The 57,671-nt window shown below is 34.2% G+C and carries 54 protein-coding genes, 2 pseudogenes and 1 riboswitch (2 of these 57 cut by a window edge); of the genes and pseudogenes, 40 read left to right on the forward strand and 16 right to left on the reverse strand.

Annotated elements, in window-relative coordinates; all coding sequences use genetic code 11:
• A protein-coding gene (locus COJ46_RS13020; RefSeq protein ID WP_097976048.1) for an alpha/beta fold hydrolase crosses the window boundary here: on the forward strand, window positions 1-767 show its 3' portion. 70 nt of this gene lie to the left of the window's left edge; only the last 767 of its 837 coding nucleotides appear in the window; its start codon lies off the left edge, out of view; it ends in the stop codon at window positions 765-767.
• A gap of 239 nt (window positions 768-1,006) precedes the next feature.
• Here the strand turns inward: COJ46_RS13020 and COJ46_RS13025 are convergent, their stop codons facing one another.
• The gene (locus COJ46_RS13025; protein ID WP_097976046.1) at window positions 1,007-1,942 is read right to left on the reverse strand and encodes a DMT family transporter; all 936 of its coding nucleotides are present in this window, start codon (window positions 1,940-1,942) and stop codon (window positions 1,007-1,009) included.
• 151 nt (window positions 1,943-2,093) lie between these two features.
• Window positions 2,094-2,717 carry a nitroreductase family protein gene (locus tag COJ46_RS13030; RefSeq protein WP_217993260.1) on the reverse strand — a complete coding sequence of 208 codons (624 nt, stop codon included), beginning with the start codon at window positions 2,715-2,717 and terminating at the stop codon, window positions 2,094-2,096.
• 136 nt (window positions 2,718-2,853) lie between these two features.
• Between COJ46_RS13030 and COJ46_RS13035 the strand changes: the two genes are divergently transcribed.
• Entirely contained in the window at window positions 2,854-4,194 is a 1,341-nt protein-coding gene (locus COJ46_RS13035; RefSeq protein WP_097976045.1) for an aminotransferase-like domain-containing protein, read from the forward strand.
• 377 nt (window positions 4,195-4,571) lie between these two features.
• Here COJ46_RS13035 and COJ46_RS13040 read toward each other — a convergent pair whose 3' ends face one another.
• Both COJ46_RS13040 and COJ46_RS13045 read right to left on the reverse strand, forming a co-directional pair.
• Entirely contained in the window at window positions 4,572-5,528 is a 957-nt protein-coding gene (locus COJ46_RS13040) for a cation diffusion facilitator family transporter (protein WP_097976043.1), read from the reverse strand.
• Between the two features lie 20 nt (window positions 5,529-5,548).
• Window positions 5,549-5,887: an ArsR/SmtB family transcription factor gene (locus tag COJ46_RS13045; RefSeq protein WP_286133545.1), complete on the reverse strand. Its 339-nt coding sequence runs from the start codon at window positions 5,885-5,887 to the stop codon at window positions 5,549-5,551.
• 606 nt (window positions 5,888-6,493) lie between these two features.
• Between COJ46_RS13045 and COJ46_RS13050 the strand changes: the two genes are divergently transcribed.
• The 5 genes from COJ46_RS13050 to COJ46_RS13070 all read left to right on the forward strand — a co-directional run bounded on the left by COJ46_RS13050 (window position 6,494) and on the right by COJ46_RS13070 (window position 9,166).
• Entirely contained in the window at window positions 6,494-6,817 is a 324-nt protein-coding gene (locus COJ46_RS13050) for a PadR family transcriptional regulator (RefSeq protein WP_097976041.1), read from the forward strand.
• Between the two features lies 1 nt (window position 6,818).
• Window positions 6,819-7,196, forward strand: a complete 378-nt coding sequence (locus COJ46_RS13055; protein ID WP_097976039.1) for a DUF1048 domain-containing protein — start codon at window positions 6,819-6,821, stop codon at window positions 7,194-7,196.
• 18 nt (window positions 7,197-7,214) lie between these two features.
• Window positions 7,215-7,559 carry a DUF1048 domain-containing protein gene (locus COJ46_RS13060; RefSeq protein WP_097976037.1) on the forward strand — a complete coding sequence of 115 codons (345 nt, stop codon included), beginning with the start codon at window positions 7,215-7,217 and terminating at the stop codon, window positions 7,557-7,559.
• 81 nt (window positions 7,560-7,640) lie between these two features.
• Window positions 7,641-8,399, forward strand: coding sequence for an ABC transporter ATP-binding protein (locus COJ46_RS13065; RefSeq protein WP_097976036.1), 759 nt, complete (start codon window positions 7,641-7,643; stop codon window positions 8,397-8,399).
• A 2-nt stretch (window positions 8,400-8,401) separates the two neighbouring features.
• Window positions 8,402-9,166: an ABC transporter permease gene (locus COJ46_RS13070; protein WP_097976034.1), complete on the forward strand. Its 765-nt coding sequence runs from the start codon at window positions 8,402-8,404 to the stop codon at window positions 9,164-9,166.
• Window positions 9,167-9,332: 166 nt separating this feature from the next.
• Here COJ46_RS13070 and COJ46_RS13075 read toward each other — a convergent pair whose 3' ends face one another.
• From COJ46_RS13075 to COJ46_RS13085, 3 genes and pseudogenes are all read right to left on the reverse strand, one after another.
• On the reverse strand, window positions 9,333-9,776 hold the full coding sequence (locus COJ46_RS13075) for a YndM family protein (protein WP_097976033.1): 444 nt from the start codon (window positions 9,774-9,776) through the stop codon (window positions 9,333-9,335).
• Between the two features lie 393 nt (window positions 9,777-10,169).
• Window positions 10,170-10,582 (reverse strand): annotated as a pseudogene (locus COJ46_RS13080) (cupin domain-containing protein).
• 140 nt (window positions 10,583-10,722) lie between these two features.
• Complete coding sequence (locus tag COJ46_RS13085; protein ID WP_097976031.1) at window positions 10,723-11,763, reverse strand: NAD(P)-dependent alcohol dehydrogenase; 1,041 nt, start codon at window positions 11,761-11,763, stop codon at window positions 10,723-10,725.
• Window positions 11,764-12,009: 246 nt separating this feature from the next.
• Here COJ46_RS13085 and COJ46_RS13090 point away from each other — a divergent pair, with 246 nt between their 5' ends.
• Entirely contained in the window at window positions 12,010-12,426 is a 417-nt protein-coding gene (locus tag COJ46_RS13090) for a MerR family transcriptional regulator (protein ID WP_097976029.1), read from the forward strand.
• A 54-nt stretch (window positions 12,427-12,480) separates the two neighbouring features.
• Here COJ46_RS13090 and COJ46_RS13095 read toward each other — a convergent pair whose 3' ends face one another.
• Entirely contained in the window at window positions 12,481-13,389 is a 909-nt protein-coding gene (locus COJ46_RS13095; protein WP_097976027.1) for a LysR family transcriptional regulator, read from the reverse strand.
• A gap of 201 nt (window positions 13,390-13,590) precedes the next feature.
• Between COJ46_RS13095 and COJ46_RS13100 the strand changes: the two genes are divergently transcribed.
• Window positions 13,591-14,763, forward strand: a complete 1,173-nt coding sequence (locus tag COJ46_RS13100; RefSeq protein ID WP_286133555.1) for an MFS transporter — start codon at window positions 13,591-13,593, stop codon at window positions 14,761-14,763.
• Between the two features lie 56 nt (window positions 14,764-14,819).
• Window positions 14,820-15,527 (forward strand): SDR family oxidoreductase, encoded by a 708-nt coding sequence (locus tag COJ46_RS13105; RefSeq protein WP_098565999.1) that lies wholly within the window; start codon window positions 14,820-14,822, stop codon window positions 15,525-15,527.
• A 331-nt stretch (window positions 15,528-15,858) separates the two neighbouring features.
• Here the strand turns inward: COJ46_RS13105 and COJ46_RS13110 are convergent, their stop codons facing one another.
• A complete protein-coding gene (locus COJ46_RS13110; RefSeq protein ID WP_097976024.1) occupies window positions 15,859-16,410 on the reverse strand; it encodes a DUF3231 family protein in 552 nt (183 codons plus the stop codon).
• Between the two features lie 184 nt (window positions 16,411-16,594).
• Between COJ46_RS13110 and COJ46_RS13115 the strand changes: the two genes are divergently transcribed.
• The 6 genes and pseudogenes from COJ46_RS13115 (at window position 16,595) to COJ46_RS13140 (ending at window position 22,620) form a co-directional block, all read left to right on the forward strand.
• On the forward strand, window positions 16,595-17,230 hold the full coding sequence (locus tag COJ46_RS13115) for a Ger(x)C family spore germination C-terminal domain-containing protein (RefSeq protein WP_097976022.1): 636 nt from the start codon (window positions 16,595-16,597) through the stop codon (window positions 17,228-17,230).
• 150 nt (window positions 17,231-17,380) lie between these two features.
• Window positions 17,381-17,487, forward strand: a riboswitch (SAM riboswitch).
• 169 nt (window positions 17,488-17,656) lie between these two features.
• Window positions 17,657-18,706: an LLM class flavin-dependent oxidoreductase gene (locus COJ46_RS13120; RefSeq protein ID WP_097976020.1), complete on the forward strand. Its 1,050-nt coding sequence runs from the start codon at window positions 17,657-17,659 to the stop codon at window positions 18,704-18,706.
• A 15-nt stretch (window positions 18,707-18,721) separates the two neighbouring features.
• Window positions 18,722-19,678: an ATP-grasp domain-containing protein gene (locus COJ46_RS13125; RefSeq protein ID WP_097976018.1), complete on the forward strand. Its 957-nt coding sequence runs from the start codon at window positions 18,722-18,724 to the stop codon at window positions 19,676-19,678.
• A 286-nt stretch (window positions 19,679-19,964) separates the two neighbouring features.
• A pseudogene (locus COJ46_RS13130) lies at window positions 19,965-20,432 on the forward strand (histidine phosphatase family protein); the annotation flags it as partial.
• 144 nt (window positions 20,433-20,576) lie between these two features.
• Window positions 20,577-21,566 (forward strand): aldo/keto reductase, encoded by a 990-nt coding sequence (locus COJ46_RS13135; RefSeq protein WP_097976017.1) that lies wholly within the window; start codon window positions 20,577-20,579, stop codon window positions 21,564-21,566.
• 346 nt (window positions 21,567-21,912) lie between these two features.
• Window positions 21,913-22,620, forward strand: a complete 708-nt coding sequence (locus COJ46_RS13140) for a hypothetical protein (protein ID WP_097976015.1) — start codon at window positions 21,913-21,915, stop codon at window positions 22,618-22,620.
• A gap of 516 nt (window positions 22,621-23,136) precedes the next feature.
• Here the strand turns inward: COJ46_RS13140 and COJ46_RS25010 are convergent.
• Both COJ46_RS25010 and COJ46_RS13145 read right to left on the reverse strand, forming a co-directional pair.
• Window positions 23,137-23,268 carry a hypothetical protein gene (locus COJ46_RS25010; protein WP_286133544.1) on the reverse strand — a complete coding sequence of 44 codons (132 nt, stop codon included), beginning with the start codon at window positions 23,266-23,268 and terminating at the stop codon, window positions 23,137-23,139.
• 15 nt (window positions 23,269-23,283) lie between these two features.
• Window positions 23,284-24,471 carry a Ger(x)C family spore germination protein gene (locus COJ46_RS13145; protein WP_097976013.1) on the reverse strand — a complete coding sequence of 396 codons (1,188 nt, stop codon included), beginning with the start codon at window positions 24,469-24,471 and terminating at the stop codon, window positions 23,284-23,286.
• 586 nt (window positions 24,472-25,057) lie between these two features.
• Between COJ46_RS13145 and COJ46_RS13150 the strand changes: the two genes are divergently transcribed.
• From COJ46_RS13150 to COJ46_RS13175, 6 genes are all read left to right on the forward strand, one after another.
• The gene (locus COJ46_RS13150) at window positions 25,058-26,485 is read left to right on the forward strand and encodes an amino acid permease (RefSeq protein ID WP_097976011.1); all 1,428 of its coding nucleotides are present in this window, start codon (window positions 25,058-25,060) and stop codon (window positions 26,483-26,485) included.
• 73 nt (window positions 26,486-26,558) lie between these two features.
• Window positions 26,559-27,704, forward strand: coding sequence for a Glu/Leu/Phe/Val family dehydrogenase (locus COJ46_RS13155; protein ID WP_097976009.1), 1,146 nt, complete (start codon window positions 26,559-26,561; stop codon window positions 27,702-27,704).
• A 391-nt stretch (window positions 27,705-28,095) separates the two neighbouring features.
• Entirely contained in the window at window positions 28,096-29,280 is a 1,185-nt protein-coding gene (locus tag COJ46_RS13160) for a CaiB/BaiF CoA transferase family protein (RefSeq protein ID WP_097976007.1), read from the forward strand.
• Between the two features lie 12 nt (window positions 29,281-29,292).
• Complete coding sequence (locus tag COJ46_RS13165; protein ID WP_097976005.1) at window positions 29,293-30,510, forward strand: acyl-CoA dehydrogenase family protein; 1,218 nt, start codon at window positions 29,293-29,295, stop codon at window positions 30,508-30,510.
• Window positions 30,511-30,581: 71 nt separating this feature from the next.
• Window positions 30,582-32,240, forward strand: a complete 1,659-nt coding sequence (locus COJ46_RS13170) for a thiamine pyrophosphate-dependent enzyme (RefSeq protein ID WP_097976004.1) — start codon at window positions 30,582-30,584, stop codon at window positions 32,238-32,240.
• A gap of 31 nt (window positions 32,241-32,271) precedes the next feature.
• Complete coding sequence (locus COJ46_RS13175) at window positions 32,272-33,714, forward strand: aldehyde dehydrogenase family protein (RefSeq protein ID WP_097976002.1); 1,443 nt, start codon at window positions 32,272-32,274, stop codon at window positions 33,712-33,714.
• 925 nt (window positions 33,715-34,639) lie between these two features.
• On the opposite strand, the gene COJ46_RS13180 is transcribed toward COJ46_RS13175, so the two are convergent.
• Window positions 34,640-36,022, reverse strand: coding sequence for a sigma-54 interaction domain-containing protein (locus COJ46_RS13180; RefSeq protein WP_097976000.1), 1,383 nt, complete (start codon window positions 36,020-36,022; stop codon window positions 34,640-34,642).
• Window positions 36,023-36,252: 230 nt separating this feature from the next.
• On the opposite strand from COJ46_RS13180, the gene COJ46_RS13185 reads away from it, so the two are divergent.
• Together COJ46_RS13185 and COJ46_RS13190 are read left to right on the forward strand one after the other, a co-directional pair.
• Window positions 36,253-37,284, forward strand: a complete 1,032-nt coding sequence (locus COJ46_RS13185; protein WP_097975999.1) for an aromatic ring-hydroxylating oxygenase subunit alpha — start codon at window positions 36,253-36,255, stop codon at window positions 37,282-37,284.
• Window positions 37,285-37,550: 266 nt separating this feature from the next.
• Window positions 37,551-39,539 (forward strand): oxidoreductase, encoded by a 1,989-nt coding sequence (locus COJ46_RS13190; RefSeq protein ID WP_097975997.1) that lies wholly within the window; start codon window positions 37,551-37,553, stop codon window positions 39,537-39,539.
• Between the two features lie 266 nt (window positions 39,540-39,805).
• Here COJ46_RS13190 and COJ46_RS13195 read toward each other — a convergent pair whose 3' ends face one another.
• Window positions 39,806-40,708 carry a LysR family transcriptional regulator gene (locus tag COJ46_RS13195; protein WP_097975995.1) on the reverse strand — a complete coding sequence of 301 codons (903 nt, stop codon included), beginning with the start codon at window positions 40,706-40,708 and terminating at the stop codon, window positions 39,806-39,808.
• A 132-nt stretch (window positions 40,709-40,840) separates the two neighbouring features.
• Between COJ46_RS13195 and COJ46_RS13200 the strand changes: the two genes are divergently transcribed.
• The 13 genes from COJ46_RS13200 (at window position 40,841) to COJ46_RS13260 (ending at window position 51,732) form a co-directional block, all read left to right on the forward strand.
• Window positions 40,841-44,422, forward strand: a complete 3,582-nt coding sequence (locus COJ46_RS13200) for a bifunctional 2',3'-cyclic-nucleotide 2'-phosphodiesterase/3'-nucleotidase (RefSeq protein ID WP_097975993.1) — start codon at window positions 40,841-40,843, stop codon at window positions 44,420-44,422.
• Between the two features lie 419 nt (window positions 44,423-44,841).
• Complete coding sequence (locus tag COJ46_RS13205; protein WP_097975992.1) at window positions 44,842-45,159, forward strand: DUF3870 domain-containing protein; 318 nt, start codon at window positions 44,842-44,844, stop codon at window positions 45,157-45,159.
• A gap of 142 nt (window positions 45,160-45,301) precedes the next feature.
• Window positions 45,302-46,387: a dipeptide epimerase gene (locus COJ46_RS13210; RefSeq protein ID WP_097975990.1), complete on the forward strand. Its 1,086-nt coding sequence runs from the start codon at window positions 45,302-45,304 to the stop codon at window positions 46,385-46,387.
• Between the two features lie 21 nt (window positions 46,388-46,408).
• Window positions 46,409-47,440, forward strand: coding sequence for a C40 family peptidase (locus tag COJ46_RS13215; protein ID WP_097975988.1), 1,032 nt, complete (start codon window positions 46,409-46,411; stop codon window positions 47,438-47,440).
• A 310-nt stretch (window positions 47,441-47,750) separates the two neighbouring features.
• On the forward strand, window positions 47,751-47,981 hold the full coding sequence (gene gvpJ / locus COJ46_RS13220) for a gas vesicle protein GvpJ (RefSeq protein WP_097975986.1): 231 nt from the start codon (window positions 47,751-47,753) through the stop codon (window positions 47,979-47,981).
• A gap of 56 nt (window positions 47,982-48,037) precedes the next feature.
• On the forward strand, window positions 48,038-48,298 hold the full coding sequence (locus COJ46_RS13225) for a gas vesicle protein GvpO (RefSeq protein ID WP_097975985.1): 261 nt from the start codon (window positions 48,038-48,040) through the stop codon (window positions 48,296-48,298).
• An 11-nt stretch (window positions 48,299-48,309) separates the two neighbouring features.
• The gene (gene gvpN, locus COJ46_RS13230; protein ID WP_097975983.1) at window positions 48,310-49,194 is read left to right on the forward strand and encodes a gas vesicle protein GvpN; all 885 of its coding nucleotides are present in this window, start codon (window positions 48,310-48,312) and stop codon (window positions 49,192-49,194) included.
• 1 nt (window position 49,195) lies between these two features.
• Window positions 49,196-49,948 (forward strand): GvpL/GvpF family gas vesicle protein, encoded by a 753-nt coding sequence (locus COJ46_RS13235; RefSeq protein ID WP_097975981.1) that lies wholly within the window; start codon window positions 49,196-49,198, stop codon window positions 49,946-49,948.
• Window positions 49,945-50,181 carry a gas vesicle protein GvpG gene (locus COJ46_RS13240; protein ID WP_097975979.1) on the forward strand — a complete coding sequence of 79 codons (237 nt, stop codon included), beginning with the start codon at window positions 49,945-49,947 and terminating at the stop codon, window positions 50,179-50,181. Before COJ46_RS13235 ends, COJ46_RS13240 begins: the two co-directional genes overlap by 4 nt.
• Window positions 50,178-50,984 carry a GvpL/GvpF family gas vesicle protein gene (locus COJ46_RS13245; protein ID WP_176522524.1) on the forward strand — a complete coding sequence of 269 codons (807 nt, stop codon included), beginning with the start codon at window positions 50,178-50,180 and terminating at the stop codon, window positions 50,982-50,984. Before COJ46_RS13240 ends, COJ46_RS13245 begins: the two co-directional genes overlap by 4 nt.
• Window positions 50,981-51,181: a gas vesicle protein gene (locus COJ46_RS13250; RefSeq protein ID WP_097975976.1), complete on the forward strand. Its 201-nt coding sequence runs from the start codon at window positions 50,981-50,983 to the stop codon at window positions 51,179-51,181. Before COJ46_RS13245 ends, COJ46_RS13250 begins: the two co-directional genes overlap by 4 nt.
• Window positions 51,156-51,440, forward strand: coding sequence for a gas vesicle protein K (locus COJ46_RS13255; RefSeq protein ID WP_097975974.1), 285 nt, complete (start codon window positions 51,156-51,158; stop codon window positions 51,438-51,440). Before COJ46_RS13250 ends, COJ46_RS13255 begins: the two co-directional genes overlap by 26 nt.
• Before the next feature lie 13 nt (window positions 51,441-51,453).
• Window positions 51,454-51,732 carry a gas vesicle protein gene (locus COJ46_RS13260; RefSeq protein ID WP_069033487.1) on the forward strand — a complete coding sequence of 93 codons (279 nt, stop codon included), beginning with the start codon at window positions 51,454-51,456 and terminating at the stop codon, window positions 51,730-51,732.
• Between the two features lie 226 nt (window positions 51,733-51,958).
• Here COJ46_RS13260 and COJ46_RS13265 read toward each other — a convergent pair whose 3' ends face one another.
• The 3 genes from COJ46_RS13265 to COJ46_RS13275 are packed head-to-tail and all read right to left on the reverse strand — an operon-like array spanning window position 51,959 to window position 55,634.
• Window positions 51,959-53,104, reverse strand: coding sequence for a Ger(x)C family spore germination protein (locus COJ46_RS13265; protein WP_097975972.1), 1,146 nt, complete (start codon window positions 53,102-53,104; stop codon window positions 51,959-51,961).
• The gene (locus COJ46_RS13270; RefSeq protein ID WP_097975970.1) at window positions 53,101-54,198 is read right to left on the reverse strand and encodes a GerAB/ArcD/ProY family transporter; all 1,098 of its coding nucleotides are present in this window, start codon (window positions 54,196-54,198) and stop codon (window positions 53,101-53,103) included. The genes COJ46_RS13265 and COJ46_RS13270 overlap by 4 nt, the downstream gene beginning before the upstream one ends.
• Entirely contained in the window at window positions 54,195-55,634 is a 1,440-nt protein-coding gene (locus COJ46_RS13275; RefSeq protein WP_097975968.1) for a spore germination protein, read from the reverse strand. The genes COJ46_RS13270 and COJ46_RS13275 overlap by 4 nt, the downstream gene beginning before the upstream one ends.
• A gap of 146 nt (window positions 55,635-55,780) precedes the next feature.
• Here COJ46_RS13275 and COJ46_RS13280 point away from each other — a divergent pair, with 146 nt between their 5' ends.
• The 3 genes from COJ46_RS13280 to COJ46_RS13290 all read left to right on the forward strand — a co-directional run.
• The gene (locus COJ46_RS13280; RefSeq protein WP_286133541.1) at window positions 55,781-56,239 is read left to right on the forward strand and encodes a MerR family transcriptional regulator; all 459 of its coding nucleotides are present in this window, start codon (window positions 55,781-55,783) and stop codon (window positions 56,237-56,239) included.
• 15 nt (window positions 56,240-56,254) lie between these two features.
• A complete protein-coding gene (locus COJ46_RS13285; protein WP_097975966.1) occupies window positions 56,255-56,944 on the forward strand; it encodes a zinc metallopeptidase in 690 nt (229 codons plus the stop codon).
• A 213-nt stretch (window positions 56,945-57,157) separates the two neighbouring features.
• On the forward strand, window positions 57,158-57,671 hold the 5' portion of the coding sequence (locus COJ46_RS13290) for a TVP38/TMEM64 family protein (RefSeq protein ID WP_097975964.1). Its footprint extends 56 nt past the window's final position; 514 of the gene's 570 nt are visible here — the first part of the coding sequence; it begins with the start codon at window positions 57,158-57,160; its stop codon lies off the right edge, out of view.

A 57,671-nucleotide genomic window follows, 5' to 3' on the forward strand; every position in this document is an offset into this window, starting at 1 on the left:
GGAAACCCGTCATCTTAATACATGGTTGGCCTTTAAGTGGACGCTCTTGGGAATATCAGGTGCCAGCCCTTATTGAAGCAGGTTACCGAGTCATAACATATGATCGTCGAGGCTTTGGAAAATCATCTCAGCCGTGGGAAGGATATGAATATGATACATTTGCTTCTGATTTACATAAACTGTTAGAACATTTAGATCTTCAAAATGTTACACTTGTAGGTTTTTCTATGGGTGGAGGTGAGGTAGCTCGATATATTAGTAAGTATGGAACAAAACGTATTGAAAAGGCTGTTTTTGCTGGAGCAGTTCCTCCTTATTTATACAAATCAGAGGATCATCCTGAAGGAGCATTAGATGATTCAACAATTGAAGAATTCAAAAGTGGCGTGATAAATGACCGCCTTGCATTTCTTGACAAATTTACGAAGGGATTTTTCGCGGCGGGTAATCAAACAGATTTAGTTAGTGAGCCATTCCGATTATATAATCGAGATATTGCAGCTAGTGCCTCACCTAAGGGAACGCTAGATTGCATAACGGCCTTTAGTAAGACAGATTTTAGAAAGGACTTGGAAAAGTTCGATATACCTACTCTTATTATTCACGGTGACTCTGATGCAACTGTACCTTTTGAGTTAAGTGGAAAACGTACATATGAAGCCATTCCTGGTAGTAAGCTCGCTCTAATTAAGGGTGGTCCGCATGGGTTAAACGCAACGCATACAAAAGAATTTAATGAAGCTTTACTAACATTTATAAAAGACTAATTAATATAGTTTTTATATAAACGAAAACAAGCAGGTCCTCGATTATTAAGGACCTGTTTATTTTTACGTATAAACTAAATATTAATTATTAAATCATTTATTTATTTCACGTTACTCTATCTAAAACATTACTTGAAAGAGATAAAGCTATTATGTTTTTTTAATATAAAGATTTAGTATCTTAGTTAGCAACTTGAACTTCATCTAAATTGTTATCAAAATTCTTATGAATAATAAATTTACATATTTATTTTACGAATATGCTTATCTAGGATTACTTTCTTATTAAAGTAATTTACAGCAACAACCCCAAAGATAATAAGAAAACTACCAATTATATGATAATAATGGAATGACTCTTTGAGATACAGAATACCAACTAAAATTGTAATAAGTGTAGATAGATTTTGAAATACACTTATCTGAAAAGTCGGTAATTTTGATAAAGCATAATTTGAAAGAAAGGATGTACCTAAAGAAGAAAAAATCCCTAAATATAATATAGCAATTATAAAATCATTGTGTTTAAGAGGCTGGATAAATTGTTGAATTGTTCCATTCCTTAAATGCAAAAATAGAGTAATTCCGTTAAATACAATAAACCCAATAAGAGTAATGAAATATGTGATCGTAAATAATGAATATTGTTGAAGGAGTTTTTTTGTTAAAACATTATATATTGAGTTTGCTAGCGCTGATAATAAGATTAAGATACTACCTACGATACTAGTATTAATGTCCTTAACTCCATTCATATACATAATATACATGACCCCAAGAACAGAAATGAATATCGCAATTTTTTGTACAATTGTTGATGATTCATTTAATAGTAAGCTAGCTAGTAGCAAAGTAAATATTGGAACTGTAGCCTGTATAACACCTGCTTCAGAGGAGGTTGTATGCATTAGTCCAAAAATTTGCAATGAGAAAAATAGTACTGGATAAAATGTGGCAAGAAATGAAATTTTAATTAAATCACCTCTCTTAATCCTAATACTTTCTTTTCTACAGATTAAAATGATTGTGGCAGCAAGCCAGGCAATTGTAAAACGATGTGCTAAGGTATCAAGTGGTGATGCTATTGTTAACGTTTGTTTTACAAAAAGAAATGATAACCCAATGATTAATGAACAAATAGTAATCGCTATATAAGCTTTTCTATTATCGGTCATAATGTTTTCCCCCTATTAATCAGAACTGTTAATGCTAATTTTATGTAAAAAAGTAATTCTTATCGAGGTAAATAATTTGTATCTGTATCGGTACAGGAGGATTCAACCATATGGTTGAAAGGAGCAGGTTTAAAAAGCCTGCTCCTTGTTATTAATGAAAAGTAATAATCTTATCTAAATCAAAGCGATGATGTTCATAACCATCTGAGTCTGGGTGACCAAAGGGTACCATAGCAGCAAAAGCTACATGCTCGGGAAGACCTAACAGTTCTTTAACTTTCGCTTGATCAAAACCCAACATCGGCACGCTTGAATAACCAAGACCTTGAATCGCTAGTAATAGAAAACCAAGTGCAATATTTGCCTGTGTTAGACCCCATGCTAATTGTTCTCCTTTACTCATCTTTTCAAAAACTGATGTAAGATTAGCTATTTCAATTTGCTTTCGATCTTCAGAAATACCAGGATGGATTGTTTCCGATAAACGGCTAATTGAATTCTCCATATCAACTGAAATAATCACAACTGCTGGAGCAGAGGTTACTTGTCTCTGACCATAAGCTGCTTCTTGAAGTTTTTCCTTAAGTTGAATATCCTTAATAATATGAAAATGCCATGGTTGAACATTCCATGCACTGGGTGTTAATCTAACAAGTTTGAAAATTTCTTGGATTTCTTCGTCTTGAATTGTTTCTTGAATAAATTTTCGAATACTACGACGTGATTCGATTGAATCTTTCAATGAAAGAGTTTGTTTTGTTTTTTGTATTCGCAAAATACATCTCTCCCTAAACTAAATTTTGAACCGGCCGATGCTTATATTTTATGTGCATTTTAAAATTGTAACGTTTAAAAATTTGACATCTGTACCGATACAGGGAAAATACAGGATCCTTTAAAGGAGTTATATAATGCTTAAATATGAATATGTATATCAATCTTTACTTACTCAAATTCAATCTGGAGAGTTAAAAGCTGGTTCAAAGATTCCATCAATTCGAAATTTAGCGAATCAATTTTCTTGTAGTAATAGTAGTATCCTTACTGCACTTGAGAAATTAGAAAATCAACACCTTATTTATGCAAGACCCAAAAGTGGTTTTTATGTAGTGGAGCATAAGATGTTTAAACAGCCATTTAAAACGAGTAAAATTGATTTTGCGACTTCAGCTCCTAATTGGCATTCGTTTCCGTATCAAGATTTCCAACATTGTTTAAATAAAGCAATTGATACGTTTCAAGCTGACTTATTTCGATACGGTACCGATAAGGGCCTACCGTCTTTAATAAAGGAGGTTGAAAAATTATTAAAATCATATCAAGTATTTGCTCAAAAAAAACAAATATTTATTACTTCAGGCGTTCAGCAAGCTCTTTTTTTACTGAGTACTATGCCTTTTTCAAACAATAAAACTAGGATTTTAGTAGAGCAGCCGAGCTATCATTTATACATTGACTTAGTAAAACTATATAAATTACCTGTAATAGGGATAAAGCGAACAATAGAGGGGATTAATCTACAAGAACTCGAACAAATTTTCCGTGAGGGTGATATAAAATTTTTTTATACTATGCCTAGATTTCAAAACCCATTAGGTACTTCCTATAATAAAAAAGAAAAATTAGCAATCTTAAAATTAGCTTATAAATACAATGTTTATATAGTAGAGGATGATTATTTAGCAGATTTTGAATATATGAATAAAAATGATCCTCTGTTTGCAAATGATCTGCATGGACGTGTTATTTACTTGAAAAGTTTTTCGAAAATTATGTTCCCAGGTTTACGTATTGGTATAGCAGTTTTACCTGATTCGTTAATAGAAACTTTTCAGCAATTTAAAACAGTAATTGATATCGATAGTTCGATGATTTCACAAGCAGCTATAGAGCTGTATTTAAAAAGTGGTATGTTTGAACATTATCAAAAACAAGTCAGAGATAAATATCTAGCTCGTGCTCAAATACTTCAAACGTCTTTCAAAACCCATTTAATAAATTTCAAGTACGCAACCGATCTCGTAATGCACAGTCATATTGTTTTGCCCAAGCAAGTAGATATGACGACATTAATTAACCAATTAAATGAACATAATATTCAGGTTAAATCTATTAAGCAAAACTATTTAGATAACTTTTTTCAAGAAAAAATATTAAAAATCAACGTTTCCAATTGTGAACCTACAGATATTGAAAAAGGAATAAGACAAATTGCTAATTCATTAAATAACACTAACAATTACTTTGTATGAACAATGATACGTATCGGTAAAGTAACCTATTAAATTACCAAAAGCACCAATTAGTAGACTGTACCCCTTATAGTAGATGATATAAAAATAGTCCAGAGAATCTAAATGATTCGATGGACTATTCAATATTTTATAAACATGAGGAATTGTGTGATGATTAAGTAGAATATATAATTATGTTTTTTAACTTATATAGTATTGTAATTCAGTTATTACATATTGTTAGTTGAGTCCAAAAAAACTTCATGAACAATCAATGTCATGGTTTTATCTTTACTGGATTCACTTTAGGATTATTAATCATGTGTTTTACCACATTTTTTGTGAAGTATTAAGAAAAAAAAAGATAGAATGTATCTATCTCTTTTATAGTTCTTTTAATGATGATGATGGTGATGAGAAGAGGGCTCATTCTTTAATTGACAAAGGATTGAATTATCGTGTTTATGAGCTGCTGTTTCTAATTGAATTGTGACATGCATAATACCTTTATGTTCAAGGTCATGTTCAATTTTACGTAAAATAATTTCGCTCCCTTCAATTGTTAATTGGTCATCCACCACAGCGTGACAAGAAAGGGCATTTAGACCACTTGTAATCGTCCAAAGATGTAAATCATGTACACTTTCAATCCCATCTGTTTTTTCTATTAGTTGAATCACTTCGTTTAGATTGACTTCTTTTGGTGTTCCTTCCATCAACACATGTATAGAAGCTTTTGTGACATAATAGCCACTTCTCAAAACTAAAGCGGCAACAATCACGCTTGCTAACGGATCAGCCCAGCCCCAACCAAAGAAAATCATTAGTAGTGCAGCAATAATCGCACCAACTGAACCAAGCATATCACTTAAGACATGTAAATAAGCACCGCGCATATTTATATTTTCTTCGGTGTCTGCACCACGCATCATAATCCAGGCCACCAGTATATTAACTAATAAACCAATTACACTGATTATTAGCATATCAGTTGACGCTATTTCAGGTGGATTTGTGAAACGCTTGATCGACTCGTAAAAAATATAGAGTGCAATCAAAATTAACGTGACGCCATTTAATACTGCTGCAAGTATTTCGAATCGTTTATAACCAAATGTTTTACTTTTGCTTGCGGCTTTTTCACCTAATTTAAATGCAACTAACGCGATTGCTAGTGAGATTGAATCACTTAACATATGACCAGCATCTGATAATAGTGCAAGACTATTTGTTATATAACCGCCAATTGCTTCAATAATCATATAGCCTGTAATAATGATAAATGAAATTAGTAATACTTTTTTATTTGTATTGTGGGTATGAGTATGTTCATGATTATGTCCCACTTTCATTCCCCCTATTTATAAAAATGTTAGGTATGTGCAGCATGCTCAATTGCCTGTTTTAATAAATTCATAATGTGGTTATCGTCATGTGAATAGAAGAGAGTAGTACCTTCACGTCTAAACTTGACTAATCGTAAATTTTTTAAAAATCGCAATTGATGTGAAACGGTAGATTGACCCAAATCTAAAATATCTGCAATCTCATTAACGGAATGTTCTTTCGTACATAATAAATTTAAGATCCGTATTCTAGTTGGGTCACTTAAAGCTTTAAATGTTTGAGATACTACAAATAATGTTTCTTCATCTAAGTGTTGTTTGTTTTCATGATTAAGTTCGCATGGTTGAATATTATCATTCGTCAATGAGAGTTACCTCCAGTTATCTGTAATGTAAAATGCATGTATATATGAGCATGTATTCATATATAATATTATTATATGAGCAAGTATTCATATAAGTCAATTGTTTTTCTATTTCTATTTTTGTGATCACTGCAAAATTTTATACCAGGAAGTATAATCTTTAAAAACATAAGAAAATTTTTTATTTACATTACTACTCACTTTTAGTTGGTAAAACAAAACTCTAATTTTTTTGTTAACAACTTGAAAATTACACTACTTAGTGTTACTATGTATTAGTACTAATTAATACTGAATATCTGTAATACTAAATAGTTGAAAATGGTTATAAAATTTTTTTATAAAACGGTTCACATTTCCTCTACTTAGTAATACAATATACTATTACTAAGTAACACTGAATATCAGTCACGCTAGATAGCTAAAAAGAGTTCATCTAAAAATTATCATATGAAATCCTTGATTCATTGACTATTTTAGATATTTTTTTAAACCGGTACTAAGTGACACTGAATATCTGTATTACTAATTAGCTTGAAAAACGGTTTTATCTATTCAATTTAGACCGAAAACTAATTTAACCAAAGAATAGAGGAGGTGTAAGTCATGGAAAATTTAACAGAAATGCTCAAAGGTTCATTAGAAGGTTGTGTACTTGAAATCATCAGTCGAGGTGATACTTACGGCTACGAGATTACTCGACTCCTTAATGATTTAGGTTTTACAGAGGTTGTCGAAGGTACAGTCTATACGATTCTGATCAGGCTCGAAAAGAAGGAATTAGTAAATATCGAGAAAAAACGTTCTGAAATGGGCCCACCTCGTAAGTTTTATTCATTAACGGAAGCTGGGCATGAGGAATTACAGCAATTTTGGAAAAAATGGGAATTTGTTTCAACGAAAATAAATAGCTTAAAAGGGGAGAAGTAATATGAAGAAATTTATAGAGCTAATCATTGGCGATTTAGAAAGCAAGAAGGAATATAAAGCATTTATGAAAAAAGTAAATGCCCTTCCGAAAGATTACGCATTTGTGTTCAAGAAGATTCAAAAATACATGTGGAATTTCGGATATGGATTTGGTGAAGAAATTATCAATTTGTATGAACTGTTTGAAGCAAGCTCAGCAGAAGGCAAGCATGTACTAGATGTTACGGGTGAAGACGTGGCGGCATTTGCTGACGAATTGATGGCTCTCTCAAAACTTGATGGAGAATCGGCAAGCATATTAGCAAGTCAAGTAGATTTGAAAAAAGACATTGAGCGTAGAGTAGAACAGCAAGTAAAAATATGGACGAATAAAAAATAAAATTGGGGGCTAAATATCATGATAAATTTTATCAAAAAGATACTTGATGACAAAAAAGAGTACAAAGAAATGATGGCGCGTGTGGAAGCTTTGCCTGGAAACTACTCAGAAGCCTATAAAACAATCTGCAATTATATGTGGAGTTTCGCCTCTGGAAGTGGCATGGATATGCTGAGAATCCAATATGATCTCATTGATTTGTTTGAAGCTGGTGCGGCAGATGGCAAGGACGTATTGGAAGTAACAGGAGAAGACTTGACAGCATTTGCTAATGGACTTACCGATCAAGCGAAAAGATGGGATGATAAGTTACGCAATAATTTGAACAAAAGCATTCTAGATCGTGTGGGTAAGAAAAAATAGCGTGATATATACAAAAACAGTTGCAGGCGCTAGGACGCAGTGAAACGCGCCTTCAACTTCATATATGGGAGGGAAATGATTATGAGTAATACAGCAATTTCAGTGAAAGGGCTAAAAAAATCCTTCAAAGAAATTGAGGTTCTCAAAGGTGTAGATTTTGAAGTGGAAAAAGGCACTGTCTTCGCTTTACTAGGGTCTAATGGTGCCGGTAAAACAACTATCATTAAAATTTTGACTACATTATTACAAGCGGATAAAGGGGAAATTGAAGTTTGTAATGCCAACCTTCAAACAAACCCACAACAAGTACGTGAAAAAATTAGTCTAACCGGACAAAACGTTGCAGTAGATGATATTTTGACAGGACGTGAAAATCTCGATTTAGTAGCAAAACTTCGCCATTTGCCTAATCGGAAAGAAGCAGTGGAAGAAAGTCTGCGTCGTTTTGATTTAGTTGAAGCTGGTAATCGTGCTCTTGCTACTTATTCAGGCGGTATGAAGCGACGCTTGGATTTAGCAATGACAGTACTTGGGTCACCTGAACTTGTTTTTCTTGATGAGCCTTCTGTTGGACTTGACCCTGAAGCACGTTTAGCATTGTGGGAAGTGATTCGTGATATGGCGAATGCTGGTATTACCGTTTTTCTCACAACACAATATTTAGAAGAAGCTGAACAATTAGCTGACCGCATTGCGATTTTACATGAAGGTAAGATACTCGTACAAGGAACATTGGATGAATTAAAAGCAATTCTTCCACCAAAAAAAGTGGAATACGTGGAAAAACAACCGAACCTTGAGGAAATTTTCCTTGCTGTTACCGGAAAGAAAGGAGAATAGTAATGAGTGGAAACCATTTTTTTAGCGATACGATTACTATGAGTAGTCGGGTGATGAAGCATTCACTTCGAAGTATTGATACAATTATTACAACGATTCTTATGCCGATTATGCTTATGCTTGCTTTTGTCTATATTTTCGGAAGTGCAATGACAATGGATAAAGTAGATTATGTGAATTTTATCGTACCAGGTGTGTTGCTTATGTGTATTGGAATGGGGATTTCCTATACAGCAGTTCGAGTGAACACAGACATGACTAAAGGAATTTTTGATCGCTTTCATTCCATGCCAATCGCCAAGTCATCGATATTGGGGGGGCATGTCATCTCAACTTTAATATTAAACTTATTATCAGTTGCTGCAGTGATTCTTATTTCTTTTATCATGGGATTCCGTCCTCACGCAAATTTTGTGGAGTGGCTATTAGCAGCTGGTATGATCCTGCTTACCGTATTTTCTTTCACTTGGATTGCAGTAGCATGTGGGCTAATGTCAAAATCGTATGAAGGTGCGAGCGTGTTCTCTTATCTGCTAATGGGCTTAATGTTTGTAAGTTCTGCCTTTGTTCCAACAAATAATATGGGTAGCAAGCTTCGAGCTTTTGCCGAAAATCAGCCAATGACACCAATTGCCGAAAGTGTACGTTCCCTTTTAGCTGGGCAGCCGGACTATGGTGCGATTGTAACAGCATTAATATGGTTAGTGGCAATTGGTATTTTGTTTTATGTAATTTCGATGAAGGTATATAATAAACGCATGAAATAAAATGACGAAGTACAGGGTGGGGAATTCTTTCACTCTGTACTTTTTCCGGGTTTACATTGTATTTATGAAATAAAAAAAGAGAAACCTAAGTTCCTCTAAAGAAATACATATTACAATTTATTATAAAAAACTTTTAATATCGACTTTTTAATACTTTGAAATACAGTTATTTTTTATTTTTATTATGTATTTCAGGAGTCAATTCTTCCGATGCCTCGGTTTGATAACGTAAATTTCCAGTTGATACATTCTCTCGATGCTCTGTATTTTTAATAACATTATTATAAACATATTTATGAAAAAAGATTTCAAACAAGCCAATTCCAATTGCGGAAATTAAAGACGGTGTCACCATACTACCACCATATGTTAACTTTGATCCCATATACCAAATAATTAAGTATGCTATTCCTGCATCCGCTATTGTTGCGATCGTATTATTTGTTTTGGGTAAAATCAACAAATCACCTACGATATATGCGATTACTCCTAAAACTAACGTTATCAGAAATACATTTCTAAATGCCATATCGTACCCAATACCTAAAATTATATATAATAATGCAAGACAAGCAATAAATTTAATTACAAATGCTTTTATATGCTTCATTGAAATCCCTCCTGTACTATTATGAGGAAATTATTTCAAATCTATTCTTTTTTATTTTATAAATGGTTAAAGTAAAAAAATTAGCATAAATACAAATGATAATTCAAATATTATAAATGGTTCTTAAGAGCAATGAATACAAAGTAAAAAACAGTGACAATTACTATAGCCAAATTTAAATTTTTAAAAACTTCACAATTGACCCGAATCTTAAGACTGTAATTTTAGTTCCTAAATATTTCCCTTTTGCTTTTTTATGGAAAGGGATTTTTTTTGAATTCATTTTCAAAAAGTTTGGGGACCGTTTAATTCTAACAAAATTTGTTTTCATCCATTCAATAAAATTGCGAAAACTAACACATCGAACTCATAATTCGATGCGCTAGTTACAAATTACTTAGTTAATGTTCCATATTCTTTGTCTGAAACAGATTCCAACCACTCTGGTGTACCTGCAGTTATGGCAATATGTTCAAACCAACTATCCTTTGCAGCACCATGCCAGTGTTTCACACCATCGTGAGTAACAATCACATCACCAGCCTTTAAGAATTGAGCGGGTTTACCTTCTTCTTGGTACCAACCCTCTCCGCCGGTTACTAATAAAATTTGAAATCCATCATGATGGATTTCAAATTATTTCTACAACCAGGTTCAAAGGTCACGTTCCCAACACCAACATTCACTTTAGGATCGGCAATTAAGGTTTTAAGATAACTTTGTCCTACAAAAAATTGTGCGTAAGCTTCATTTTTATCGCCAACAGGGAATATGACACCATTCTTAACTTCTTCATGTTTTATCATTATTACTTCCTCCTATAATTTATATTTTTAACCGTTAAACAGTTAGGCGTTATTATAAGACAGTTTTACTTAGGCATTTCATATTAAAAAAGATGCCATAAAAGCAATGCTTTTAGGACATCTCGAGAAAAAATTAAAACTTACATAGTGCTAGTGTCGATAACAAATCGATACTTCACATCAGAAGCTAGAACTCGTTTGTATGCTTCGTCAATTTGATCGGCAGAAATAACTTCTATATTAGGAACTATATTATGTTCCCCACAGAAGTTTAACATCTCCTGAGTTTCACGAATTCCTCCAATCATTGAACCTGCAAATGAGCGACGATGTCCTATAAGTGAAAAAACACTTAGTGACAACGGCTCTGCTGGAGCACCGACATTTACTAACGTACCATCAAGAGTTAATAATCTTAAATAAGCATCCAAATTAATCTTTGCACTTACAGTGTTAATAATTAAGTCGAAAGTTCCTGCAAGCTTTTCAAATGTTTCTGCATCGTTTGTAGCATAGTAGTGGCTTGCTCCAAATTGTAAGCCATCTTCTTTTTTGTTCAATGTTTGTGATAGAACGGTTACTTCTGCACCCATTGCATTTGCAATTTTTACAGCCATATGACCAAGACCGCCCATACCAATTACAGCTATCTTTTTACCTGGTCCTGCTCCCCAATGGTTTAATGGTGAATATGTAGTAATACCCGCACAAAGTAATGGGGCAGCAGCATCAAGTTCAATGTTATCTGGAATTCTAACTACGAAATCCTCCGTTACTACAATGTAGGTTGAATAACCACCCTGAGTTGGCTCGCCGTATTTGTCAACACCAGCATAAGTGGGAGTATTTCCTTTGAGACAATACTGTTCTTCACCTTTACGACAGTTTTCACAATGGCCACAAGAGTCTACCATACAGCCTACTCCAACTCTGTCACCAACCTTGTACTTTGTTACTTCTGCACCTACATCTGAAACTATTCCAGCAATCTCATGTCCCGGTACAAGCGGGTAGTGCACATGACCCCATTCTCCATGTGCAGTATGAATGTCAGAATGGCATATTCCAGTATATTTAATTTCAATTAGAACATCATTTAAATCAAGATCACGTCGTTTGATTTCAGCAACCCGAAAGGATTTGTCAGGCCCATCTACAGCTCTTGCTTTTGCAGTTATCATAATAAAACCTCCATAAAATTATTTTTCTAGAAAACAAATTAAACATTCGAGGTGAATAATTTTTTTCTCTTTCACCACAATGATATTCCCTCGAGTTAACTCTAGGTCAAGTGATTAAATTATATTTTTATAAATGAAGAAATTTTTGTGTACTTAAAAATGACATCAAAAAAATAACGTGATAAAATCCATTCATAATATTAGAGTTAACTCGAGGTCTAGATCTAAATGAAAGGAAGATTAATTTTGAAGACATATTCAATCGGCGAAGTAGCAAAGGAATTGAATCTTACAGTATATGCTTTGAGATATTACGATAAAGAAGGCTTAATGCCATTTGTAGAACGGACAACTAGTGGAATACGCGTGTTTAAAGAATCTGATATAGAAGCTTTAAAAATAATAGAATGTTTGAAAGCGACTGGAATGCCTATTAAGGAAATTAAAAATTTCATTGAATGGTGTTCTGATGGGGACTCCACATTACAACAAAGATATGACATGTTTTTGGAAAGAAAAGCTAGTGTAGAAGCACAGATGGAAGAATTAAAAAGAACAATGGAAATAATCCAACATAAATGTTCATATTACAAGACTGCTTTGGAAGCAGGAACGGAAGATATTTTTAAAAGTAAAAAAATAGGGACTTTCATTACTAAGTAACTAAAAGCCCCCAATATTCATATTTGTGTAGATGAATATTGGGGGGTATCCATTTTATTGAACACCTGAAAAATTTGAAAATTCCTCCTGGATTTTTCTTAAAAACAGATTTGCAGCAGCCGAAAAAACTTGATGTTTCTTCCATACGATATTTAAGCCAGATTCTAGCCTTGGCTCTAGCGGTCTAAAACAAAGGTTACTATCACTTGATGTATTCACGATTTTATCAAGTACGATAGCATAACCAATGCCTTCTTCAACCATGATCGCAGCATTATAAGCTAGATTGTATGTAGTCACGACGTTTAGTTTATCAAATTCTTCACTAAACCAATCCGCAAATTCATTTTTAGAAAATGTCTTTTTCATTGCTTGTCTCGAACAGATTAAGGGAATATTTAACAAATCCTCTGCTTGAATAGTATCTTTTAAGGCAAGAGGACTGTCTTTTCTCATAACAACGCCCCAAACATCTTTGGCTGGGATATTTATATAATTGTATTTTGATAAATCAGCAGGTTGTATTAGAATCCCAAAATCTAGTAACCCTTTGTCTAGCCGTTCAGTCACATCGTCTTCGTTACCGCTGTATAGGTGATATCGTATACTTGGATAGCTTACCTGTAGATTTTTTACTACCCGCGCAATCTGTTTCATGGCTTCTGTTTCTCCACTACCTATGTAAACATCACCACTAATTGTTTCTTCCATTGAGCTAAATTCTGCCTCTAACTTATCTACCATATCAACGATTTCTTCAGCTCTTTTTCGCAGAATCATTCCTTCTTCTGTAAGAATTATACTGTGACTACTGCGAGTAAATAGTTTTTTTCCTAACTCTTGTTCAAGATCTTTTATCTGTCTTGATAAGGTAGGCTGGGTAATATGCAAAAAATCTGCAGCACCCGTAATACTGCCTTCTCTTGCTACAGTAAGAAAATATCGCAATACTCTTAGTTCCAAGCACCATTCCCCCTTAATAATGATACAAGTATATATAAATACGTTATGCCTATCAAGCATATCTAGTTATATGATATAAGTAATTGCTATATGAAAAGTGTACGTTAGAATTATTACAAAGAGTGAAACATATTAAAATCTAAATTTGTAAACACTCTCGATATTCATCCATGATGGGAGTATTTTAAATTACTAAGGGGGATTAGAGTGAGAAGTAATAATTTACTTATATTTATACTATCTTTTGGTGTTTTCGGCATTTTAAACACTGAAATGGGGGTTATTGGGATATTACCAGACATTGCAGCGCAATATGATGTTAGTGTATCTCAAGCAGGGTTGTTGGTGAGTCTATTTGCACTTGCTGTAGCAATAGCTGGACCAACCATGCCATTATTGTTTTCGGGAATAGATCGTAAGAAAGTGATGTTACTTGTTCTTAGTATTTTCTTAGTAGGGAATATCGTTTCAATATTTACAAGTAGTTTTAACGTTCTATTGATAGCTCGTATAATACCAGCATTTTTTCATCCCATCTATTGTTCTTTAGCTTTTACAGTAGCTGCTGCTTCAGTAAGTAAAGAGGAAGCTACAAAAGCTGTGTCTAAAGTATTTATCGGGGTTTCTGCAGGGATGGTTGTAGGTGTACCAATTGTAAGTTTTATTGCAAGTACAGCTAATTTGCAATTAGCAATGGCGTTCTTTGCTATTGTTAATTCAATTGTTTTCATTGCTACATTACTCTTTGTACCATCGATGCCTGTAAAGGAAAGACTTTCTTACGGAAAGCAAATAAGCGTCTTAAAAAAATCGATTACTTTGCTTTCAATCGTGGGGGTTATTTTATTAAATTCAGCGGTATTTGGAGTATATAGTTATTTTGCTGAGTATTTAAAAACAGTTACGAATATGTCTCCGAAACTTATAAGTTTAATATTTTTCATATTTGGTAGTGCTAATATTATAGGTAACGTAGTAGCAGGGAAATTACTTACGAAAAATGCAAGTAAAACTGTAGTCATTTATCCATTTATATTAGGGATCGTTTATATTATTTTATTATTAACAGGCGGTTTTACCTTACCTGTTTTGTTTATTACATTAGCATGGGGCATTTTAGCTGGAATTGGAGGTAATATCAATCAATATTGGATTACATCATCAGCACCCGAGGCCCCAGATTTTGCTAACGGCTTATTTTTGTCTGCTTGTAATATAGGAACAACAATCGGTGCAGCTGTAGGTGGGGCATTTATAACTGAGCTAGGTATACGGTATGTTATATTAGTGGGGATATTATCATTGATACTAGGTTTGGTAAGTATTCTATTTAGAAATTATTTATATAATTCTACTAAACAGCTCTCCTTATAAGGGAGATCAACTATTTTATTGGCAATTATTTGAGTAACGATAAAAGGAGGCACTATATGTTACATGAAAAGAGAATCGCACTTGTAACTGGCGGAAATCGAGGAATTGGGTATGAGTTGGTCCAACAATTGGCTTTGAATGGTTTTAAGGTGATTTTAACAAGCCGTGATCCTAAAAAGGGGGAAAAAATAGCTCAGAAATTTAATGATTTCAATCTAGACGTTTCCTTTATAGAGATGAATATAAACAATCAAGAAAGTATCAATAACGCCGCCACTATACTTAATCAGAAGTTTGGGAGAATAGATGTATTGATTAATAATGCTGGCGTGATTTTTCATGAAGATAAAGACTTATTAAAGATGGAACCTACAATTCTAGAGAAAACGATGACAACCAACTTTTTTGGGGCATACCATGTGATTCGGACATTTATTCCTATTATGGAGAAACAAGGTTATGGAAGAATTATTAATGTTTCTTCAGAATATGGAGCGATGAGTGAAATGGCATATCCAGAAGTAGGAGCTTATAAGCTATCCAAACTTGCTCTAAATGGATTGACAAGATTGCTAGCTACAGAAATCAAAGGAGACATCAAAATAAATGCCGTCGATCCGGGATGGGTAAGTACTGATATGGGTGGACCATCTGCCCCAAGAACTCCTGAGCAAGCTGCCAAGTCTATTATTTGGTTAGCGACAATTGGAAATGATGGACCCAATGGAGAATTTTTTAGAGATGGAGAAAGAAATGATTGGTAACTACCTTTCTTAGCAAATGAAAAATATTGAAAAAATGTGTAGGTGCTGATTTGAGTGTGGACCATCTGTTTCAAGCAAGTCCTAGGCAAGCTGTGCACTCTATTCTTTGACTAGAAAATATGACCATTCAAAATATAACAACCAAATTGCAATAAGATTGCACCAATAAACTAAAAAAGTCCACCTAATATTATAGGTGGACACAGTGTGTAGACAAAGTACAAAAAACTTGAGTTTCAGACTGATTGCAAGCGTTTGTCTTTCGAGGCGCGAAGCCTGNNGCGTTTGTCAACAGTCTGAGTCCACCTAATATTATAGGTGGACAATTTTTTTAATGTTGTTGCTGTTTTGTTTCAAAATGAAGTGGCGGTGGAACTAACCAACCTTTTGTTTTCATTATTTGCAGTAGTGCCGCACCATCTTTCGCTTTTTTTGCACCAAAACTAGCAAACATAGTACCAATATCTTCGCGAATTGATTGGCTCATTAATGATGCATCAGCTGTAACTCCAGCTGCTATACCAGCAGCAACCATGTAAGCGATTTGAGCATCTTGAAATCTAGCTCCAGCTGGAATTTGTTCCAAATCTGCTTCTGGTCGTTCTGATGGAGTAGGAGGGACTGCAATATCATTATGTAGAAGTACTTCTTCAATTTCTTTAATTGCAGGTTTCATTGAACTTTCAATTACTTGTTTTAAAAATGCTTTTAACTCTTCATCACCAGTATGGTTAATATAAACTTGATAAGTATCTACGCCAGCTTTAGTAGCTGATAGGTGAGTCCATAGACCGTAAACTTCTCCATAATGTAAAGGTTCATTTTGTGGATTTCCACTTAATACTCCCATTATTAATTTACTTCCTTTCTCAAATAAATTCATACTAATCTCCTTATAAAGAGGTAGGTACAAAAATTATTATTGAGCCATTTGAGTATTTTATACTATTTATTTAAATGAGCTAATAGGCGTTTACTTAGGAAGCTATGTAGCTGTAGGAGAACCTTCTGCAAAAGAAGCTTTATCATGGAGGGTTAAATCAGAGAGATTAGCGGGTAACGCAGTTGTGTTAGCTTTTAATGAAGAATCAAATAGGTCGCCATATGTAATGTCAGAGATACTTAATGATTATTATATGCGATTGATAGAAAGCGGTATAGATCCATATTTACCTATTATTGAACCGTTCGATAGTTCCTTTAAAATTAATACTTCCGCAGTTTTTAAAGGAACAAAATTTAAAGCAGTATTAAATCGCGATGAAACAAGATTACTTAATGAGCTTTTAAATCCAAAAAAAACAACATTAATTAATGTTGGAAAAGGAAAAAGTCAATTTTACATAAGTGCTGGAAATACGAAAACTGACATGAAAATCGTTGTGCCCAAAAATAAAAAGCCATATGTAGACGTTCATATAAAGGTAAAAGGATTTATTGAGGAATCTAAAAAGTCATTATATCAAGATAGAGAATTGAAAGAGTATGAGAAAAAAGCATCAATCATTATGAGCTCAAGAACAAAAAAATTTCTAGAACGTCTACAGGAATTAAATGTTGATCCACTTGGACTTGGGTTAAACTATCAAGCAAAATACGGAGTGACAAAAAAAGAAATAAATAAGTGGGAAGAAATTTATCCAAAAATTGAATTTCGAGTAAAATCAGAAGTGAAACTAAAGGGAACTGGTACTATGTATTAACTTCGGTTTAATGGCAATAAATAATTATAAAATTTTATTTTTTCTAATAAACACAACAATGAAAGCGCTATCTCAAAAAATGTTTAAATTCCCTTATTGACAATCTGTTTACTAGGATTTATGATTCAGTTAAAGAAATTACATAATTCAAACTTATCGAGAGTGACCGAGGGATTAGGCCCTATGACGTCCGGCAACCTCCTTATTTAGGAACGGTGCCACTTCCTGCAGAATGAAATCATTCTGATAGATAAGTCGAAAACAATTGTTTCCGATGCCTCTTTCTGAATGAAAGAGGCTTTTTTCTTTTTTTCTTTTTTTATTTATTTACTCGGAAGGTTAAACAAAACTGAATTCCACTATATATAAATCCAACTTAACCAATGCGAAAACTAGACAATTTTGAGGATGAAGGAGAGAATAGAAATGAAATATGGTTTTTGGTTACCGATTTTTGGAGGATGGTTACGTAATGTGGATGACGAAAGCATGCCATCAACATTTGAATATGCTAAAGAGGTCATTCAATCAGCTGAAAGATGGGGATATTCGACTACTTTAATTGCTGAATTATATTTAAACGATATTAAAGGTCCAGAGCATGATTCACTTGAAGCTTGGTCAACAGCAGCGGCACTTGCTGCAGTAACGGAAAAAATCGAAATTATGACCGCGATTCGTCCAGGTTTTCATAATCCTGCAGTCACAGCAAAAATGGCTGCTAATATCGATCAAATCAGTAACGGCCGTTTTACCCTAAACGTCGTTTCTGCATGGTGGGCAGAAGAAGCTCGTCAATATGGCGGTATTTTTACAGAACATGATGAACGCTATGCCCGTACAGAGGAGTTTATTGATGTCCTAAAAGGCTTATGGACAGAAGAAACGTTCAATTATTCAGGAAAATTTTACGACTTAAAAGATACGAAACTTGCTCCAAAACCTGTACAAAGACCAAACCCGATTCTTTATGCAGGTGGTGAAAGTGAAAAAGGTAAGCAAACAATCGTTGAAAAATGTGACGCATATGTGATGCACGGTGGAACAGTTGAAGAAATTAATCAGAAAGTAACAGATATGAAAGTACGCCGTGAACAAACTGGTAATGCACCTTTAAGTTCTTTCGGTATGGCTGCTTATGTTATTTGTAGAGATACAGAAGAAGAGGCTTTGGCTGAGCTAGAAAAAATTACAACAGTGAAAGATTCAAGCGGATATGCTGGTTTTAAAGACTTCACGACAAAATCACAATTAGAACAACAAATACAATTACAAGATTACTCAGTTTCTAATCGTGGTCTTAGACCAAAACTAGTAGGAACACCAGAGCAAATTGCAGACCGAATTTTACAATATGAAGAAGCTGGCTTAGACTTATTATTATTACAATTTTCACCTCAACTAGAGGAAATGGAACGATTTTCAAAGCAAGTTATGCCATTAGTAGAACAAAAACGTAGTTTAATTAAAAGCTAGAAAGGGGATTTAAAGATGAGCAAAGTATACGTAATTCATGAAAATAGTGAGTGGACTGTGCATTTAACAAAAAGATTAGAGGAGCTTGGAGTTCCTTATGAGGAATGGCATCTAGACGAAGGTACGGTAGATTTATCAACAGAACCACCAGAAGGGATCTTTTATAGCAGAATGAGTGCTTCTTCTCATACACGTGATCATCGTTTTGCAGCTGAATTTACTGGGCAAGTATTAGCTTGGCTTGAAGCACATGGTCGTACGGTGTTAAATGGAACGAATGCCTTGAAGCTAGAAGTTAGTAAGGTTTTACAATATTTAGAGTTAAACAAATATGGTGTTAAAACTCCAAAAACGATTGCAGCTGTTGGTAAAGAAAACATTCTTAAAGCAGCTAGTAGCTTTGAAGGACAGTCATTTATTACGAAGCATAATCGTGCTGGTAAAGGGCTAGGTGTCCAGTTATTCCAGAGTGTTGATGCTTTAAAAGCTTATGTCGAAGGACCGACTTTTGAAGAACCGGTCGATGGTATTACACTGATTCAAGAATACATCAAATCACCTGAAAGCTACATCACTCGTTGCGAGTTTGTTGGCGGAAACTTTGTTTATGCTGTTAAAGTAGATACTTCGGAAGGGTTTGAACTATGCCCAGCGGATGCATGCCAAATTGGTGATTTATTCTGTCCGGTAGGAGAAGAAGTAGAAGAGAAGCCTAAGTTCCAAATTGTTGAAGGTTTTGACGACGAAATTTTAGAGAAATATAAAGAAGTTCTAGTTAAAAATAGTATTCAAGTTGCCGGAATCGAATTTATCCGAAATGCTGAAGGTGAAATTTATACTTACGATATCAATACAAACACAAACTATAATTCTGATGCCGAAGCAAAATCTGGAAAGTACGGAATGCTTGAAGTTGCTTTATTCTTAAAGAAGACTTTGGAAGAACAATACAGTACAACAACAGCGTCTTAATTTGCAATTATTGCTTTGAAATTGAAAAGGTTCAAACCGAAGTATAACAAGGGTTTGGGCCTTTTTATGTTCGAATTTTTTTGTTTTTCTATTTTTTTTCAAATCTTTTACTTGAAATTAAGAGTAATAGGCAATCATTAAAGAGGAATATGCTAACGATTAAAAATATAATATTGATAATATTAGATTGTAAGTTAATCTCAAATTTTGAAACAAAACCTGTTACCCGAAACTTATTTTTTTAGATTAGAAAAGGGGGATACGAATGAAAAAGACTTTGTATCTAATGAGACATGGACAAACACTATTTAATAGTAGAAGGAAAATTCAAGGCTCGTGTGATTCTCCACTTACAGAATTAGGAATTAAACAGGCAGAGGCTGCTGCAAAGTACTTTAAAGAACAAAATATTATTTTCGATCATGCCTATTGTTCTACATCAGAAAGAGCGAGTGATACGCTTTAGATCGTGACGGAATTGTCGTATACAAGATTAAAAGGCTTAAAAGAATGGAATTTCGGAACGTTCGAAGGTGAGAGTGAAGATTTAAATCCACCGTTACCGTATGGCGACTTTTTTGTTAAGTTTGGCGGGGAAGACCAAAAAGAACTGCAACAAAGAATGGCTACTACATGTCAAAAAATAATGGAAGAAGATAATGAAGTGGTATTAGCTGTTTCTCATGGAGCAGCATTGCGAAATTTTATGAGGTATTGGGAACATAAAAGCTCTAGTACACAGCAAGATCGAATCGGAAATTGTTGCATCTTGAAATTTGAGTATGAGAACAGGGAATTTAAATTAGTAGAGATTATCAATCATAATTTTAGTGATGTAGTCCAAGTATAGTTATTTTAGATTAATAGATTACATATTTCTGAAAGTGAGGATATAAAAATGGAATACACAAAACTTGGGAATACAGGATTAGAAATATCTAGACTTTGCCTTGGTTGTATGGGATTTGGTGACGCTAAACGTTGGATCCATCCATGGGTAATCGATGAGGAGAGTAGTCGTACAATCATTAAAAAGGCACTTGACTTAGGTATCAACTTTTTTGATACGGCGAATGTCTATTCAGATGGTACTAGTGAAGAATTTGTTGGAAGAGCTTTTAAAGATTATGCCAATCGAGATGAAATAGTACTTGCTACGAAGGTATATTTCCCTATGCACAAAGGTCCTAACGGTTCAGGACTTTCCAGAAAGCATATTATGAGTGAAATTGATAAAAGTCTTAAACGCCTCGGAACAGATTATGTGGATTTATATCAAATCCATCGTTGGGATTATAACACACCAATCGAAGAAACAATGGAGGCACTTCATGATTTAGTGAAGGCTGGTAAGGTAAGATATATCGGTGCTTCCGCTATGTATGCATGGCAGTTTCTGAAGTCTTTACATGTTGCAGAGAAAAATGGATGGACCAAATTTGTCTCGATGCAAAACCATCTGAACCTCATATACCGTGAAGAGGAAAGGGAGATGCTGCCACTTTGTAAGGAAGAAAATATTGGCGTCATTCCGTATAGTCCACTCGCGTCAGGAAGATTGACACGTGATTGGTCAAATACGACGCTAAGATCTGAAACTGATGAAACTCAAAAATCTAAATACGGTGCAACTGAAAATACGGATCGACTTGTTGTGGAGCGTGTTGCAGAGATTGCTGAAAAACATGGAGTAACAAAATCAAACATAGCTCTTGCCTGGTTACTGCAGAAAGAGCCAGTATCAGCACCAATTATTGGGGCTACTAAAATTTCACATCTAGAAGATTCAGTTGGTGCATTGTCGGTTAATTTAACGGCTGAAGAAGTTGCGTATTTGGAAGAGCCTTATGTTCCACATCCGGTAGTTGGTGCTTTAGGCTCTAATTAATGTTAATTATAGTAAAATGAATTGATCCCCTATTTTCCTTAAGTGTGAAGAGGGGATTTTTTAGGTAATTTCACTATCAATATCTCTAGATTATAACGTATGAGTTAGTATATATATCGTTCATATTGCTTTTCTAAGACTTACTTGTAGAATAATTCATAAATCAACTGTACAAGCTGTAATTTTTGCCGTTTCCAACTCAATATTTATATTGGAAAATGCTTATGTAAGAGCACTTCACTCAAAACTTTTGAAGTAGGACATCATCACTTGTTTTTCGTATCACAGTGATATATGTTGCAATATGCCGAAAAATCCTTCATATTTGTTAAAAAGGAGGTCCGTTATGCGAAGTGATATACAACCGAATGAACGAGCTTTTTCTTCCAAAGAAGTAGCAGAAGAACTGGGTATTGCAACACCTACTGTTCGAAAGTATGGTCAAATCTTAGAGCGCAATGGATATGAGTTCTTGAAAGATGGCGATCGACGTATCTTTGTTCAATCTGATATTAGAGTGCTTATAGCGTTACGCGATTCAGAAAAGCCCCTGGAAGATACTGCAAAAGACCTCGTTTTTCAACAAAAAGAAAGATTAGAAGGTTACGATGAAACACAAATTGCCATATCCGATACATATGAAAATTTACCTCATGACCCAAATCAATTAAAAGAGTTTTTAAGGTTTTTAGTCAGTGAACTCGCAGCTGCACGTGAAATGAATGTTCAACTGAAAAATGATATGACAGAACTTAAAACGGCGGTTTCCAGGCTTCAACAAGATCATCATGATATAAGTGCAAATATTGGAAATTCATCCAAAAAAACTTATACCAAAATCGAAGAATTAGCCAAACAACAAAAAATCCAATACGAAACATTACTGGAACATGAAAAACAAAAAATTGATTTTTTACAAGAAGAAATACAAAACATGCGAGAAGAACAGAGAACAGAATGGCGATCACAAGATAATTTTAATAAACGTTTAGAAGTTGTGATCCAAAAGCCTAAAGAAAAATGGGGATGGCTTTTCTCTTTATTTAGAAAATAAAGGAACTATTAAAATCTTTTTATGCTAATCTTGTAAAATTTGATTAAAACTTTTGAAAATAAATACTTAAATATGTACTTTCAGGTCGATACTTCCACAAGGATGTATCGGCTTTTTAGTAGGTATCGCAGGCTGATACAGATTGCAATTAATTCAAAAATCTTTTTAATTGCTGATATAAGTTTGTTTCAGCTTAAAATAATGCTTTTAAATATTAGATTTTATTTAACATCAAATTTTTACAAATTCCCGGGAAATATCTACAAATTTCTTGATTATAAGAAATAATTCTAAGTGTGACACTATGTTCGTGATGACTTGTAAAGATATACTAGTAAAACCTCGTCATAACAATCAAATATACTACTTTACGACGAAGTTACTTAAGTATTCGAACTTTTTCAATATTGATTACAATAAATTGCATTACATTGAAAAGCCCCCGATTAGTGCTGGGGGCTTTTGTAGCTTCCAAATGGGGTTTTTATTTTTAATAAAAGGAATAAGAAATTTAATTTAAGAATCTGTTAAATAATCTATCTTTTTCTTGATTCTTTTATCTGGTGAAGGTGATTTTTTAATCTTTCCAATATTATCCCATCCATTCCAGAAGATACTTTGATTTCTAATTTTTAATTTTCTATTCATACAGTATCTGGTCTCCTAATATGGATAAGGTCTCCTTCTCATTCCGACATTATTAATTTTAACGTCAACACTTACTGTAACTTTTGCTTTTTTAAATGTATCATTCCAATTTCCTTCATATTTTTTAAAAATTTTTGGATTAACCATGTATAATTTTTCACCAAATCCAAATACATCTCCACCGAGTTTTTTTACTTCAGATATTCCTTTTTCTATTGATTGTTTTATAACATTTTCAGCGGTTTTTTCGTATTTATTAAGCGTTATTGCTTTATCAAAGTCAGCATTACATAATACTTCGTCAATATGGCCAATTGATTTAATTTTTATATTTATTATTGGAATATTATCTTTTATTTTAATTTCCGTCTTTGATTTTACCCGGGAAAGCTCCATCGAATCATATTCTTTTGTATTACATGGTATTTCTACATTCATTTCCTTGATCAGATTATCAATAATTTGTATAGATTGTGCCGGTGGTCCATCTAACCAACCAACTAATTTTCCATCTCTAAAAATCCCTGTGCCATTTATCCGATCATAACTAGAATTGACTTTATTAGCATTTTCAAGTGTTTGTGATGTTTCACTTTCATTTTCTAAGCTCACGCCATTTATTACTGGTTCCCTTCCACTACTAGAAATTGCAGAAATTGCCTCACGCATTAATGTTTCTTGATTTTCACCTAATAGGGCTGATGTATTTTTAATTTTACCTACAATTGATTTAGCAGATATTTTATCAAGTGCTGCTATATTATTCATTATTTCATCAACACTTTTATTTCTTGCAATAATAACTGGGATATTTACACGAATTTTAGAATCTCTTTCAAATACATCGAAAATATAATTCAATGATTTTTCTTTTGCTAATGTTTCTCCTATTATGACAAGAGCAACATGAGAATATATATTTTGTCGAGAACCTTTCTTAGACACATTTCGTACAGCTTCTGAAATGGTTTTACCTTTTTCATCTAACGCAATTACCGGAACACCTTGGGAACCTGACTGTGTTGCAGTTGCAATTGCACTAGGATTAAAAATTTGAGTGATTACATGATATTTTTTTTCTTTTGGAAGGTAATCAATTCCCATTGCAACCACAATCGATACTTGATTTAATTCTTTATAGTTAGAGCAACCACCTAAAAGCATACTTACAATAAGAAATGAAATAAAAAATTTCTTTTTCATATTTTTTCTCCAATATCTTGGCTTTTTTGTATTTTTAAATTTAAAAAGCAATATTCCTCAAGTGATCTGTTTCATATTATAATTTTCCATTTTTTGCAATTCAATGTACCACAAAATCCGAAGCATTAAATTTTCTCGTAACTAAATTTTTTAAAAAATATTCTCAATCCGTACTAATTGGATTGAATTTAAGATTGATTACTTAAGCAAATAATAATGATCTCAATGAGAAAAGCCTCTTTTTAAAAAATGCAATTGAGTCTAAAATAAATGAATTGAGTAGAATTTAAAATAAATTAGTTGTTTTTAGATTTAAAGAATGGCTAATAGGTTGGTTTATTCGTGTTTTTTTGTTGGCATGACTTTTGCTTAAGAATAGTGAGAAGAGGAGAAAGTTATTTCCGATTTTAGATGGGCAGAAATAGGAGGTGTTTTTAGAAGATTTTAATTTCTTTTTATTTTCACTATTTAAGAACGTATGTTGAGTAGGCGTAATTATTACTTTGTTTAGTTTCTGCGGTGATCTTTGAGAGATATTATTTTGTTTTATTTTTTCTGAATATTCTAAAATAAAGGTGGGGCATTTATGGATTCTACTAATGAAAAAGGTCAGTTACAACGTTCCATGAAAAGTCGGCATTTGTTTATGATTTCACTTGGAGGAGTAATCGGTACAGGTTTATTTTTAGGTTCAGGTTTAACGATTAATCAAGCTGGTCCAGGGGGAGCGGTTGTTGCGTATTTATTCGGTGGATTGGTGATGTATCTTGTGATGGTTTGTTTAGGTGAACTATCGATTACAATGCCAGTTACAGGTTCATTTAAGACTTATGCTACGAAATACATTGGTCCTGGTACTGGATTTACGATTGGTTGGATGTATTGGCTTAGCTGGGCAACAACGGTTGGTTTAGAATTTACAGCAGCCGGAATATTGATGCAAAGATGGTTTCCTCATGTACCAGTTTGGATCTGGTGCCTTGTTTTTATCGTTCTTTTGTTGGGTTTAAACATTCTTAGTGTAAAAGGTTACGCAGAGGCAGAGTTTTGGTTTGCGGGAATTAAAGTATTTGCAGTTATAGCTTTTATACTGATTGGAGCAGCAACCATATTTGGGTTTGGTCATAAAGGTAGTTCGGCACCTTTGTTTACTAATTTTACAAAAGATGGTGGACTTTTCCCTCATGGGTTTTCAGCTATATTTTCAACTATGATGGCGGTAGTATTTGCATTTCAAGGTGCAGAAGTTGTTGGAATTGCAGCTGGAGAAAGTGAAGCACCAGAAAAGACTCTTCCTAAAGCAATTCGAAGTATCATTTTTCGTGTCCTAATTTTTTATGTGTTAGCCATTTTAGTATTAGCGGCTTTGATTCCATGGAGGCATGCAGGAGTAGTAGAAAGTCCATTTGTTGCTGTATTTGATAGTGTAGGTATTCCATATGCAGCTGATATTATGAATCTAGTTATTTTAACGGCGTTGCTATCTGTAGGAAATTCAGGATTATATGTATGTTCTCGGATGCTTTGGTCACTTTCTAAAAGTGGTATGGCACCTAAAGCATTAGGTAAAGTAAATTCTCGTGGTGTACCGTTTAATGCAGTATTGTTTAGTCTTCTTTTTGCACTAGTATCATTACTTACAAGTGTAGTATCTGCACAAACAGTTTTTGTCGTTCTACTTTCTGTAACTGGACTAGCTGGTACATTCAGTTGGATGGCAATTGCCTTGTCCCAATACAATTTTAGAAGACAATTTATTAAAAATGGTGGAAATGTTAAGGAATTAAAGTACAAAGTTCCACTGTTCCCATTAATACCTATTCTATGTCTAGTTTTATGTGGAATTTCCATCGTATTTATGGCTTTTGATCCTACTCAACGTTCTTCCTTAATAGGTGGTTTAGGCTTCATGGGTGTAAGCTATCTTTATTACTTTTTACGCCATGGGAAAAATAAAGGTAAGATTGGCATTAAGAACGAACATGGAGAAGTGCCGACACAGCCGACTATTTAATCAGTTTACATACAACTTAAGATTATGACACAAGAAATCTATTAAAAAAGATAATCTTTAAGGAGGCTATAGTATGAAAAAACCTTACCTAGTTGTAGAGTGGAATGATAGTGAAACAGATGCACAAGGGTGGTTAGTAGTACATAACTTTGTCAAAGGGTATGCTGGTGGTGGGACACGAATGCATCCAACAGTGACAAGGGAAGAAGTTGAACGTTTGGCAGAGGCAATGGCTTATAAATATATGGCTTCAGAAAGTGTCACTACAGGTGGATGTAAAGCTGGTATTGCTTATGATTATAAAGCCCCTGATGCGTATGACGTATTAAGAAGATTTTTAATTGCGATGATGCCATATGTAGAAGCGGGAGTATCTTTAGGAAGTGATTTAGGTACGAAGTATGAGGATGTATTAAGAGTATTTGATGAATTTAATGTAGGAATACCTTTAACAAAATCGATGAAGGAAGATGTAAGTGTTCAAAATGGAATAAAAGATTTTAATAATCTGCTAGCTTCTAAAATAGATTGTTTCCTTGTAAATGATGCTGTAACAGGCTACGGTGTTGCTTTTTGTGCAGATGAAGCATGGAAATTTAAAGGTGAAAATAAAGTAGCGAAAGTAGTTATTCAAGGATTTGGTTGTGTAGGAGCAAGTTGTGCTTTGAAATTATCACAGTTAGGCTATAAAATTGTCGGCATTTCCGATGCAAATTTATTAGTAACATGTGAAGATGGGTTAGATATTCAGAAATTAATTGACCACAAAAACACACATGGAGAAATGAATCGAGAGTTTTTTGAATCGAACTATTCGGTAAGAAGCAACTCTGAATGGCTTGATGTAGATTGTGACATCTTGATTCCGGCAGCTTTAGAGGATGTAATTAATGTATCAAATGCGAGTAAAGTAAAGTCGAGTTTAATTGTAGAGGCTGCAAATATTCCGATCTCGGCTGAGGGGGATCAGATCATCAAACAAAAAGGTATCGATGTGGTAAATGATTTTGTAGCGAACTTAGGAGCAATTAGATTTTATGACGCCGTTATTTTTGGATTAGTGAAACCTGAACCTCAGACAGTTATCGATGATATTGAAAGATTAAGCAGAAAGAATACCTTTAATTTATTTACAGAAGCTAAAAAACAAAAACGATATCAAAGAGATATTGCTTGCGAACTTTTTGAGCCTACAGTTAGAGATTTGATTGAGTGTTAAAATAAGTTAAAAATACTAAAGCCCACAAAGAATAAAAATTTCTTTGTGGGCTTTTTACATTTATAGGCTATTTTGACAGCCTCTTTTATGTATGAACTAGATTAATAGATTCACTAATAACAAATTTTTTGAATGAGTTAAAAATGACGGTTTTGAGTGGATTTTAATTTTATTTTTCACTGATTAGATCCGTAAATACAGTAAACATTTAATAATAATAGGAATTTCGAAGTTGGCATGAGTTTTGCATTATAAAGAGTATAACGGAAATGAAGGTCTAATATACCCTGAGTTTTCTAAATACATGCAAAAGCACAATGATAACCATTTTAATTGCCTAATGGAAAATTAGTAAATTAGCGAAAGAAAAGCAGATGAAGAGGTGGTCAAATTGCCAGGGGCATTACATGGTTTCAAAATTATCGATTTAACTAGAGTACTAGCCGGCCCCTTTTGTACGATGATCCTTGGGGATCTTGGGGCCGAGGTAATCAAAATTGAAAGTATTAGTGGTGGGGATGAAACACGAGGATGGGGGCCTCCTTTTGTAGAAGGAGAAAGTGCATATTATTTATGTGCTAATCGAAACAAGCAAGGGATTACTTTAAATTTGAAGGATAATAAGGGGAAAGAGGTTTTAAAAAAACTTATTTCTGAAGCTGATGTTGTTGTCCAGAACTTTAAACCTGGAACTTTAGCAAAACTAGGTTTTTCCTATGAAGAAATGAAAGAGATGAAAGAAGATATTATTCTTGCATCAATTAGTGGATTTGGTAGCAAAGGACCTAATTCTTCACTTCCTGGATATGATTATATCATTCAGGCGATGTCTGGTTTAATGAGCATTACCGGAGAGAAGGATGGCGAGCCAACAAAAGTGGGAGTTGCTATTTCAGACGTATTAACGGGGTTATTTACATGTATTGGAATTCTTGCTTCATTACAGCATCGTAATCGTACAGGGGAAGGACAAGAAATTGATATCTCACTATTTGACACGCAATTGGCTGCATTAGTAAATGTGGCAAGTAATTATTTATGTAGTGGCGTTATACCTGAGCGATTAGGAAATCATCATCCTAATATTGTTCCATATCAAGTTTTTTCAGCAAGTGATGGTGAAATGGTGATCGCAGTTGGTAATGATCAGCAATTTAATCGATTTGCTTTACTTATGGAAGAACCGATTTTATTAGATGAATTATATAGGACTAATGCTAGTCGATTGCAGTATCGAAAACAAATTGAGGAAATAATCTCAAATAAAATCAAAACTAAAAGTAAAAATGAGTGGAAAGTTCTTTTAGATAAAATTGGTATTCCAAATGGACCGATTTATAACGTAAGTGAAGCCCTGCAGTCTGACCAAGCTAGTTCAAGGGATATGGTGCTGGAAGTAAAACATCCATTCATAAATGATCTGAAGTTAGTTGGTTCACCATTAAAATTATCAAAAACACCAGTTGAAGTAGTAAGACATCCTCCATTACATGGAGAACATACTGAAGAAGTAATGAGTAAACTTGGTTATTCACAATTAGAAATAGAGGAAATGAAACGAAATAATACAATTTGAGGAGGAAATAAAATGGATTTTTCATTAACAGAAGAGCAAAAAAGTGTACGAAAGGTAGTTAGATCGTTTGTGGATCGTGAAATTATACCATTTATTAAGGAATGGGATGAAAAAGGACATTTTGAAGTAAATATTCTAAAACGACTTTCCGAATTGGAACTAATGGGTGTATGTATACCGGAACAATATGGTGGAGTTGGAATGGACTATAATACGTTAGCAATCGTATGTGAGGAACTAGAGCGTGGAGATACAGCTTTCCGTACGGCTGTTTCAGTACATACGGGATTAAATAGCATGACCTTATTACAGTGGGGAACTGAAGAACAAAAGAAAAAGTATCTCGTTCCTCAAGCGCGAGGGAAGAAAATTGGTGCATTTGGGTTAACAGAGCCAAATGCAGGATCTGATGTAGTAGCAATGGCGACAACAGCAGTAAAGGATGGTGATAGTTATATCTTAAACGGATCAAAAACATGGATCTCTTTATGTGATGTAGCTGATCATTTCTTAATCTTTGCAAAAACAAATCATGACTTAAAGCACCACGGAATTTCTTGCTTTATCGTAGAACGTACTTTTGAAGGGGTTACTACAAAACCAATTAAAGGAAAAATGGGAATTAGAGCTGGAAACACTGGAGAAGTATTTTTAGATGATGTCAGAGTACCAACTGAGAACCTATTAGGATTCGAAGGTGAAGGGTTTAAAATTGCAATGGCAGCGCTTGATAATGGAAGGTTTACAGTTGCAGCTGGTGCTTGTGGATTAATTCAGGCATCACTTGAAGCAAGCGTAAAATATTGTCATGAGCGAAAAACCTTTGGTAAAGAAATCGGGAAACATCAATTAGTGCAACAAATGATCGCTAAAATGTCTTCAAATCTTGAAATTTCCCGTCTACTAGTCTATAAAGCTGGCTGGTTAAAAAATAGTGGAAAACGCAACACTAGAGAAACATCACTAGCCAAATGGATTTCTTGTAATGCAGCAAATGAGGCAGCTAATGATGCTGTACAAATTCATGGGGCATATGGATTTTCAAATGAGTTTCCAGTAGAACGTTATTTAAGAAATTCAAAAGCACCAGTCATTTATGAAGGAACGAGAGAGGTTCATACAATTATGCAGGCTGAATATGACCTAGGTTATAGGGAAGATAAAGTTTTAAGAAAAATGCTTCCAGCTTGGCCATTCGAAGAGGTTAACGTAGAAACTGTTAAATCTTAATGAAAAATAGGAGTAGAAAATAGATTGCTAGTGTTTCAATATAATCGCATAGGAGAAGGGAGTGTTTTGTAATGAAAATTAGCGGTGGAAAAGCAGTAGTCAATGTTATGGCCAAGGAAGGGGTAAATAAAGTTTTTTGTGTACCTGGTGAGAGTTATCTAGGCGTTATGGATGCGTTATATGAATATCCGGAAATTAGCTTGATTTCAGCTCGACATGAAGGTGGAGCTTCATATATGGCGGAAGGTTATGCAAAAGCATCGGGTGAAGTAGGTGTTTGTATGGCAACTCGTGGTGTTGGTGCTTCAAACTTGGCGATTGGAATTCATACTGCCAGCCAAGATTCCACTCCTTTAGTTGCACTTATTGGACAAGTAGAGCGTCCTTTTAAAGAAAAGGAAGCATTTCAAGAGGTCAATCTTGTAGGGATGTTTAGCCATTTGTGCAAATGGACAGTGGAGATTGATCAAGTAGAACGAATCCCAGAGCTTTTACATCGGGCATTTCATATTGCTCGTTCAGGTCGTCCTGGTCCTGTGTTAGTAGCATTACCTCATGACATGTTAGAAGATACAGCCGAAATGGTAGAAATCCCAGTCTATCAGTCTCAGCCGGCTCGTCCACATAAAGAGAGCGTTCAGCAAGTAGTCGAAATGGTTCAAAATGCCAAACGGCCGATTCTTATAGCTGGTGGGGGAGTCATTCGTTCACAAGCTGTTCCTTTATTAGTTAAATTTGCTGAGACAGTACAAATCCCTGTTGTTACTGCATTCCGTCGTTTCGATGCGTTTCCGAATTCACATCCTTGTTATGCAGGCTGGCTTGGCTTTGGAACACCAAAATATTTACTTGAAGCGATTGATAATGCAGACGTAGTGATCGCACTAGGTACAAGATTTTCCCAAGTAGGAACGCAGGATTATTCATTGCTTTCAGGAAAAGGAAAACTAATCCATATTGATATTTCAGATGATGTATTCGGAAAAGTTTATGCTCCTTCTTTGGCAGTTACAGCTGATGTGAAAGCTTTTTTAGTGGAAGCATTATCAATTGCTTTATCTACGCCATTAAATTCAGATGAAATGCGAGTAGAAAAGCTTCATAACGAATACATGAACTTTTCAAAGACGAAGGAAGATTATACGGATGAATTTGTAGATCTGGATGGTTTTATGTATGATATCGTCTCGATTCTTCCAAAAGATACGATTATTACGAATGATGCAGGGAACTTCTTTGGATGGCTTTCTCGATATTATCGCTTTGAGCATGAAAATACATATGTCGGACCAACATCAGGAGCGATGGGGTACGGACTACCAGCTGCTATTGGTGCAAAACTTGCCCAGCCGCATAAAACAGTTGTTTCCTTCTCAGGAGATGGGGGCTTCATGATGACGCTTCAGGAAATCGAAACAGCCGTACGATACAACATTCCTGTCATTTCAATTGTGGTGAACAACAATATGTATGGAACAATTCGAACACATCAAGAAAAGCATTTTCCAGATCGAGTAATCGGTACGGAGCTTTCTAACCCAAACTTTGCAGAGCTTGCGAGTTTATTTGGAGCATACGGTCAGAAGGTCGAAAAAAATACTGATTTTGCGCTGGCACTTAAGAGGGCATTATCATCGGGACGTCCAGCTATTATCGAAGTTGTAACAAACCCGAAGATTTTATCTGCTGGTCAAGATAAGTCAAAAATGAATTTATCCTATAGTAAATAATTAATGAAAAAATCTAATTGGGGGAAATGATATGCGTTATGCAAACTATATTAATGGCGAATGGAAACAGCCTACGTTAGGTGAATATCGGGAAAATTACAGTCCTCATAATGGAGAGTCATTAGGAGAATTTCCTTCAAGTACAGAAGAGGATACACGACAAGCTATTCTTGCAGCGAAAACGGCCTTTTTATCATGGAAGAAACTTTCATACCAACAACGAGCTGCATACCTTCAAAAAGCTGCGGATATATTAAAAACAAAGGTTCATGAAGTAGGACGTGATTTAACACTAGAAGAAGGGAAAACACTTGCTGAGGGTATTGGAGAAACACAGCGTGCGATCAGTATCCTTGAATATTTTGCAGGAGAAGCAAGACAGCCAGTCGGAGAAGTGATTCCTTCTGGTAATACAAATACATTTTTATATACAACTCGAACGCCAATTGGGCCAATTGGATTGATTACGCCTTGGAATTTTCCTATTGCAATTCCTGTATGGAAAATGGCTCCTGCATTAGTTTACGGAAATACGGTAGTGATTAAACCAGCGGATTTGACTCCAAAATCTGTTTATCATGTGATAAAAGCGCTTGATGAGGCTGGTATTCCACCAGGCGTTGTAAACTGTGTATTTGGTAGAGGTTCTGTCGTTGGAACAGAATTGGTAGAACATCCTTATATTAAAGCAATCTCATTTACAGGATCTAATCAGGTTGGAAATCAGATTCAGCAAAAGGCTACAGCAAAAGGAAAGAAAGTACAAATGGAATTAGGTGGGAAGAATCCACTAATCGTGCTTGCTGATGCAGATATAGAAAAAGCAGTTGAAATTGCCGTGAGCGGTGCTTTCAAATCTACTGGTCAAAAGTGTACAGCAACGAGTAGGGTCATTGTGGAAGAAACAATTTATGAAGTATTCCGTGACCGACTTGTAGAACGGACAAAATCATTAAAAGTTGGAAATCCACTTCATGACGAGACATTTGTCGGTCCAGCTGTTTCTCAATCACAACTTGATGGTGTACTAGCCATGATTGAAGCTGGAAAGGACGAGGCAACTCTATTATGCGGTGGAGAAATTCCTGCTGATAAAGAACTAAAAAATGGTTTCTATATACAACCCACAATCTTTGAAAATGTCTCCTCAGATGCTCGTATTGCCCGAGAAGAAATATTCGGACCTGTAGTAGCGCTTTTTAAAGTGAAAAACTATGAGGAAGCAGTAGAGATGGCTAATGATACTGAATATGGTTTAAGTGCAGCGATTTGTACAAACGATTTTACAATCGCACAGCGTTTTGTTGAAGACATTGAAGTTGGTCTTGTACATGTAAATAATGAAACAGCAGGTTCAGAGCCACAAGTACCTTTTGGCGGCTGCAAAAGTTCAAGCACAGGATCCCGCGAACAAGGTAAGACGGCAATAGATTTTTATACACAAGTCAAAACGGTTTATATGGATCAATTGTAATCTGTCAGGTTAAAAGAGGCTGCCTTATAAGTCAGGGGAACTGACTTATGGGCGCTTTTTTTTTGTGGAACTAACTGATTTTATTTGAGTACCTTGTAGCATTATTGATAAATCGTCTATATGATGGATGCTACTTACTCATGAACCCTTTATGAGGAACTTATTTACAGCATTTAGCATTTTTAGTGCCTCATGAACCCTTTATGAGGAAGTTAGTTACAGCATTTAGCATTTTTAGTACCTCATGAACCCTTTATGAGGAAGTTAGTTACAGCATTTAGCATTTATACTTCCTCATAATCCCTTTATGAGGAAGCTATTTATAACATTTAGCATTTTTAGTGCCTCATGAACCCTTTATGAGGAAGGTATTTACAGCATTTAGCATTTTTAGTACCTCATGAACTCTTTATGAGGAAGTTAGTTACAGCATTAAGCATTTTTAGTACCTCATGAACCCTTTATGAGGAAGTTACTTACAGCATTAAGCATTTTTAGTACCTCATGAACCCTTTATGAGGAAGTAATTTACAGTATTAAGGATTTTTAGTACCTCATGAACCCTTTATGAGTAAGTTATTTTTAACATTTAGCATTTTTAGTACCTCATGAACTCTTTATGAGGAAGTTATTTATAGCATTTAGCATTTTTAGTACCTCATGAGTCCTTTATGAGTAAGTAATTTACAGCATTTAGCATTTTTAGTACCTCATGAACCCTTTATGAGGAAGTTAGTTACAGCATTTAGCATTTTTAGTTCCTCATAAGCCCTTTATGAGGAAGTTATTTATAACATTTAGCATTTTTAGTACCTCATGAACCCTTTATGAGGAAGTTATTTATAGCATTTAGAATTTATACTTCCTCATGAACTTCACTGCAAAAATACCCGACGATTTATCGGGTATTTTTTAATTTAAACATTTATTTGTAAAAGTCTAAATCACTGCAATACTTACGAACTAATCTAGCCGCTTTTGACTGGCTGATTTCTAAATCATCTGCTACTTTTCTTGTATTCCTATATTTTGTATAAGAATTTATTACTATGTTTTTCTCAACTTCTTCTAGAGAAGCTAAAAGCGAGCAATCACTTATTACTTCATCGACCGGATTCTCTTTTTTATTTTCTATTAATAAATCAGTCAAGTCTTGCACTTTTATGATGCCATCACTTGTGACGACGAGGCTTTCAAGCATATTTTCTAACTGTCGAATATTCCCAGGCCATGAATAGTTATAAAAAGTATTCAAAGCTTCTTCAGAAATGATTGTGTTCATTTGGTGTTTTCTATTAAACTCGGAAAGAAAATGGTAGGTTAGTGGAATGATGTCTTCTTTTCTTTCGCGTAGTGGTGGAATTTTTAAATTTACAACATGAAGGCGATAATATAAGTCTTCTCTAAATTCCTTATTCTGTACCATTTCATATAAGTTTCGATTAGTAGCAGAAAGGATACGGATATTTACTTTTTTGGGTTGTTTGCCTCCAACAGGCATAAATTCAAATTCTTGAATCACTTTTAAAAGCTTTGCTTGAACTTTGGGTGATATATCTCCAATCTCATCTAAAAATACCGTTCCCCCGTCTGCAAGCTCTAAAAGTCCTTGTTTGCCACCTTTTGTTGCTCCAGTAAATGCGCCATCTTTGTATCCGAAAAGTTCTGATTCTAGTAGCTCTTCTGGAATCGTTGCACAGTTTAAAGATAAAAAAGGAGCTTTATTTCGGCTGCTTTTCTGGTGGATATATTTTGCAATTACCCCTTTTCCTGTGCCAGATTCTCCTTGGATTAATACGGTTGCATCTACTTTAGCAACCTTTTCACAAATCTTAACAATATTACTCATTTCCTTGTTATTCGTAATGATATTATTTTTATAAATTTCAGCTTGAGCAGCTTCATTTATTTCTTGCTCATCGGGTATGTATAAGTCTTTATAGCTTGCATCTTGTGAAGTGGTGATAATCAGCTCAATTTCCTGCTGATCATTTAGTAAAGGAATGGCTGTTGTGATGATTTCCTTTCCAACATAACTTATTTGTTTCATTATGACCGTTTTCTTTTCTTTAAATAAACGTGGGAGAATAAGAGGCTTCCAATATTCTTTTGAAATTAATTCATCGTTTGATTTTCCTACTACATCTTTTAGTTTAATTCCATAATGTCTTTCACAGGCCTTGTTAATGTACACGATACGAGCATCTTTATCAAGTACATAAAATTCATTAGGAGAATTGTCTAATATTTTTTGTAGAATCTCATTACTGAACTCTAGTTTTAGCTTGTCATTTGTAGTATTTGGCAAAATGTAACCCCCTCTAATAACATTTTGAATCTCGGAAAATAGTAAGTTGAGTTAAAAATGACTGAATTGAGTAAATTATAAGATAATTATTTTAATTTGGAAATAGATAAATAGTGTTATCTCCTATGGTAAAGCGAAAACTAAAATTGGCATAAATCTTGCTTAAGTTAATAAATAAAGGATGGAATTTCGTTTTAAATGAAATCCATATAAAAGGAGGAATCATTATTATGTCTACAAAGGGAACAGCGCAAACTTTACAAACTTCATTACCGTATAAAACATATGTCAGCCAAGAGGTATTCGATATAGAAAGAAAAAAGATTTTTAGTAAAAATTGGATCTTCGTAGGTCATACTAGTCAAGTTAAAAACGTCGGTGATTTTTTTACTTTTGAAGTTGCTGGTGAATCTATTTTAGTTACGCATGCTAATGATGGTAAAATACGCGCGTTTTATAATATTTGTCCACATCGTGGTACAAAAGTGGAGCAAAGTGAAACAGGAAATAAAAAAATCCTACAATGTATTTATCATGGTTGGACCTTTAATTTAGATGGGCATGTAAATAGAGCTCCAAACTTTAAAAATATTGAACTAGGAGAATATAACTGCTTAAAGTCGGTCCAATTAGAAATTCAGCGTTCTATGATTTTTGTAAACTTGGATCGAAAAGCTAAGGCTTTTTCTGTTGAATATGAAGAGTTAATAAATGAACTAAACCGTTATCCTTTCCTGGATTCATTACAATTAGTAAAAGAAAACCGTCGTTTGATTAAAGCAAATTGGAAAGCTGTAGTTGATAATTTCTTAGAGTGCGATCATTGTCCAGTTGCGCACCCTTCATTCTCTAAAACATTTGATTTATCGAATTATAGTATTGTTCCTTGTGATAATTTCTCTTACCAGTGTTCAAATGTGAAAAATCAAGATGATAGCTTAGCTCGTTTCTACTGGATTTGGCCAAATATGATGATGAGCGTATTTCCTGGAGGAGGAAATATGACGACAACACAGCTGATTCCTATTGATGCCAACCAAACGTTAGCAGTCTATCGCTATTTCTTTATTAATGAAGAAATTTCGAAAGAAGAAGAGGAACTGATTAAATTTGTTGATCAAGTCCGCGAAGAGGATTTTGATCTAGTAGAATTATTGCAAACAGGTTTACATTCTAAAGCATTTGAAAATGGTATATTTTCTCCAACTGAGAACGCGATGCAACACTTCCATGAAATGATTAAAGAAGCGATCGACTTATAATCTAGTTAATTGAGTACGGTAAAAAACGACTATGAATAAAAAGCTAAGTATTTGATTTCATAATGAAGAATTTATATGGATCATACTCAGCTTTTCTTTTATTTTTTTGAAAACGCTTAAATGATAATTTTTTCTATTAATCTAGAAGTAAACCCAAACTGCTAAACCTAATTTGTTGTTATTTCCAGAAAAAGGTTTAAGTGTTTCTTGGTTTATTACTACTAGTATCATGTTAGCACTTTCTAAAGAAAGGAAGTGGTTCAATTATGACAGACTTTAAACACCTATTTTCAAAAGTGACGATTGGAAATACTGAACTGAAAAATAGAATTCTATCAACAGCACATCAAACGAATTATGTAGCAAATGGCATTCCTACTCCTGAAATGACTGCCTATCATGTTGCACGTGCGAAGGGTGGGGCTGGACTTATTATTCTTGAAGCAGCTGCAGTTCACACATCAGGTATGCTTACTTCACATACGATCGCAGGATTTGATGAAAAAGTAGTACCAGCTTATGCAGAAATTGCAAAACAACTACATCAATATGGCACGAAAGTTTTTAGTCAATTATTTCACGGAGGTAGAGAAGTCGTATCAAGCGATTATCGTAATGCTGCTTGGGCACCGTCTTCTGAACCAAGTTTTCGATTTGGCATCATGCCGAGACCGATGAACATTGATGAAATTAAAGACGTCATAGAGGGATATGCTTATTCAGCTTTATTAGCTAAAAAAGCTGGTCTTGACGGAGTAGAAGTTTGTTGCTCCCATGGTTATTTACCAGCTCAATTTTGGTCTAGCCATACGAACCATCGCACAGATGAATACGGTGGTACTTTTGAGAACCGAATGCGTTTTATAGTAGAAATAGTACAACGAATTTTGGAAAAAGTGGGTCAAGATTTTACTGTAGGAATTCGAATGAGTGCAGATGAAATGACAATGGATGGCACGAATGTAACAGATGCTGTGAAAATCGTCGAGCATTTAGTTGAAAACGTTAGAGTAGATTTTATAAATGTAACATCTGGTGACTCAAGTACATATGCAGGTTCGACTCATATCGTTCCACCTTCTCCAATTAAACATTCCTATAATGCGCCACATTCATTTAAAATTCGGATGGCAGGTGCAGTTCCGGTTTTTGTTGGCTCGCGGATCATAGACCCTATGGAGGCAGATCGAATCGTTGGTTCAGGAAAAGCTGATGTTGTTGGTATGACTCGGGCTTTAATCGTTGATCCTGAATTACCGAATAAAGCAATGAGAGGGGACCTACATTCAATTGATGCATGTTTAGGATGTATTCAAGCTTGTATAGGTCACTATTCTAAAGGCCTTCCAATTGGATGTGTTCAAAATCCGATGGCTGGTAAAGAGAAAGAATTATTACCGCTTGTCCAAAGTGTAAAAGTAAAACAAAAAGTGCTTGTCATTGGTGCAGGTCCAGCTGGATTACATGCTGCTTTAACTGCTGATGGTGAAGGACATGAAGTAATATTAGTTGAACAAAGTGATGAGATTGGCGGATTGCTAAGAAAACTGAGAAAGGCTCCAATGCGACATGAAGTAGCTGAAACGATGTTAGACAATTATACAAGAAAGCTATCAAAAAGTAAGATAGACGTCCAGCTTGGAAAGAAAATTACCCTTGAGAAAATACAAGAGATAAAACCAGATGTCATTATTTGTGCAGTAGGGTCTCGACCATACTTTCCACATGTAGAGGGCATCGATGATCCGAGAATCATAACAGTTGATGACCTTTTCGGCGGAAACTCTATCCAGGTTGGAAAGCGGGTATTGGTATTTGATTTAATTGGCGATTGGCCAGGAATAGAGGCAGCTATACATTTGAAGGAGAAAAATCACGATGTTTCCTTGTTTTCAGCTAAGGTTCACATTGGAAAAGAACTACATTCATATCTAGTAAATGAATATCTAAAAAGACTCTATCAATTAAAAGTGGATGTTCGCCCGCATTTTGATTTTGGTGGTATTCATAATAATCAGGTCAAATTGAGAAATCTTTTTACTCATGAGACCGAATTGATTAACGACTGGGATACAATTGTACTTGCAATGGGACGGGTACCTAATTTCGAGCTTTATGAACAAGTGAAAGGTATGGCACCGGTTGTTCGACAAATCGGGGATTGTTTAGCACCTCGTACAATTGAAGAAGCTACTTATGAGGGCTTGACATCGGCTCTTGAAATAGGTGTTGTTTCTTCTAAAGTTCATGTATAGCTGACACAAATTAAAAAAGAACCTAGTCAAAAAGATTAGGATCTTTTTAGACAGTTGAGAAATGTGGTGATCAGGAATTCCCAGCATCCTATCATCTGTTATTTTGGAAAAACGTGAAATATGTATCTTGAAAGATTTTTACGATTAAATTAATTTATTCTATATAAAAGGCTAATCTAAAAGGTAACTGCTACCTTATAGATTAGCCTTTTTAATTGTGTTTTTTTTAAAATCAAGCAATAGTCATTTCCTAATTTAACAGGCTGCTAACGATTGCACCTACGTTCAAATTCATTTTTTAATTCATTTATATAGATTTTATCTGCTTCAGAAAGAGGAAGATTTTCATTTCGAACACATCCAACATAAAAAGGACGATGAAAAGGATTAATCAGTTTGATTGCAATAGCTTCCCCAGATTGAATGAGTGGTTCATTTTGTACAACAAAGTCTGTGCCAATTGTTATCGCAATATTTTCTTTTACAGCACTTCTAATGCTATCGAGATTATTTGTCGTGAATAATATTTCTGATTTGTTTTTTAAGAATTCAGCATAATACCATTTCAAATATTGTTCATCATGAACAACAAACGTTTCATTTTTTAAATCGTCTATTGTTAACTGTTTACATTCAGCAAGTATGTGATTTTTACTCACACAAACATTGATATTAACTTCTTGAAAGATATCGAAGACCATTTCTTTATTCTTTTTTATCAATTCATCATAAATCCAAATTAAACCAAAACGTAATTTATTCTCTTTTACATCATTTAAAATTTCTAATGAATTTTTTCCGTGCACCCTAATCTTTGATTTTTGATTTTCGGCTTTAATTAGTTTAATTAAATTTACGATATAATGCATTAGTCCAGGAACAGAAGCAATTGTAATCTCCTTTTGAATTTCATTATTGTTTATTGCTAACTGTTTCAATTTTTCAGCATGTGCTAGCACATTAAGGGATTTTTCAATTAATTTCTCTCCTTCTGGTGTTGTAATCGTTCCTTGTCGTAAACGAGTGAAAATTTTAAATCCGAATTCTTCTTCTAAATTATTAATTGCCTGAGAGATTGCCGAAACTGAAATATGTAGGTTTTTTGCTGACATGGATAGTGATTTAGTTTTCGAAACATCAACAATATAAGCTAAATGGTCTAAATTCATTTTTTTGCTCCTTAAGAAATCGTTAACTTTGTTTAAGCATAATTAAATATATTTTAACCTATTTTAATTTTATAATAATTTTCGGGGATGTTTTTTAATGATATCCTAATAAAATATATAAGGGGAATATAAATGGGGAGAAAGTATCGCACAAATTCGAAAGCGTTATCATTTTCTTTAGCTTTATCTTTATTAAGTATGTCAGTTATGAGTACGCCGGCGTATGCAATACCAAAAGAGGCTGAACCAGTAAATGTGCTTGCATCTAAGAATAAAGATGAGAAGGATTTAGTAAATTTTCGAATTATGGAAACAACAGATATCCATACAAATTTATTAAACTATGATTACTACAAAGATGCAGCATATGAAAAAGTTGGATTAGCTAAGACTGCTACTTTAGTAAAAGAAGCTCGAAAAGAAGTTCAAAATAATGTTTTAGTCGATAATGGAGATTTAATACAAGGTACACCACTCGGAACTTATGAAGCTAAAATTGACCCATTAAAAAAAGGGGAAGTTCATCCTGTATTTAAAGCAATGAACATAATGGGTTATGATATTGCAACTTTAGGTAATCATGAATTTAACTATGGATTAGACTTTTTAAACGAAGCATATAATGATGCTGATTTTCCGTACATTAATGCAAACGTTTACGTAGATGATCACGATAATAATCCTAATAATGATCAAAACAAATTTAATCCTTATAAAATTATTAAGAAAAAAGTGATTGATGAACAAGGCAAGAAGCAAGAAATTAAAATCGGTTTTATTGGGTTTGTACCACCTCAAATTAATGAGTGGGACAAGGCAAACCTTGATGGAAAAGTTATCACTAAAAATATTGTAGAAACAGCTAAAAAATTCATTCCTGAAATGAGAAAAGACGGTGCAGACGTAATTGTTGCAATGACTCATTCAGGATTTAATGCGAATAAAGAAAATACAGAAGATGTTATTTATTCTTTAAGTGAAGTACCTGGTATTGATGCAATCACGTTTTCTCATACGCATAAAGTATTTCCAGCAAAATCAGAGGCTACACTTGATGCATTATTTTTAGGGGCAGATAAAAAGCCATTACCAGGTGTTGATAATTCGAAAGGAACAATTAATGGCGTACCTGCGGTTCAAGCGGGATACGGTGGTGGTTCATTAGGATTAATTGACCTAACACTTAAAAAAGAAAAAGGAAAATGGTCAGTAGTAAATTCTCAGTCATCAACTAGAGAAATATGGGCTGATGTAAAGGATCCAACTACAGGTAAAACAAAGACTGAAAGTACAGTAGCTCCGGATCAAGAGATCGTAAAGGCTGTTACACCAAATCATGATGCAACAGTTAAGTATGTAAATACACCAATTGGAACAACTACCGATGATATTCATAGTTATTTTTCATTAATTCAAGATGATCCATCGATTCAAGTTGTTACAAATGCACAAAAATGGTTTGTAGAAAAATATATTACTGAAAAGAAACCAGAATATAAAGAATTACCGATTTTATCAGTAGGAGCTCCATTTAAAGCTGGCCGTAATGGTGTAGCTGAATATACTGAGATTAAAAAAGGCGATCTTACGATAAGAAGTGCTGGCGATCTTTATCTTTATGATAATACGTTAAAAGCAATTAAAGTAAAAGGTTCTGTTGTGAAAGAATGGATTGAAATGACGGCAGGTAAATATAATCAAATTGATCCAAATAAAACGGAAGAACAAGCATTATTAAATCCTGCTTTCCCTGTTTATAACTTTGATGTAATTGACGGTGTTAACTACCAAATTGACGTAACAAAACCAGCAAAGTATGATATAAACGGAAATCTAGTTAATAGTAATTCAAGTCGAGTAATAAACTTAACTTATAATGGACAACCAATTGATTTAAATCAGGAATTCATCGTTGTAACAAATAACTATCGTGCTGGTGGCGGTGGTAATTTCCCAGGTGTTAAAGGTAGCGAACTTGTAGTAGATTCTGCTGATGAAAATCGTCAAATCTTAATGGATTACATTTCTGAATCGAAAACAATTACACCAACAGCAGATCATAACTGGTCGATTGCACCAATTAGCGGAAATGTAAATGTAACGTTTACGACTTCACCAAGAGCGGAAGAATTTATCAAGCCTAATAGTAATATTGCGTTTACAAATAAAACGGATCTTGCAGGATTTGGCATTTTTAAATTAGATTTAGGTACAAAAGAAAATATTAAAGTTCAATTATTAGGCTTAAATGATCTTCATGGCCAGCTTGATACTGATACAAAAGTTACTGTAAATGGCCAAGAATTATTAGCTGGAAGTATGGAATACACAGCTGCCGCAATGAAACAACATGAAGCAGAAAATCCAAATACATTACTAGTTCACGCTGGTGACATGATTGGTGGAAGCCCACTGATTTCTGCGTTATTCCAAGATGAACCAACAGTTGAAGTGATGGAAGCAATGGGTTTTGATGTAGGTACAGTTGGAAATCACGAGTTTGATGAAGGTATTGCTGAATTAAAGCGTATGATCAATGGTGGAGAACATCCTAAAGGTACAAAAGGGTATGACGGAATGAACTTTCCAGTGATAGCTGCTAATGCATATGATTCTGCAACAGGAGAATTAATTAATCAACCATACACAATTAAAGAAGTGGGTGGTAAAAAGATTGGTTTCATCGGAGTAGTAACGCAAGAAACTCCTAATATGATTGTTCGAAAAGGAAATGAAACGCTTGAAATTCGTGATGAAGTTGAAGCAATTAACCATTATACGGATATTCTAAAAAAACAAGGGATTAAAGCAATCGTAGTATTAGCACATAACCCTACTCTTCAAACAGGTAAAGCGGATTTATATGATGCAACTGATATTGCTGAAAAAGTTGATGATGAAGTAGATGTTATTTTTGCTGCTCATAATCATGTATTTAATGATAAAGAAGTTGATAATAAATTAATCGTACAAGCTTATTCATATGGTTCTGCATTTTCTGATGTAGATTTAGAACTAGATGCAGTAACAGGTGAGATTGTTAAGAAGCAAGCAGAAGTAGTAACAGTTTATCAAAAAGACTATACACCAGACCCGACAGTTTCTGCGATCATGAAAAAATATGAAGATTTAATTATGCCAATAAAAGCTGAGATTGTTGGTGACTCAATGCAAACTTTACCAAAAGGATATCCATCTTCTGATACTTATGGTGATATTGCATTAGGTAACTTAATTGCAGATGGAATGAAAGCATCAATGAATGCAGACTTCGCAATGATGAACGGTGGAGGAGTTCGATCACCACTTGACGCCGGTCAAGTTACGTTTGGTGATTTATTCGCAATTCAGCCATTTGGAAATGTCTTAAATAAAGTAATGCTTAGCGGTCAAGATATTGAAACAGTTTTAAATAATCAAATTACCGATAAGGGCTTAGATTTCCACATCGCTGGATTTAAGTATACTTGGGATTCATCAACTAGAAAAGTAGTAGACATCCTTTTACCAAACGGTAGTAAAATTGATCCGAACAAAGAATATTCAGTTGTAGTAAACAACTATATGTACGGAAATGTAAAATATGGTATTGGCGAACGTTCTACTGATTTAGAAGTAGGACCAGAAGATCTACAAGCGACTGTCGATTATGTTAAATCACTTCCAAGACCATTCGTTTATGAAGTTCAAGGAAGAATTCAAAAAATAAATTAATATATCAAGTGACTAAATAAAAAAATCTCATTCTGATCTATTCGAATGAGATTTTTTTTATTCAATCTACTACCCTTTTCAGAATTTGTAGAATTGAATTATTTAAAAAAGAATAAAGATGTAGAGAATTCACCGAAACCTTTAAAGAAGTTTAAGTCAGCTACTTTAGAAAGTAGTCGTCAGTTACTACCCCTAACATAATTTAAGAAAAAGCTAAATGAAAACGTCTATCTTGTAAAAAAGTAAGAGTCTCAATATAGTTCACAAGTACTTTTGTTAAAACTGAATATTCATAATATATTGTCAAAAGAAGTTTCTTATATTAATATTAACTGTAAGTGAATACATATGCCGTTGCCAATTCTTTCCTCATCGGTTGGAGTTTTGCACGGAATACCTGTTTTGCGGGAGGAATTAATTTGTACAATAAAGATACTATTTACATTATTGGGGATGCAAAGACTTCATCCAATAATCCGATTATGCAGAAGTATAATGCATTTTTTATTGGTTTGGTAGTCGATCGGACAAGTCATTTAATTATGGACGCAGATTGTTCAGCTACAATTTCTTTAACATCATCCTTTGTAAAGCACTTATTCGTTGGACAATCAATGTCAGATGTAGATGGGGTAATACATGAAATAAATAACCGTTATTTTGGTTCATCCCAGAAAGCATTGACAGTAGCCTTTAAAAATGCACATATAAAATACAAACAAATAATAGAATCTTAATGCTGCTTTATCTATTTACGTAGGTGAAATCCAGCTATTAGCAGGGGAAGTCCCTTTCTAATAGCTGGATTTTTTATTTAATAAATTGGGACAATCAGAGGTCTTAGAACTAGCTTTAATCTAATAGGAAAGGACAAAAACGATGATTATTCAATCAATACAAGTGCAAACTGAAGTTTTCCCTTTAAAAAAGCCATTTAAAACAGCTCTTAGGACAGCTACTGAAATAGAGAACATTTTTGTATATGTCCAATTAGAGGATGGGATTGTCGGAGTAGGAGCTGCAGCACCTACATTGGCTATTACAGGAGAATCAAAAGAAAGTATTGAAGCGATTTTAAAGACTGTTCTTACACCATTATTATTAGGAAGAGATATAAGAAATATGAATGAACTCTCTCTAATGATTGAACGCTCTTGCGTGGCAAATACAAGTGCGAAGGCAGCTATGGAAATTGCATTGTATGATGCATTATGCCAACATCTTAATCTTCCACTCTATCAATATCTTGGAGGGCGGACAAATCAATTAAAAAACGATATGACCGTTAGTGTAGGAACAGTCGATGAAATGTGTCATGAAGCGATGCAAATAATCAAGGACGGCTTTTCTATTATGAAAATCAAAGTCGGAAAAGACTGGACAACGGATATTGAACGAATTATGGCGATCCGTGAAAAAGTCGGTAATGACGTTACGATCCGAGTTGATGCCAACCAAGGATGGACGCCAAGACAAGCCGTTTCGATTATCCAAGAATTAGAACAGCTGAATTCTAAAATCGAGTTAATTGAGCAACCCGTTCATGCAGGAGATATTGATGGACTAAAATTTGTTAAGCAAAACGTCAATACACCAATCATGGCTGATGAAAGTCTATTTTCTCCACAAGACGCATTACGACTAATTAAAGAGAATGCAGTTGATTTTCTAAATATTAAGTTGATGAAAACAGGTGGGATAAGAAGAGCAATGCAAATTGCAGATATTGCTGAAAGAGCAAATATTCCTTGCATGATTGGAAGTATGATGGAAACTTCTGTCTCTGTACTTGCGGCAGCACATATTGCTACCGCTCATCCAAATATTCAAAAAATCGATTTGGATGCGCCACTTTGGTTGAAGAATCAAGATTTTGATGGAATCGAGTTTATTGGGGATGAAGTTCAATTATCATCCTTACCTGGTTTAGGGCTTCACCGAAGATTATCAAAAAGTCTTCGTTAAAATAGGGAGAGGAGTTTTACGATGAAAAAGACAAAAAATTTGATTTTGAGTTTATGTGTTGCAGGTACATTACTTTCTACGATGACAAGTCAATCTTTAGCAAATACGGATGATGAACTTACTCCAGGTGAGACAGCTTACGTCGATGTGTCTGTTTCTACTCAGTGGACAACAAATGGTAGATTCCAAGTAAGAGATATTGATGCACCATCTTTAAGCAATCCAGTTGATCCGCGTCAATGGTCAACTAATATGGAAGATACTGAAGTACGACGTTGGCTAACAAGTTATCTTGAAACACAAGCAGTATACGGTACAAAAGTAACTATTTTAGAGGAATCAGGAGACTGGGTGAAGGTTGCTGTAGAAGGACAACCTACTCCACGTAACACATTAGGCTATCCTGGTTGGATGCCAAAAAGACAATTAACAACAGATGATCGTTTAGAGAATTATAAGGATACCCCATTTATAATGGTATCTAGTCAAACGGCTTGGTTGTATGATGGAAAAGCCCTAAATGATAAGTTTATGGAGATAAGCTTTAATACACGATTACCTGTTATTAAAGACTTTGGGGATGTTGTAATGGTTGCAACGCCAGATGATGGAAATAAATTTATTAAAAAAGAAGACGTGGCAGTCTATCAAAATGAAAATCAGTTTCCTAAAGCAACACCTGAAAATTTAATTAAAACGGCTAAGAAGTTCCTTGGTTTACGCTACTTATGGGCTGGTGTTTCAGGATTTGGTTTTGATTGTTCAGGATTTACATATAGCCTATTTAAGTCATATGGTATAACAATTCCAAGAGACTCAGGCCCTCAATCTAAGAGCGGTATAGAAGTTAAAAAAGATGAGATTCAACCTGGGGATCTACTATTCTTTGCAAGTAATAACGGAACAGGTTCAGTACATCACGTTGCAATGTATATCGGTGATGGTTTAATGATTCAGGCTCCTAATGCTGCTAGAAGTGTTGAAATTATCCCATTAAATACTCCTGGCTATATTGAAGAATTTTCGGGTGCTCGTCGTTATTGGCAAGAATAATTAAGTAGATCGTTTTTGGAAATAGAAACTTTGAAAAATCATGAACAATTGCACTTGTTCATGGTTTTTTATTTTTTCTAGAATACTAGATTTATTTTGTTTTTTCTCTGCTGGCGGCTAATTAAACGAGGTTGTGTTTAAACTGGAAAAAATTGGATTGTAGGCATAATGATTCATTTTAAATGAAGTCTATCACTCTCAACTTGCTTGTCCCATAGGATAGAGGGAAAGAGATAGGATCACGATTGAGAAAATGCTATTTTTTCGTTTTCTATCATTTCTTCTTATTTTGATAAGAAGGGAGGGATACATGTTGGCTTCCATTCAAAAAAGTGTAGATTCTTCTAGCCTAGCTGAAGTAATCGACCGTATTCTTGACAAAGGGGTGGTTATTGATGCATTTGTAAGGGTATCACTTGTCGGCATTGAGCTTTTAGCAATTGAAGCTCGTGTTGTCATCGCAAGTGTGGATACTTGGTTACGATATGCTGAAGCAGTAGGATTGCTGAAAGACGAGGAAGAAGAAGAGGAAGTTGCTTAAGTAAGTAGGGCCAAGGCTTTATGCTTTGGTCTACTTTTTAAGACAAGGGGGCTATTATGGAAATTATTAAAATACTAGAAGTAGTAAAAACTTTTTTTGGGCAGTATATTCGACCAGTTCATAAAATTACTCACGTCCATAAATCAGAAAAAGGTTGGGAACTAATAGTTGAGGTAATTGAAGAAAAAGAATATATGAAAGCTCACGCTAAAGATGAGTTAGTAGGAGTTTATTCTGTTTTGCTCAGTGCTGAGTTAGAAATTGTATCATTTCAAAGAAAGTCATTGCGTGCTAGAAGCACAATTCTACATGAGTGAGGAGGAGAACTATGGAAAAAAGTTTTATATCGTCTCCTTATTTGACTAGCTTAACAGAAAGGGTTCTGTCATATTTACAATCTGGATTTTCAGTTCATCTTACAGGACCAGCGGGTGTTGGAAAAACATCGTTTGCACTTCATGTTGCAAAACAAATGGGTCGACCATCACTGTTAATTCATGGGAATCATGAAATGTCTAATAAGGATTTGCTTGGGAGTTTTAATGGCTTTACCAAGAAAAAAATGATCGATAACTACATTCATTCCGTTTACAAAAAGGAAGAAACCTTTAAAGAAACATGGGCTAACGGTCCTATAATAGAAGCTGCGACAAAAGGGTATACATTGATTTATGATGAATTCACTCGGTCTCACCCAGAAACTAACACTTTATTTTTATCAATTTTGGAAGAAAGGGTGATTCCTCTATATGGGATGAAAAGGAAGGAATCTTTTTTGCCGGTGCATCCTAACTTTTCAGTTATTTTTATAAGTAATCCGGAGGAGTATGTTGGAATATTCGAAGCACAAGATGCACTACTAGATCGAATGATTACGATTCCAATCGAAAAAATGGACTTTGAAGCAGAGCGTTCCATCTTATCACAAATATCTGGATTATCTGAAAAAGAATGTCTTTATATTGTTAATTTAGTGCAAATAATTCGTCATCACTGTAGAAAAATTGAACCTCAAAGTCTTCGTACAACTATCAAACTAGCCTCGATCGCAAAGCAAAATAATATTCCAATTACAATTTATAATCAACAGTTTCAGATTTTATGTACTGATATTTTTTGGTTTTATCTCAAACAAGCAAATAAAGTTCAAACATACTCACAAGCAAAACAATTCATTGTAAAATCTGTCAGTTTACAAATGGAGGGAAGTTGAAATGAGCGAAGGGGTTTATCCATTTTGTATCATCCAAACGAATACCGATCCCGATTTTGGTTTCACAAAGTGGGAAGGAAATGAAATCAAACTATATCCAGTCCGATATAAAGAAATTGTGATGATTGTTGTAAATGTTCATAATCAGGACTTCCTTCCAACTCGTGCAAATTTACTAGCCCATCAAAGTGTGATCTCTTTTGTTATGCAACAGTTTACCGTCGTTCCAATGAGTTTTAATAATGTTTTTTCCTCTTCAGAAGAGATTCATTTATTACTAGAAAAACTGTATGACGAACTGCAATCAATCTTTCAGAAAATAAACAATAAAATTGAGGTTGGTTTAAAAGTCATTGCACGCAAGGAGTGGTTAGAAGAAGAAATACGAATGAATGGGGACATACAGAAGCTTAAGGAGAAGGTAAATCAGCAGAAAGAAGCAGCTTTTTATGAAAAGATTAAACTTGGAGAAAAAACAAAAGACTTTTTTTATGCTCTGCACCACAATTTATACAAAGCGATTTATTCTCCTCTTTCTACACTTTCGAGTGCCTCTAAGTCAAACCCTCCTATATACGAAACAATGCTTCTTAATGCTGCTTTTTTAATTGATCGCGAGCAAGAAGAAATCTTCGATGAAAAAGTTAATGAGCTCTATGAATTATGGAAGGATAAAGTAGAATTCAAATACTCTGGACCATGGCCTGCTTATAACTTTATTCAATTAACCATAACGGCAGGAGATCGGTCATGATTTTTAAAGCCTTAGCCTTTCCACTAAAATCAATCATTTTATTAGGTGAAAAAATAAAGGAGGAAGCTGACCGCGTTTTATTTGACTCAAAATCGATTGAGCAACAATTGATCCGTCTACAAATGATGTATGAATTAGGAGAAATTTCGCAGGACATTTATGAACAACAAGAAGAGGAATTACTTTTGCGATATCAAGTCGCAAAAGCGAAAGAACGGGAGGCAGGCAGTTGAGCATTTATTTATATGGTTTGCTACCGACAAATCAATTAGAAGATTCACCTTTTTATGCAGTGAAGGGGATTGAGCGTGACAAAACTTGTTTTGAAATTGTTGAAAAAGTAACCGCTGTTTTCTGTTATTTAAGTGAAGAAGAGTTTGACGAATCTGTTCTAAAAGAGAAGATGGATAATCCAAAGTGGGTACACAAACATGCGATTCATCATCATGAAACAATTGTGACTTATTCTAAAAACTACTTATTTCTTCCTTCTAAGTTTTGTACGGTCTATTCAAGTATTGAAAAATTAAGAGAGGATTTGTCGCAGGAGCAGCTTAATATCGTTTCACTTTTTGAACAATTAAAGGAAAAAGAGGAATGGAATGTAAAGATGTACTATGATAAATCGAAATTTTTTAAAGTATTGGAGCGACATAGTAAAGTAATTCAAAATATGAACGATGAATTGAAAATACTATCTCCAGGGAAACAATTCTTCATGAAGAAAAAGCAAGGACAACTACTCGAAAATGAAGCGCAAACTGAACTCCGTTTAATATCTCAAAGCTTGGAAAACACGCTATTAAACTCAGCTTTTGGTAGTAAAACAAGAAAAAATTGGAGTAAAAATGCTACTGGTCGAAATGTCGATATGATCTACAACAGTACTTCCTTAATTCCAAAAGACAGCAGAAAGAAATTTGAACTGCTAATTAAAGAATTTAGACAAAAGTATGAGGATAAAGGAATTATTGTTGAGATTTCTGGACCATGGCCATTTTATCATTTTGCCAGTCTGGAAACTAGAAATACATGAATAGTAAAAATGATAACATCACACTTTTAGATATTTTAGATGGCGTTTTAGATAAAGGAGTAGTTATTACAGGTGATCTCATCCTTTCGATTGCAGATATCGATTTGGTATATGTGAATATTTGCTTACTAGTGACAGCAGTTGAAAATATTCATAAAAGGGGGAATAGGAATGACAGTGAATCATGGAATAGCTGAGAGAATTAATATGAATCCAGAAGATGTTGAACACGGACTAGCTCAACTAGTGCTTACAATTTTGGAATTACTAAGGCAACTTGTAGAGCGACAAGCTATTAAAAGGGTAGAGGGCGGCACACTTACGGATGAACAAATTGAAATACTTGGTACAGCCCTTTTGAATTTAGAAGAAAAGATGGAAGAATTAAAAAGCGTATTTGGGCTTGAAGGAAAAGATTTAAATATAGACTTAGGACCTTTAGGTAACTTAATGTAAGAAAGGAGAAAACATGCAACATTCAGCGCAATCTACTAATATTTTAGATATTTTAGAGAAAATTTTGGATAAAGGAATCGTCATCGCAGGAGATATTAAAATCGCCCTGGCAGATGTAGAATTACTTACAATTAAAATTCGTCTTGTTGTTGCTTCAATCGATAAAGCGATGGAGATTGGGTTAAATTGGTGGCAGGATGATCCGTATTTTAATTCAAGTGTAAAAGGCAAGCTTTTGCATGATCGGATTAATCGGATAGAAGATAAGTTAGGTATAAAGCAGGAGGAATAGTGTAATCAAGAATCTAAAATAGAAGTTTGATTTCTTAAAATATAAATAATGCAGCGACCTAATTAGGATGCTGCATTACATAAAAAATAACAAGACCAATATTCAAGTCATTATTGGAACGGAAAAAGTATCTAAATTGAAGAAAGATTCTACCGTCTAATAATTAAAAAGCCCCCCCGCTTGGTGCAGGGGTAGTATATGCTTGAGTGAAATTAACTTAAAACTACTAGTTAACATTAAGTATATCGATATCAATCTTGGGTTTAATCATCATTTTTGGATAATCTTTTCTCCAGTTTAAAGACTTCCAAACTTTTGGATGAAATGCTTTTAATTCCTTTCCAATACCTAGTACATCTGAATTTGCTGATTGCATCGTTTTAATCGTTTCTAATCCCATTTTTTCAAAATGTTTATTTAGAACTTTTTCCATTTGAACATAATCAGGCTTTAACTTATGACCTTCTTTACCAAGTTCGAAAGCACTAACTTGTAACTTTACTTTTACCTCAATTTTTGGTAATTTATTTGACTTATTGGAGACGATAATTTTTGAAAAGTCCCTTTTGACAGTAAACCCAAAATTATTTTTATTAGCAGTTTCAGTATATGATTTTTCACCATTTTTACCTGGTAAAATTCCAGTAAACTTTTTCAAATGCCCCGTAAATCTTTGCCTACCAGTATTTCCACCTTCCATTAACATCATCAGTTTTATTTGATCCCGATCAAGTGTTTTCCCAGTAGGTTTAGAATTACTATATAGTAATGCACCATTTAGTTCCAAGCTAGAATCTACTGGACTTAGTATAGGTAATGCTATATCAATTAACGGATCATCACGGGATTGTATAAAATTCATCATCGAAACTGTTGGAATCGTTCTGTTCTTCTCCATTGAGACAACAAACTCGTTTAAATCTTTCGAAAACTCTTTTTTAGGATCTGAAGCAGTATCAAATACTTTCGAAAAATTCCCGTCAACAACAAATAAGGGGCTATTAATGGATGAATAGGGTGCCCCAAGTAAAAAATCAAGCTCTGAAATAGGATCAACTGAAGCAAAACTTTTACTCATTAAGTAAACTCTAGTACTAATTCCTATGAAAGGAGACTGATCAGTAAATTCCCATTGGCCAATTGCCTCTGCTAATGTTGGTCCTTTAAGCTCTTTCATTTCCGAAATAGGTTCAACTGTACCTTGTCCAGTGCTTTTAAGCTTCGTAATGAGAAAAAAAGCACCTACTTCACCAGTTTTTTCGTTCAGGTCAAATCCATTTACATCAACCAGATGAAGCTTTTTTAAGTCCAATCGATCCCAACATCCGGTTAGAAGTGGCAATAGAAGTAATAAAATTAAGGTTTTTTTCATTTACTCGCCACCCTTTCTTTAACAAAGGATATTAGTAGTAGCATCGTAGGCACTCCCATAATGATGATTGCTGTTGAAATGTTATGATACTTAGAAAATTTGGGGATCAGTTGTCTTTCAGTAAATAATATTCCTGCCCCAAAACATAAGATTGCGATAACCCACACTAAAAGTGAATGTTTCTGAATTTCTTTTTTACCAAGAAAAGCTAAATAACGAGCGGACAAGAACAAGTAAATATATGCTGTAACTAAAGATACTGATAGCCAAATGGTTATAAAGAGTATATCTAGACTTTGTACTATTGGCCATCTGAACTTACGAAGAATAAAAATCATTGGCTCCGGGATATGATTTAATTGCTTTTCGCTAAAGTTGTACGTCACTATAAAAGCTATAAATAAGTAAAAAAATGTTGTGATCCCATTAGCGACAGACATAGCAACCAAAATATCTTTCTTTTTTTTACATTTTACATATGGAAATACGTACAAAAGAAGCTCATATCCAGCAAACGCCCAAAATGCAGGGATAGCACCTTTTAAAATCGGAGCAATCCCATGAGTACCGATTGGTAGAAAATGACGTATATCTCCGTTTCCAAAACCACTAATAAAAATGATTACAAAACATACTAAGAACATAAGCACTATAGATTGTGTAATAGTTGATATTGAACGAAGTGTTGAAGAAGCAATATACCCAGTGAGTAAAGTTATTAGGCCGATTAGGACGAACCAAGGTGTTTCAAATAACAACCATCGATTTATAACATCTGTATAAAGAACAACGACCATCAAACAAGATTCTGCACAGTATGCTGCAAATAGCAAGTTAATAATCATTCCAATTGATTTTCCTGTAATTGAAGAAATATACTGTTGTATCGTTCGATCGGGATAAGTTTTTCCAAGTTGATAGACAACCAGGATACCAATTTGAGCTATAATCCCCCCAATAATTATAGACATCCAAGAGTCATAACCTGATATTTTAGACATTTTATAAGGGATTGATAAAACACTGACACCGACTTGATTCAATACTACAAGACAAATAAGTTGATTAATGGAAATCTTTTTTAATTGAATCATTCAGTCTCCCCCTTAGGACTTCCCATTCTAGTTTCGTCTTTTGCAAGGCTTTCTATTGGACGTTTTTTCATGCTCCTAATAGGTGCTCTAAAAAGCGTATCTTTAATCGTATCGCCATTAAACCAATTGTAAAAGTACGGAATGCCAAATGTATTCATTCGGGATAAATGTGTTAAAACGAACAAATATGAAATTTCTAATCCAATTAACCCCAAAAATGCAGCCATGACGATAAAAGGAAAAGTTAATAAGCGAGCTGTATTACTCATTTCATAAGAAGGAATTATAAATGAAGCAATACCGGTAAGTGCTGTAATAATTACCATCATATTTGAAATTAGATTGGATTGAACAACGACGGTTCCAATTACGATCCCACCGACGACACCAATCGTCTGACCAATTGGATTTGGTAAACGAACAGTTGCTTCTTTTAAGACCTCGAGTATGGCTAGCATTGTGAATGCTTCTAATACTGGTGGCATCGAAACGTATTGCATAGAACTTTGCAAGGTTAGTGCAAATTCTAATGGGAGAACTCTAGGGTCGAAAGTCACAAGCGCAACATAAATTCCAGGCAAACTAATCGCAAAAATAAAACAGAGAATACGTAGAAATCTTAAAACACTTCCGAATAACCAACTAACTTGGTAATCATCTGGACTTTGAAAAAATGCCCAAAACGAAATTGGAACGAATGCACATTCTGGCGCACCGTCGGTTAAAAAACCAATTTTTCCATCCATCAAGTAAGATCTTACTCGGTCTGGTCTTTCCGTAATGAGCGTTTTTGGAAATAGAGAGAATTTGTTATCTTGTATTAGTTCTGGAAAAAATCCTGGTGCATCAATATAATCTATATCAACATTAGCAAGTCTACGTTCAAATTCCTGTAAAACAACATCATTAGCAAGTGATTGTAAATAAAGTATAGCAACCTTTGTGTTCGATCTACGCCCAACTTGAAAATACTTAACGACTAGATCTGGAGTAGCAACAAGGTTTCGTATAATATTGAGATTCGTATTCAGATTTTCATTGAATGCCTTGTGTGATCCACGTAAAACACGCTCATTCATGGGAACGTTTACTGAGCGTTCTTTAACTAACTCAGTTCTAAGTAAATAAAACTTGGATTCTCCATCAATTTGAACGACTGATTTACCTTCAATTATCGCATTTGTAGCTTCGGATAGGAGTTCCGTTTCACTGTAATCAAGAATTGAAACGGCATCACGTACACTGACATTTGGATTGTTAAGCAAAGGACGAATAATATATTCTTGCACTGATTTATCATCAATCATAGTATCCATATAAAATAAACGATAAGGTCGGTCATTGCTTCCGAAATTACTTGATTTAAAATCAGAACTATTAAATAGCAACTCCCGAAGCGAACTTTCATTTTTATCTAAATTTCGGTCAGCTATCATTTAATACTCCTCTTTTCTACGGTTGGTAATTTTACCCTATTTTTCCCATTATTTTTTTTTACTATTCTGTCCTTGAAATGTAGATATTTTCTGATTATTCTAAAGTTTAAAATTTGAACAATATAACGTTTTACTGTACGTTTTTATTGAAATCACATATAATACAATATAAGGAGAGTGAAAACATTGGGATTGTCTATAAAATTGGAGAACTAGCAAAAGAAGTCGGAGTGTCTAAGCGCACAATTGATTATTATACAAACCTAGGATTACTCGAACCTAGGCGTTCAGAATATGGCCATCGCTTTTATGATGAAGCTTCTTTAGAAACGTTAAAATTTATTGAGCAATGTAAATCCATGCACTTACCACTCCAAGAAATAAAAGAGATTTTAGAAAAGAAAAAAATAGCAATGGTCGAGAACCAGAGTATAGCCCCTCTAACAGAGGAAGTAACCGTTCATATGAATCAGTTACAAATTGAATTGTCACAATTAAAATATTTACTAGAAAATTTAACTGAAGAACAAAAGCTAAATATTATCCGTCAATTAACAACACAATCATCAGAATTAATTCAGACATTATTGTCATTTATTCTTTAAAAGGAGAGAATGTAAATGTTTTTTCACCCTATGGATTTCCTAATTTTGATTGCCTTTGGATTATCGATTTGGGCACAATTTAAAGTGAAATCTAGTTTTAATCACTGGGCTGAAGTGCCAGCATCAGGAGGTTTAACCGGAGCAGAAGTTGCAAGACATATATTAAACAATAATAATTTACCTAACGTACCGGTGGAAGTAGTGCCTGGGCGATTATCTGATCATTATGATCCGATGGCAAGAACAGTTCGCTTATCAGAGGAAGTATACTATGGTAGATCAATTGCATCTGTTTCAGTTGCAGCACACGAAGTAGGTCATGCTATACAACATGACACTTCATATGGATTTTTAACACTTCGTCATCGAATCTTCCCAATCGTTAACATTGCATCGGGTGCGGCACCATTACTACTACTAGCAGGATTTTTACTTCAAGCATTTTCTCTAATTGGAGTAGGGATATTACTTTTTTCAGTAGCAGTAGCATTTCAACTGATCACTTTACCAGTAGAGTATAATGCTAGTTCACGAGCAAAGAAATTAATGTTAGCAAGTGGTATCATCCATGATACAGACAGAAAAGGTGTAAATAAAGTATTAGGAGCTGCTGCTCTTACGTATTTAGCGGCAACTTTAATTTCAGTTTTAGAATTAGTAAAGTATTTATTTATCTTCTTCCAAGGACAAACTGAAGAAGAATAAAAATTATCAAAAAGATGATTTCGAGTAGTATTCGAAGTCATCTTTTTTTGTTTGAAAAATTAAATTTAAATTGGTTAGTATGTTTAAAATTTCAATGTCTAAAATAGTAAATAGGTTTTAATTTATGGAAGATTTATGTATTTTTGGAACCTTAGCTTTTTTATCATACTAAATGTTGTACAATTAAGTTGTTAAAAAAAATGGGGGAAAATTATGACACTTTCTGCAATTGAACATTTTTTAAATACATACAAAGACTATGCTGCGATACTTAGTATTTTAATTAATGTTCTAATTAGTATTGTTGGTATTATACCGGCTTGGTTTTTGACAGCAATCAATATTAAACTATTCGGTTTTGCTGATGGATTTTTAGTCTCTTTCATAGGTGAATTAGTTGGTACATTCGTATCTTTTATTTTATATAGAAAGGGTTTACAAAAAAGATTTATTAGTAATTCAACTAAATTTAAAGGATTAAATAGGCTATTAAGCTTAGAAGGAAAAGAAGCATTTTACGGTGTGTTATTTCTTCGTTTTATTCCTTTTATACCATCTAGTTTGATTACATTGTTTGCTGCCTTTGGAAAAATCACATGGTCAAGTTTCATGTTAGCTAGTTTGATTGGTAAGCTACCCGTCATATTATTTGAATCGTATTCTGTTAATCAAGTACTAGAGTTCACTTTATTCGGTAAAGTCATTTTAGGACTGTTAATCATCGTCT

The sequence above is a fragment of the Bacillus sp. AFS077874 genome (assembly GCF_002566505.1).
GTDB lineage: Bacteria > Bacillota > Bacilli > Bacillales > Bacillaceae_G > Gottfriedia.

Excerpts from the sequence above, each read along its gene's own strand:
- COJ46_RS13210 (WP_097975990.1), top strand. The coding sequence starts at position 45,302 with ATGATTATTCAATCAATACAAGTGCAAACTGAAGTTTTCCCTTTAAAA.
- COJ46_RS13110 (WP_097976024.1), bottom strand. The coding sequence starts at position 16,410 with ATGAATTTATTTGAGAAAGGAAGTAAATTAATAATGGGAGTATTAAGT.
- COJ46_RS13275 (WP_097975968.1), bottom strand. The coding sequence starts at position 55,634 with ATGATAGCTGACCGAAATTTAGATAAAAATGAAAGTTCGCTTCGGGAG.
- COJ46_RS13105 (WP_098565999.1), top strand. The coding sequence starts at position 14,820 with ATGTTACATGAAAAGAGAATCGCACTTGTAACTGGCGGAAATCGAGGA.
- COJ46_RS13135 (WP_097976017.1), top strand. The coding sequence starts at position 20,577 with ATGGAATACACAAAACTTGGGAATACAGGATTAGAAATATCTAGACTT.
- COJ46_RS13255 (WP_097975974.1), top strand. The coding sequence starts at position 51,156 with ATGACAGTGAATCATGGAATAGCTGAGAGAATTAATATGAATCCAGAA.
- COJ46_RS13060 (WP_097976037.1), top strand. The coding sequence starts at position 7,215 with ATGATAAATTTTATCAAAAAGATACTTGATGACAAAAAAGAGTACAAA.
- gvpN (WP_097975983.1), top strand. The coding sequence starts at position 48,310 with ATGGAAAAAAGTTTTATATCGTCTCCTTATTTGACTAGCTTAACAGAA.
- COJ46_RS13035 (WP_097976045.1), top strand. The coding sequence starts at position 2,854 with ATGCTTAAATATGAATATGTATATCAATCTTTACTTACTCAAATTCAA.
- COJ46_RS25010 (WP_286133544.1), bottom strand. The coding sequence starts at position 23,268 with ATGAATAGAAAATTAAAAATTAGAAATCAAAGTATCTTCTGGAATGGA.
- COJ46_RS13235 (WP_097975981.1), top strand. The coding sequence starts at position 49,196 with ATGAGCGAAGGGGTTTATCCATTTTGTATCATCCAAACGAATACCGAT.
- COJ46_RS13285 (WP_097975966.1), top strand. The coding sequence starts at position 56,255 with ATGTTTTTTCACCCTATGGATTTCCTAATTTTGATTGCCTTTGGATTA.
- COJ46_RS13055 (WP_097976039.1), top strand. The coding sequence starts at position 6,819 with ATGAAGAAATTTATAGAGCTAATCATTGGCGATTTAGAAAGCAAGAAG.
- COJ46_RS13145 (WP_097976013.1), bottom strand. The coding sequence starts at position 24,471 with ATGAAAAAGAAATTTTTTATTTCATTTCTTATTGTAAGTATGCTTTTA.
- COJ46_RS13065 (WP_097976036.1), top strand. The coding sequence starts at position 7,641 with ATGAGTAATACAGCAATTTCAGTGAAAGGGCTAAAAAAATCCTTCAAA.
- COJ46_RS13165 (WP_097976005.1), top strand. The coding sequence starts at position 29,293 with ATGGATTTTTCATTAACAGAAGAGCAAAAAAGTGTACGAAAGGTAGTT.
- COJ46_RS13120 (WP_097976020.1), top strand. The coding sequence starts at position 17,657 with ATGAAATATGGTTTTTGGTTACCGATTTTTGGAGGATGGTTACGTAAT.
- COJ46_RS13185 (WP_097975999.1), top strand. The coding sequence starts at position 36,253 with ATGTCTACAAAGGGAACAGCGCAAACTTTACAAACTTCATTACCGTAT.
- COJ46_RS13140 (WP_097976015.1), top strand. The coding sequence starts at position 21,913 with ATGCGAAGTGATATACAACCGAATGAACGAGCTTTTTCTTCCAAAGAA.
- COJ46_RS13215 (WP_097975988.1), top strand. The coding sequence starts at position 46,409 with ATGAAAAAGACAAAAAATTTGATTTTGAGTTTATGTGTTGCAGGTACA.
- COJ46_RS13265 (WP_097975972.1), bottom strand. The coding sequence starts at position 53,104 with ATGAAAAAAACCTTAATTTTATTACTTCTATTGCCACTTCTAACCGGA.
- COJ46_RS13170 (WP_097976004.1), top strand. The coding sequence starts at position 30,582 with ATGAAAATTAGCGGTGGAAAAGCAGTAGTCAATGTTATGGCCAAGGAA.
- COJ46_RS13040 (WP_097976043.1), bottom strand. The coding sequence starts at position 5,528 with ATGAAAGTGGGACATAATCATGAACATACTCATACCCACAATACAAAT.
- COJ46_RS13125 (WP_097976018.1), top strand. The coding sequence starts at position 18,722 with ATGAGCAAAGTATACGTAATTCATGAAAATAGTGAGTGGACTGTGCAT.
- COJ46_RS13195 (WP_097975995.1), bottom strand. The coding sequence starts at position 40,708 with ATGAATTTAGACCATTTAGCTTATATTGTTGATGTTTCGAAAACTAAA.
- COJ46_RS13240 (WP_097975979.1), top strand. The coding sequence starts at position 49,945 with ATGATTTTTAAAGCCTTAGCCTTTCCACTAAAATCAATCATTTTATTA.
- COJ46_RS13025 (WP_097976046.1), bottom strand. The coding sequence starts at position 1,942 with ATGACCGATAATAGAAAAGCTTATATAGCGATTACTATTTGTTCATTA.
- COJ46_RS13225 (WP_097975985.1), top strand. The coding sequence starts at position 48,038 with ATGGAAATTATTAAAATACTAGAAGTAGTAAAAACTTTTTTTGGGCAG.
- COJ46_RS13270 (WP_097975970.1), bottom strand. The coding sequence starts at position 54,198 with ATGATTCAATTAAAAAAGATTTCCATTAATCAACTTATTTGTCTTGTA.
- COJ46_RS13075 (WP_097976033.1), bottom strand. The coding sequence starts at position 9,776 with ATGAAGCATATAAAAGCATTTGTAATTAAATTTATTGCTTGTCTTGCA.
- COJ46_RS13155 (WP_097976009.1), top strand. The coding sequence starts at position 26,559 with ATGAAAAAACCTTACCTAGTTGTAGAGTGGAATGATAGTGAAACAGAT.
- COJ46_RS13050 (WP_097976041.1), top strand. The coding sequence starts at position 6,494 with ATGGAAAATTTAACAGAAATGCTCAAAGGTTCATTAGAAGGTTGTGTA.
- COJ46_RS13190 (WP_097975997.1), top strand. The coding sequence starts at position 37,551 with ATGACAGACTTTAAACACCTATTTTCAAAAGTGACGATTGGAAATACT.
- COJ46_RS13070 (WP_097976034.1), top strand. The coding sequence starts at position 8,402 with ATGAGTGGAAACCATTTTTTTAGCGATACGATTACTATGAGTAGTCGG.
- COJ46_RS13175 (WP_097976002.1), top strand. The coding sequence starts at position 32,272 with ATGCGTTATGCAAACTATATTAATGGCGAATGGAAACAGCCTACGTTA.
- COJ46_RS13250 (WP_097975976.1), top strand. The coding sequence starts at position 50,981 with ATGAATAGTAAAAATGATAACATCACACTTTTAGATATTTTAGATGGC.
- COJ46_RS13260 (WP_069033487.1), top strand. The coding sequence starts at position 51,454 with ATGCAACATTCAGCGCAATCTACTAATATTTTAGATATTTTAGAGAAA.
- COJ46_RS13150 (WP_097976011.1), top strand. The coding sequence starts at position 25,058 with ATGGATTCTACTAATGAAAAAGGTCAGTTACAACGTTCCATGAAAAGT.
- COJ46_RS13085 (WP_097976031.1), bottom strand. The coding sequence starts at position 11,763 with ATGATAACTGCAAAAGCAAGAGCTGTAGATGGGCCTGACAAATCCTTT.
- gvpJ (WP_097975986.1), top strand. The coding sequence starts at position 47,751 with ATGTTGGCTTCCATTCAAAAAAGTGTAGATTCTTCTAGCCTAGCTGAA.
- COJ46_RS13200 (WP_097975993.1), top strand. The coding sequence starts at position 40,841 with ATGGGGAGAAAGTATCGCACAAATTCGAAAGCGTTATCATTTTCTTTA.